This window comes from Streptomyces sp. NPDC003038 (genome assembly GCF_040611115.1).
GTDB lineage: Bacteria > Actinomycetota > Actinomycetes > Streptomycetales > Streptomycetaceae > Streptomyces.
On record NZ_JBEXNN010000020.1, the window covers coordinates 1 to 55,025 of the forward strand.

Annotated in this window: 57 protein-coding genes and 1 pseudogene; 34 read left to right on the forward strand and 24 right to left on the reverse strand. The window is 71.1% G+C overall.

What is annotated here, in order from left to right:
- Positions 1 to 112 precede the first annotated feature (112 nt).
- Genes mqnP through ABZX75_RS23230 form a run of 3 tightly spaced genes read right to left on the reverse strand, consistent with a single transcriptional unit; the run spans position 113 to position 2,975 of the window.
- A complete protein-coding gene (mqnP, locus tag ABZX75_RS23220; RefSeq protein ID WP_355413499.1) occupies positions 113 to 1,054 on the reverse strand; it encodes a menaquinone biosynthesis prenyltransferase MqnP in 942 nt (313 codons plus the stop codon).
- On the reverse strand, positions 1,051 to 1,524 hold the full coding sequence (locus ABZX75_RS23225) for a hypothetical protein (RefSeq protein WP_355413501.1): 474 nt from the start codon (positions 1,522 to 1,524) through the stop codon (positions 1,051 to 1,053). Before ABZX75_RS23225 ends, mqnP begins: the two co-directional genes overlap by 4 nt.
- Complete coding sequence (locus tag ABZX75_RS23230) at positions 1,521 to 2,975, reverse strand: menaquinone biosynthesis decarboxylase (RefSeq protein ID WP_355413503.1); 1,455 nt, start codon at positions 2,973 to 2,975, stop codon at positions 1,521 to 1,523. Before ABZX75_RS23230 ends, ABZX75_RS23225 begins: the two co-directional genes overlap by 4 nt.
- Before the next feature lie 90 nt (positions 2,976 to 3,065).
- Here ABZX75_RS23230 and ABZX75_RS23235 point away from each other — a divergent pair, with 90 nt between their 5' ends.
- The gene (locus ABZX75_RS23235; RefSeq protein WP_355413505.1) at positions 3,066 to 3,485 is read left to right on the forward strand and encodes a PLD nuclease N-terminal domain-containing protein; all 420 of its coding nucleotides are present in this window, start codon (positions 3,066 to 3,068) and stop codon (positions 3,483 to 3,485) included.
- 198 nt (positions 3,486 to 3,683) lie between these two features.
- On the opposite strand, the gene ABZX75_RS23240 is transcribed toward ABZX75_RS23235, so the two are convergent.
- From ABZX75_RS23240 to hemL, 7 genes are all read right to left on the reverse strand, one after another.
- Positions 3,684 to 4,202: an SRPBCC domain-containing protein gene (locus ABZX75_RS23240; protein WP_355413507.1), complete on the reverse strand. Its 519-nt coding sequence runs from the start codon at positions 4,200 to 4,202 to the stop codon at positions 3,684 to 3,686.
- A gap of 25 nt (positions 4,203 to 4,227) precedes the next feature.
- The gene (gene ccsB / locus ABZX75_RS23245) at positions 4,228 to 5,340 is read right to left on the reverse strand and encodes a c-type cytochrome biogenesis protein CcsB (protein ID WP_355413509.1); all 1,113 of its coding nucleotides are present in this window, start codon (positions 5,338 to 5,340) and stop codon (positions 4,228 to 4,230) included.
- A complete protein-coding gene (locus ABZX75_RS23250) occupies positions 5,337 to 7,148 on the reverse strand; it encodes a cytochrome c biogenesis protein ResB (protein ID WP_355413511.1) in 1,812 nt (603 codons plus the stop codon). The genes ccsB and ABZX75_RS23250 overlap by 4 nt, the downstream gene beginning before the upstream one ends.
- A 13-nt stretch (positions 7,149 to 7,161) precedes the next feature.
- Positions 7,162 to 7,959, reverse strand: a complete 798-nt coding sequence (locus ABZX75_RS23255; protein WP_355413513.1) for a cytochrome c biogenesis protein CcdA — start codon at positions 7,957 to 7,959, stop codon at positions 7,162 to 7,164.
- Between the two features lie 4 nt (positions 7,960 to 7,963).
- Positions 7,964 to 8,599: a TlpA disulfide reductase family protein gene (locus tag ABZX75_RS23260; protein ID WP_355413515.1), complete on the reverse strand. Its 636-nt coding sequence runs from the start codon at positions 8,597 to 8,599 to the stop codon at positions 7,964 to 7,966.
- Positions 8,600 to 8,750: 151 nt separating this feature from the next.
- Complete coding sequence (locus tag ABZX75_RS23265) at positions 8,751 to 9,488, reverse strand: histidine phosphatase family protein (RefSeq protein WP_355413517.1); 738 nt, start codon at positions 9,486 to 9,488, stop codon at positions 8,751 to 8,753.
- Positions 9,485 to 10,819 (reverse strand): glutamate-1-semialdehyde 2,1-aminomutase, encoded by a 1,335-nt coding sequence (gene hemL / locus ABZX75_RS23270; protein ID WP_355413519.1) that lies wholly within the window; start codon positions 10,817 to 10,819, stop codon positions 9,485 to 9,487. Before hemL ends, ABZX75_RS23265 begins: the two co-directional genes overlap by 4 nt.
- A 298-nt stretch (positions 10,820 to 11,117) precedes the next feature.
- Here hemL and ABZX75_RS23275 point away from each other — a divergent pair, with 298 nt between their 5' ends.
- On the forward strand, positions 11,118 to 11,555 hold the full coding sequence (locus ABZX75_RS23275) for a hypothetical protein (RefSeq protein ID WP_053675327.1): 438 nt from the start codon (positions 11,118 to 11,120) through the stop codon (positions 11,553 to 11,555).
- Positions 11,556 to 11,680: 125 nt separating this feature from the next.
- Here the strand turns inward: ABZX75_RS23275 and ABZX75_RS23280 are convergent, their stop codons facing one another.
- From ABZX75_RS23280 to pabB, 4 genes are read right to left on the reverse strand one after another with little or no spacing between them, the layout of a single operon-like run.
- Positions 11,681 to 12,142 (reverse strand): MaoC family dehydratase, encoded by a 462-nt coding sequence (locus ABZX75_RS23280; protein WP_355413521.1) that lies wholly within the window; start codon positions 12,140 to 12,142, stop codon positions 11,681 to 11,683.
- Complete coding sequence (locus tag ABZX75_RS23285; RefSeq protein ID WP_355413523.1) at positions 12,139 to 12,597, reverse strand: MaoC family dehydratase N-terminal domain-containing protein; 459 nt, start codon at positions 12,595 to 12,597, stop codon at positions 12,139 to 12,141. The genes ABZX75_RS23280 and ABZX75_RS23285 overlap by 4 nt, the downstream gene beginning before the upstream one ends.
- The gene (locus ABZX75_RS23290; protein ID WP_355413526.1) at positions 12,597 to 13,409 is read right to left on the reverse strand and encodes an aminotransferase class IV; all 813 of its coding nucleotides are present in this window, start codon (positions 13,407 to 13,409) and stop codon (positions 12,597 to 12,599) included. Before ABZX75_RS23290 ends, ABZX75_RS23285 begins: the two co-directional genes overlap by 1 nt.
- Positions 13,406 to 15,538, reverse strand: coding sequence for an aminodeoxychorismate synthase component I (pabB, locus tag ABZX75_RS23295; protein ID WP_355413528.1), 2,133 nt, complete (start codon positions 15,536 to 15,538; stop codon positions 13,406 to 13,408). Before pabB ends, ABZX75_RS23290 begins: the two co-directional genes overlap by 4 nt.
- Before the next feature lie 324 nt (positions 15,539 to 15,862).
- Between pabB and ABZX75_RS23300 the strand changes: the two genes are divergently transcribed.
- Positions 15,863 to 17,311: a long-chain fatty acid--CoA ligase gene (locus ABZX75_RS23300; protein WP_355413530.1), complete on the forward strand. Its 1,449-nt coding sequence runs from the start codon at positions 15,863 to 15,865 to the stop codon at positions 17,309 to 17,311.
- Here the strand turns inward: ABZX75_RS23300 and ABZX75_RS23305 are convergent.
- Positions 17,211 to 17,891 (reverse strand): 4'-phosphopantetheinyl transferase superfamily protein, encoded by a 681-nt coding sequence (locus ABZX75_RS23305; RefSeq protein ID WP_355413532.1) that lies wholly within the window; start codon positions 17,889 to 17,891, stop codon positions 17,211 to 17,213. The two genes, ABZX75_RS23300 and ABZX75_RS23305, sit on opposite strands and share 101 nt — an antisense overlap.
- Positions 17,892 to 17,924: 33 nt before the next feature.
- Here ABZX75_RS23305 and ABZX75_RS23310 point away from each other — a divergent pair, with 33 nt between their 5' ends.
- From ABZX75_RS23310 to ABZX75_RS23360, 11 genes are all read left to right on the forward strand, one after another.
- Complete coding sequence (locus ABZX75_RS23310) at positions 17,925 to 18,200, forward strand: acyl carrier protein (RefSeq protein ID WP_355413535.1); 276 nt, start codon at positions 17,925 to 17,927, stop codon at positions 18,198 to 18,200.
- Complete coding sequence (locus tag ABZX75_RS23315) at positions 18,197 to 18,532, forward strand: acyl carrier protein (protein WP_355413537.1); 336 nt, start codon at positions 18,197 to 18,199, stop codon at positions 18,530 to 18,532. The genes ABZX75_RS23310 and ABZX75_RS23315 overlap by 4 nt, the downstream gene beginning before the upstream one ends.
- The gene (locus ABZX75_RS23320) at positions 18,507 to 19,658 is read left to right on the forward strand and encodes a beta-ketoacyl synthase N-terminal-like domain-containing protein (protein ID WP_355413539.1); all 1,152 of its coding nucleotides are present in this window, start codon (positions 18,507 to 18,509) and stop codon (positions 19,656 to 19,658) included. The genes ABZX75_RS23315 and ABZX75_RS23320 overlap by 26 nt, the downstream gene beginning before the upstream one ends.
- Positions 19,655 to 20,212, forward strand: coding sequence for a beta-ketoacyl synthase chain length factor (locus tag ABZX75_RS23325; RefSeq protein WP_355413541.1), 558 nt, complete (start codon positions 19,655 to 19,657; stop codon positions 20,210 to 20,212). The genes ABZX75_RS23320 and ABZX75_RS23325 overlap by 4 nt, the downstream gene beginning before the upstream one ends.
- A complete protein-coding gene (locus ABZX75_RS23330) occupies positions 20,209 to 20,760 on the forward strand; it encodes a hypothetical protein (RefSeq protein WP_355413542.1) in 552 nt (183 codons plus the stop codon). The genes ABZX75_RS23325 and ABZX75_RS23330 overlap by 4 nt, the downstream gene beginning before the upstream one ends.
- A 15-nt stretch (positions 20,761 to 20,775) precedes the next feature.
- Positions 20,776 to 22,287, forward strand: coding sequence for a DHA2 family efflux MFS transporter permease subunit (locus ABZX75_RS23335; protein WP_355413543.1), 1,512 nt, complete (start codon positions 20,776 to 20,778; stop codon positions 22,285 to 22,287).
- Positions 22,284 to 23,336, forward strand: a complete 1,053-nt coding sequence (locus tag ABZX75_RS23340) for a diiron oxygenase (RefSeq protein WP_355413545.1) — start codon at positions 22,284 to 22,286, stop codon at positions 23,334 to 23,336. Before ABZX75_RS23335 ends, ABZX75_RS23340 begins: the two co-directional genes overlap by 4 nt.
- A 23-nt stretch (positions 23,337 to 23,359) precedes the next feature.
- The gene (gene fabG / locus ABZX75_RS23345) at positions 23,360 to 24,121 is read left to right on the forward strand and encodes a 3-oxoacyl-ACP reductase FabG (protein ID WP_355413547.1); all 762 of its coding nucleotides are present in this window, start codon (positions 23,360 to 23,362) and stop codon (positions 24,119 to 24,121) included.
- Positions 24,122 to 24,200: 79 nt separating this feature from the next.
- Complete coding sequence (locus tag ABZX75_RS23350; RefSeq protein ID WP_355413549.1) at positions 24,201 to 25,136, forward strand: alpha/beta hydrolase; 936 nt, start codon at positions 24,201 to 24,203, stop codon at positions 25,134 to 25,136.
- Between the two features lie 148 nt (positions 25,137 to 25,284).
- Entirely contained in the window at positions 25,285 to 26,007 is a 723-nt protein-coding gene (locus ABZX75_RS23355) for a response regulator transcription factor (RefSeq protein WP_355413551.1), read from the forward strand.
- Positions 25,964 to 26,944, forward strand: a complete 981-nt coding sequence (locus tag ABZX75_RS23360) for a PDR/VanB family oxidoreductase (RefSeq protein WP_355413553.1) — start codon at positions 25,964 to 25,966, stop codon at positions 26,942 to 26,944. The genes ABZX75_RS23355 and ABZX75_RS23360 overlap by 44 nt, the downstream gene beginning before the upstream one ends.
- Positions 26,945 to 27,015: 71 nt before the next feature.
- Here the strand turns inward: ABZX75_RS23360 and ABZX75_RS23365 are convergent, their stop codons facing one another.
- Positions 27,016 to 28,881 carry a hypothetical protein gene (locus ABZX75_RS23365; RefSeq protein ID WP_355413555.1) on the reverse strand — a complete coding sequence of 622 codons (1,866 nt, stop codon included), beginning with the start codon at positions 28,879 to 28,881 and terminating at the stop codon, positions 27,016 to 27,018.
- Positions 28,882 to 28,984: 103 nt separating this feature from the next.
- On the opposite strand from ABZX75_RS23365, the gene ABZX75_RS23370 reads away from it, so the two are divergent.
- The gene (locus ABZX75_RS23370) at positions 28,985 to 29,125 is read left to right on the forward strand and encodes a hypothetical protein (protein WP_355413557.1); all 141 of its coding nucleotides are present in this window, start codon (positions 28,985 to 28,987) and stop codon (positions 29,123 to 29,125) included.
- Positions 29,126 to 29,129: 4 nt separating this feature from the next.
- Entirely contained in the window at positions 29,130 to 29,867 is a 738-nt protein-coding gene (locus tag ABZX75_RS23375; RefSeq protein ID WP_355413559.1) for a Mut7-C RNAse domain-containing protein, read from the forward strand.
- A 174-nt stretch (positions 29,868 to 30,041) separates the two neighbouring features.
- Here the strand turns inward: ABZX75_RS23375 and ABZX75_RS23380 are convergent, their stop codons facing one another.
- A complete protein-coding gene (locus ABZX75_RS23380) occupies positions 30,042 to 30,521 on the reverse strand; it encodes a hypothetical protein (RefSeq protein WP_355413561.1) in 480 nt (159 codons plus the stop codon).
- Positions 30,522 to 30,659: 138 nt separating this feature from the next.
- Between ABZX75_RS23380 and ABZX75_RS23385 the strand changes: the two genes are divergently transcribed.
- Positions 30,660 to 30,995, forward strand: coding sequence for a YnfA family protein (locus ABZX75_RS23385; RefSeq protein ID WP_355413563.1), 336 nt, complete (start codon positions 30,660 to 30,662; stop codon positions 30,993 to 30,995).
- Positions 30,996 to 31,070: 75 nt separating this feature from the next.
- Complete coding sequence (locus tag ABZX75_RS23390) at positions 31,071 to 31,841, forward strand: SDR family oxidoreductase (RefSeq protein ID WP_355413565.1); 771 nt, start codon at positions 31,071 to 31,073, stop codon at positions 31,839 to 31,841.
- A gap of 9 nt (positions 31,842 to 31,850) precedes the next feature.
- Here ABZX75_RS23390 and ABZX75_RS23395 read toward each other — a convergent pair whose 3' ends face one another.
- Entirely contained in the window at positions 31,851 to 32,525 is a 675-nt protein-coding gene (locus tag ABZX75_RS23395) for a polysaccharide deacetylase family protein (RefSeq protein WP_355413567.1), read from the reverse strand.
- 183 nt (positions 32,526 to 32,708) lie between these two features.
- Complete coding sequence (locus ABZX75_RS23400) at positions 32,709 to 33,902, reverse strand: RtcB family protein (RefSeq protein WP_355413569.1); 1,194 nt, start codon at positions 33,900 to 33,902, stop codon at positions 32,709 to 32,711.
- A gap of 192 nt (positions 33,903 to 34,094) precedes the next feature.
- Between ABZX75_RS23400 and ABZX75_RS23405 the strand changes: the two genes are divergently transcribed.
- The 3 genes from ABZX75_RS23405 (at position 34,095) to ABZX75_RS23415 (ending at position 37,428) form a co-directional block, all read left to right on the forward strand.
- Positions 34,095 to 34,952 (forward strand): DUF3558 domain-containing protein, encoded by an 858-nt coding sequence (locus tag ABZX75_RS23405; RefSeq protein ID WP_355413571.1) that lies wholly within the window; start codon positions 34,095 to 34,097, stop codon positions 34,950 to 34,952.
- Positions 34,953 to 35,065: 113 nt separating this feature from the next.
- Positions 35,066 to 35,842 carry a DUF3558 family protein gene (locus ABZX75_RS23410; RefSeq protein ID WP_355413573.1) on the forward strand — a complete coding sequence of 259 codons (777 nt, stop codon included), beginning with the start codon at positions 35,066 to 35,068 and terminating at the stop codon, positions 35,840 to 35,842.
- Positions 35,843 to 35,964: 122 nt separating this feature from the next.
- Positions 35,965 to 37,428: a DUF2637 domain-containing protein gene (locus ABZX75_RS23415; protein ID WP_355413575.1), complete on the forward strand. Its 1,464-nt coding sequence runs from the start codon at positions 35,965 to 35,967 to the stop codon at positions 37,426 to 37,428.
- A gap of 169 nt (positions 37,429 to 37,597) precedes the next feature.
- Here the strand turns inward: ABZX75_RS23415 and lysS are convergent, their stop codons facing one another.
- On the reverse strand, positions 37,598 to 39,367 hold the full coding sequence (gene lysS, locus ABZX75_RS23420; protein WP_355413577.1) for a lysine--tRNA ligase: 1,770 nt from the start codon (positions 39,365 to 39,367) through the stop codon (positions 37,598 to 37,600).
- A 144-nt stretch (positions 39,368 to 39,511) separates the two neighbouring features.
- Between lysS and argS the strand changes: the two genes are divergently transcribed.
- Positions 39,512 to 41,296, forward strand: a complete 1,785-nt coding sequence (argS, locus tag ABZX75_RS23425) for an arginine--tRNA ligase (RefSeq protein ID WP_355413579.1) — start codon at positions 39,512 to 39,514, stop codon at positions 41,294 to 41,296.
- Between the two features lie 127 nt (positions 41,297 to 41,423).
- Here argS and ABZX75_RS23430 read toward each other — a convergent pair whose 3' ends face one another.
- Positions 41,424 to 42,950, reverse strand: coding sequence for an MFS transporter (locus ABZX75_RS23430; protein ID WP_355413581.1), 1,527 nt, complete (start codon positions 42,948 to 42,950; stop codon positions 41,424 to 41,426).
- Positions 42,951 to 43,053: 103 nt separating this feature from the next.
- Between ABZX75_RS23430 and ABZX75_RS23435 the strand changes: the two genes are divergently transcribed.
- On the forward strand, positions 43,054 to 43,953 hold the full coding sequence (locus ABZX75_RS23435) for a helix-turn-helix transcriptional regulator (protein ID WP_355413584.1): 900 nt from the start codon (positions 43,054 to 43,056) through the stop codon (positions 43,951 to 43,953).
- Between the two features lie 14 nt (positions 43,954 to 43,967).
- Here the strand turns inward: ABZX75_RS23435 and ABZX75_RS23440 are convergent.
- Positions 43,968 to 44,057 (reverse strand): annotated as a pseudogene (locus ABZX75_RS23440) (ATP-binding protein); the annotation flags it as partial.
- Between the two features lie 72 nt (positions 44,058 to 44,129).
- Between ABZX75_RS23440 and ABZX75_RS23445 the strand changes: the two are divergent.
- Positions 44,130 to 44,381, forward strand: a complete 252-nt coding sequence (locus ABZX75_RS23445) for a DUF397 domain-containing protein (RefSeq protein ID WP_355413586.1) — start codon at positions 44,130 to 44,132, stop codon at positions 44,379 to 44,381.
- Here ABZX75_RS23445 and ABZX75_RS23450 read toward each other — a convergent pair whose 3' ends face one another.
- On the reverse strand, positions 44,382 to 44,594 hold the full coding sequence (locus ABZX75_RS23450) for a hypothetical protein (RefSeq protein WP_355413588.1): 213 nt from the start codon (positions 44,592 to 44,594) through the stop codon (positions 44,382 to 44,384).
- A 66-nt stretch (positions 44,595 to 44,660) separates the two neighbouring features.
- Positions 44,661 to 44,933, reverse strand: a complete 273-nt coding sequence (locus ABZX75_RS23455; RefSeq protein WP_355413590.1) for a DUF1876 domain-containing protein — start codon at positions 44,931 to 44,933, stop codon at positions 44,661 to 44,663.
- Positions 44,934 to 45,224: 291 nt separating this feature from the next.
- On the opposite strand from ABZX75_RS23455, the gene aroC reads away from it, so the two are divergent.
- The 10 genes from aroC (at position 45,225) to ABZX75_RS23505 (ending at position 54,932) form a co-directional block, all read left to right on the forward strand.
- Positions 45,225 to 46,409: a chorismate synthase gene (gene aroC / locus ABZX75_RS23460; protein WP_355413592.1), complete on the forward strand. Its 1,185-nt coding sequence runs from the start codon at positions 45,225 to 45,227 to the stop codon at positions 46,407 to 46,409.
- A 147-nt stretch (positions 46,410 to 46,556) separates the two neighbouring features.
- On the forward strand, positions 46,557 to 46,817 hold the full coding sequence (locus ABZX75_RS23465; RefSeq protein WP_355413594.1) for a hypothetical protein: 261 nt from the start codon (positions 46,557 to 46,559) through the stop codon (positions 46,815 to 46,817).
- A 446-nt stretch (positions 46,818 to 47,263) separates the two neighbouring features.
- Positions 47,264 to 47,893, forward strand: a complete 630-nt coding sequence (locus ABZX75_RS23470; RefSeq protein ID WP_355413596.1) for a class I SAM-dependent methyltransferase — start codon at positions 47,264 to 47,266, stop codon at positions 47,891 to 47,893.
- Between the two features lie 166 nt (positions 47,894 to 48,059).
- Positions 48,060 to 48,641, forward strand: a complete 582-nt coding sequence (locus ABZX75_RS23475; RefSeq protein ID WP_355413598.1) for an NAD(P)H-dependent oxidoreductase — start codon at positions 48,060 to 48,062, stop codon at positions 48,639 to 48,641.
- 72 nt (positions 48,642 to 48,713) lie between these two features.
- The gene (locus ABZX75_RS23480; protein ID WP_355413600.1) at positions 48,714 to 50,051 is read left to right on the forward strand and encodes an MFS transporter; all 1,338 of its coding nucleotides are present in this window, start codon (positions 48,714 to 48,716) and stop codon (positions 50,049 to 50,051) included.
- Positions 50,052 to 50,422: 371 nt separating this feature from the next.
- Complete coding sequence (locus ABZX75_RS23485) at positions 50,423 to 51,034, forward strand: NAD(P)H-dependent oxidoreductase (protein WP_355413602.1); 612 nt, start codon at positions 50,423 to 50,425, stop codon at positions 51,032 to 51,034.
- Positions 51,034 to 51,837 (forward strand): arylamine N-acetyltransferase, encoded by an 804-nt coding sequence (locus ABZX75_RS23490; protein ID WP_355413604.1) that lies wholly within the window; start codon positions 51,034 to 51,036, stop codon positions 51,835 to 51,837. Before ABZX75_RS23485 ends, ABZX75_RS23490 begins: the two co-directional genes overlap by 1 nt.
- A gap of 121 nt (positions 51,838 to 51,958) precedes the next feature.
- Entirely contained in the window at positions 51,959 to 52,378 is a 420-nt protein-coding gene (locus tag ABZX75_RS23495; RefSeq protein ID WP_355413606.1) for a DUF4440 domain-containing protein, read from the forward strand.
- 67 nt (positions 52,379 to 52,445) lie between these two features.
- On the forward strand, positions 52,446 to 53,093 hold the full coding sequence (locus ABZX75_RS23500; RefSeq protein WP_355413608.1) for an NAD(P)H-dependent oxidoreductase: 648 nt from the start codon (positions 52,446 to 52,448) through the stop codon (positions 53,091 to 53,093).
- Positions 53,094 to 53,351: 258 nt separating this feature from the next.
- On the forward strand, positions 53,352 to 54,932 hold the full coding sequence (locus tag ABZX75_RS23505) for an AMP-binding protein (RefSeq protein WP_355413610.1): 1,581 nt from the start codon (positions 53,352 to 53,354) through the stop codon (positions 54,930 to 54,932).
- Positions 54,933 to 55,025: the final 93 nt, after the last annotated feature.

Here is a 55,025-nt window from a genome sequence, read left to right on the forward strand (position 1 = left end):
GTCGCAATCCACACCGAACCCGGAAGGCCCTCACCCGTTCAAGACGCCTCAGCCGAGACCTCCATCACCCGTCCACAACCTCCCGGGGCAATACACCTAGGCCCTGCGCGGGCTAGAGGGCCAGGCCCCGGACCAGCAGGTCGGCGAGCGCGAAGACGAACAGGCAGATCCCGATCGCGCCGTTGACCGTGAAGAAGGCGCGGTTCAGCCGGGACAGGTCGTGCGGCTTCACGATCGTGTGCTCGTAGAGGAAGGCTCCGGCGACGACCGCCAGACCCGACCAGAAGAGCGCGCCCGCGTCCGTGGCCAGGGCGTACCAGGCCAGCAGGCCCGTGGTCACCACGTGCGCGGCGCGGGCGCCCCACAGGGCGGCCGGGATGCCGAAGCGGGCCGGGACCGACTTGACGCCCTCCGCGCGGTCGGCGGCGACGTCCTGGCAGGCGAAGATCAGGTCGAAACCGCCGATCCACACGCCCACCGCGAGGCCGAGGATCACGGCGTCCCAGGACCACGCGCCGGTGACCGCCAGCCAGGCCCCGACCGGGCCGATCGCCTGGGCGAGGCCCAGGATGGCGTGCGGGAAGTTCGTGAAGCGCTTGCCGTACGGGTACACCACCATCGGGATCACCGCGACGGGCGCCAGCATCAGGCAGAGCGGGTTCAGCAGCGCCGCCGAGCCGAGGAAGACGGCGAGCGCGATCCCGGCCCCGGTCCAGGCCGAGCGGACCGACACGGCGCCGGTGACCAGCTCGCGTCCGGCCGTACGCGGGTTCCTGGCGTCGATCTCGCGGTCGATGATCCGGTTGGCGGCCATCGCGAAGGTCCGCAGCCCCACCATGCAGACGGTGACGAGCAGCAGCTCGGCCCAGTGCACGGTCCGGTCGAGCTGGAACATGGCGGTGAGAGCGGCGATGTAGGCGAAGGGCAGCGCGAAGACCGAGTGCTCGATCATCACGAGCCGCAGGAAGGCCTTGACCCTGCCGGTGGCCTGCGGCGCGGGGCCGGGGCCAGGGCCGGGACCGGGGCCCATCACGCCGTCGGCGGTGGTCATCATGCGAGGCTCCGGCGGAATTCCCCGAGGTCGGCCACCAGCTCCGCGGTGGGCACGGGCCCGGTCCGCAGGGACAAAGGCTCCTGCGTCCCCGAGTCACCCGGCGGTGTGATGTGGGCCGTGAACACGTAGGCGTCCGCGCCCGCCGGGCGGGCGTCCAGGCGCAGCACCTCGCCCGCCTCGACCGTGAACGGCCCGTCGGTGGCGAGCGCGGCCAGCAGCCGCTCCGCGAAGTCTTCCGCCTCGATGTCCCGCATGCCGGGCAGCTCGAAGCCGTCGCCCTCGCCGTCCTCCTGGTCCCACACCAGCGCCCAGACGTCGCCGGGACCCACGAACTCCTCGGGCGAGACGCCCGCCTGTTCGGCGGCCAGTCGGATACCGGGGTCCGCCGGGTCGAGCCGCGGGCGCTCAAGGGACACGTACGCCGTGTGGCTGCCGAGGAGGAGGGCCGGGCCACTCACTGCGGGGCTCACAGGCCGTACTCCTTCCAGCGCCGGTCCACCAGGGCCGCGGTCGCCGGGTCGGACTCGACCATGTCGGGCCAGCCGCCGTCGCGGGTGTAACCCTCCTCCGGCAGCTTCTTCGTGGCGTCGATGCCCGCCTTGCCGCCCCAGAACTGCTGGTACGAGGCGTGGTCCAGGTGGTCCACCGGGCCCTCGACGACCGTGAGGTCGCGGGAGTAGTCCGTATTGCCCAGGGCCCGCCAGGACACCTCGTGCAGGTCGTGGACGTCGCAGTCGGAGTCCACCACGATGATCAGCTTGGTCAGCGACATCATGTGCGCGCCCCAGATGGCGTGCATGACCTTCTGCGCGTGCTTCGGGTACTTCTTGTCGATCGAGACGATCGCGCAGTTGTGGAAGCCGCCCGACTCCGGCAGGTGGTAGTCCACGATGTCCGGCACGATGATCTTGAGGAGCGGCAGGAAGAAGCGCTCCGTCGCCCGGCCCAGCGGGCCGTCCTCCGTCGGCGGCCGACCGACCACGATCGACTGGAGCAGCGGGCGCTTGCGCATCGTCACGCAGTCGATCGTCAGCGCGGGGAACGGCTCCTGTGGCGTGTAGAAGCCCGTGTGGTCGCCGAAGGGGCCCTCCGGCAGCATCTCGCCCGGCTCCAGCCAGCCCTCGATCACGACCTCCGCGTGGGCCGGGACCTGGAGCGGCACGGTCTTGCAGTCGACCATCTCGATCCGCTTGCCCGCGACGAAGCCGGCGAAGAGGTACTCGTCGATGTCACCCGGGAGCGGCGCGGTGGACGCGTACGTCACGGCGGGCGGGCAGCCGAAGGCGATCGCGACCGGCAGCCGCTCGCCGCGCTTGGCGGCGACCGCGTAGTGGTTGCGGCTGTCCTTGTGGATCTGCCAGTGCATGCCGATGGTGCGCTTGTCGTGGCGCTGGAGGCGGTAGAGGCCGAGGTTGCGGACGCCGGTCTCGGGGTGCTTGGTGTGCGTCAGGCCGAGGTTGAAGAAGGAGCCGCCGTCCTTGGGCCAGGTGAAGAGGGCCGGCAGCCGGTCGAGGTCGACGTCGTCGCCGGTGAGGACGACCTCGTGGACCGGGGCATCGCCCTTGATCTTCTTCGGCGGCACGTGGACCATCGAGCCGAGCTTGCCGAAGGCCTCGCGGACGCCGACGAAGCCCTGCGGCAGCTCCGGCTTCAGCAGGCCGCCGATCTTCTCGCTGATCTCGCCGTACGACTTCAGGCCGAGGGCCTTCAGGAGGCGGCGGTCGGTCCCGAAGACGTTCATGGCCAGCGGCATCGCCGAGCCCTTGACGTTCTCGAAGAGGAGCGCGGGCCCGCCCGCCTTGTTCACTCTGTCGACGATCTCCCCGATCTCCAGGTACGGGTCGACTTCGGCCTTGATGCGCTTGAGGTCGCCCTCCCGCTCCAGAGCCCGGAGCAGCGAGCGGAGATCGTCGTAAGCCATAGGGGTCAGTATCCGTCACCAACTACCCTGGAAGCGTCACCGGGGCCCCACGCGGGCCCGCCGCCACTGCCTGGGAGTCGGTCTCGCACCGTGCTGCGCTATCTGCCCATCCTGCTGATCTTCGCGCTGACCATCTACTCCGCCATCGACTGCCTGAACACGCCTGAGGAAGAGGTCAAGCACCTCCCCAAGGCCGCCTGGGTGCTCCTGATCCTGCTCTTCTCGATCGTCGGGCCGCTGGTCTGGCTGTTCGCGGGCAAGAAGCGGACCGCGGTCGAGGGCGCCGAGGGGCAAGCCGGGGGCGGCTTCGGCGGTTTCGGCGGTTTCGGCGGCGGCCGGGCGCGCCGGACGCAGTGGGTGGCGCCCGACGACAACCCGGAGTTCCTGAAGTCCCTGCGGGACGAGCAGGAGCGGAACGGCAAGGACCACACGGACGACAAGGACGGGAAGAACGACCCGGACCCGGGCAAGGACGCTGGGAAGGACCCGGGCAAGGGCGACACGCCCTGAGGGACCCGGCCTAGGGGGAAGCGGTGCCCGCCGCCTGGAGCGCCGCGCGCGCGAAGGCCCGTACCGCCCCCGAGTTGTCGGCCGCGCGCCGGACCAGGCCGTAGCCGACCGGCTCCGCGTCCGCGAAGGGGACGTAGGCGACGCCCGGACGGGCGTAGTGGGGGCGATGGCCGGACGCGGGCCGGGGCCGGTGGTCGCCTACGCCCTGGAGAGGGACGCGTACGAGGCGCGCAGCTCGGCCCGGTGGGTGTCCGTCCAGGCGGCCCAGTGCGCCGGACGCCCGCCCATCGCGGACTCCAGCAGCTCGAAGTGTTCGTGCCAGGCGGCCAGGTGTTCGAGGAGCTGGGCCTGGGCCCCGCCGCTCTCGTCGAAAGTGCGCTCGTTCACGAAGCGGATCACCGTCGAGTCGGTCCCGACCGCTTCCAGGTGGAAGCGCATCCGCCCGTACTCGGTCACCGTGTACTCCACGATCCGCTCGATGTCCCACGCGGTGACGTGCCCCGTCACCACCGTCCCGCTGTCCGGCAGGCGCAGCCTGACCGCCCCGCCGAGCCTGCGCTCCAGGACCTCCGCCTCGGCCAGCCAGCGACGCAGCCCGTCCGGCGTGGTCAGGGCGGGCCAGAGGGCCTCGTAGGCGTAGGGCAGGTGTGGTTCGAAATGCAAGCGCCAGCGGCCGTCGCCGCGGCTCTCGCTGGTGCCATGGCTCACAGGAGACATGACACCAGCGTCCCACTCCTGCCGGTCAGACGCCCGAGTAGGAGTGCAGGCCGTTGAGGACCATGTTCACGCCGTAGTAGTTCCAGATCCAGCAGGCGAAGGCGAAGAGCGCGAGATACGCGGCCTTGCGGCCCTTCCAGCCGGCCGTGGCACGGGCGTGCAGGTAGCAGGCGTACGCCACCCAGGTCACGAAGGACCAGACCTCCTTGGGGTCCCAGCCCCAGTAGCGGCCCCAGGCATCGCCCGCCCAGATCGCGCCCGCGATGATCGTGAAGGTCCACAGCGGGAAGACGGCCGCGTTGATCCGGTAGGCGAACTTGTCCAGCGAGGCGGCCGAGGGCAGCCGCTCCATCACGGAGGTGCGGAACCGGCCCGGCTGCCGGCCGGCCTCGACGTGGCTCTCGTAGGCGTCCCGGAACAGGTAGAGGACCGTGCCGGCCGCGCCGATGTAGAAGACCGCACCGCAGAAGATCGCGGTGGAGACGTGGATGTACAGCCAGTACGAGTCCAGCGCGGGGACCAGCTGGTCACTGGCGGTGTAGAGCACCTTGACCGCGATGCCGAGGTCGAGCAGGACACTCGTGACCAGGATCAGGCCGAGCCAGCGGACGTTCTTCTTCAGGAGCAGCAGCACCAGGTACGCGCCGACGGCCACCGTGGAGAAGGTGATCGAGAACTCGTACATGTTGCCCCAGGGGGCCCGCTTCACCGACATCGCGCGGGCGACGACGCCGGCCGCCTCGACGAGGAAGCCGAGGGCGGTCAGCGAGATCGCGATCCGCCCGTACATGTCGCCCCGCACGGTGCCGCCTGCCGCGCCCGGGCCGTCCGGGACGTCGCGGGTGCCGGTGGCGGAGCGGGTCACGACCCGCGGCTTGTCGAGGACGGCGGTGCTCCCGGCCCGGGCGCCCTCGGCGCCCTCGGCGCCTTGGACCCGCACCCGCACGGCGGGGCCGCCGGCCGCGGCGGCGGTCGCGGTCAGCGCGGCGGCCGTACGGCCCACCTTGCTGCGGCTTCCGAAGACCCACTCGGCGATGTGCGCGAGGAAGGCGAGCGTGTAGACCGCCATCGACGAATAGATCAGGTAGTTGCTGATCTCAGCCAGATTCTCGTTGGCTGCGGCTGCGAGCGGCGTCATCCGCGCTCTCCTTCTTCGACTTCGACAGGTTCAGACGCCGGGGGTGCCGAAGGCGCCTGCTCGTGCAACGTGGCGGCGAGCACCGCCAGCTCTTCCGGGAGCCGGGCGGACTCGCTGCGGCCGAGGCCCGCCATCTCGACGACGGTCACGCCGTCCTTGCCGGTCACCGCGCGGACCCAGATGCGGCGGCGCTGGATGAACAGCGACGCGGCCAGGCCGACGATGGCGGTGATCGCGCCCGTGAGCGCGAGGCCGTTCCCGGGCTGCTGGGACACCTGGAAGGTGGCCCACCGCTCGATGCCCTCGAACTTCACCGTGCCCGCACCGTCCGGCAGCGTCATCGTCTCGCCGGGCAGCATCTTCTGCTTGAAGAGCGCGCCGTCGGCGTCCTTGAACTCCTGCATCTTGGAGGTGTTCAGCTGGTACACGTTCTGCGGGAGACCCGAGTCCACGCCCAGGCTGCCGTGGTAGGCGCTGAGCGCGAGGACCGGGAAGTCCAGCGCCGGGAACTGCGAGAGCATCGTGCCCTTGCCCTCGCCGGCGAAGGTCGGAACGAACATGGCGTTGAAGCCGAGCTGCTCCTTGTCGCCGTTCTTGTTCCGGTAGCCGTCCGGCACCTTGACGGCGCCCGACGAGCTGAGGTTGGAGTCGAAGGGAAGCATCGGCACGGCGTCCTTGTAGACCACCTTGCCGGTGGGATCGGTCACCGAGATGACCGGCGCGTAGCCGTGGCCGAGCAGGTAGATCTTGGAGCCGTCGACTTCGAGGGGCTCGTTGACCTCGATCTCGGCCCGCTTGGGTGCGCCGTGCGCGCCCTCGCTGTAGGTGACGTACGCCTTGAACTCGCGCGGGGTGCCCTTCTGCGGGCCCGTCTTCTCGTACGTCGCGTCGAACTTGTCGAGCGTGAACGAGAAGGGCGGCAGGTCGTCGGAGTCGAAGAGGCTGCCGGACTTGAAGTCGTCGTACTGGGTGAGGGTGTTCGAGAAGCCCTTGCCGCGCAGGACGAGTTTGCCGCCCTCGGACTTGAAGAGCTGGCCGGTGGCGAAGGCCACCAGCAGCACGATCAGGGCGATGTGGAAGGCCAGGTTCCCGGCCTCGCGCAGATAGCCCTTCTCGGCGGCGACGGCGCCCCCGCTCGCGCTCTTGCCCTGGCCCGTGCCCGCGCCCGCCTCCGTACGGAAGCGGCGCCCGGCGAGGAGCGTCTTCGCGTACGAGAGCACCTCCTCGGGGGACTTCTCCGTACGCCACGTCGTGTACGCGGGCAGCCGGTCCAGCCGCTTCGGGGCGCCGGGCGGGCGGCCGGTGAGCTGGCCGATGAACTGCCAGGTGCGCGGCACGATGCAGCCGATCAGCGAGACGAACAGGAGGATGTAGATCGCGGAGAACCACACCGAGCTGTAGACGTCGAAGAGCTGGAGCTTCTCGGCGGCCGGGACCCAGAAGGTGTGGGTCCGCTTCCACTCCTCGACCTTCATCGCGTCGACCTGGGTCTGCGGGATGAGGGAGCCGGGGATGGAGCCCAGGGACAGCAGGAAGAGCAGGATCAGCGCCACCCGCATGGAGGTGAGCTGCCGCCAGAACCAGCGGACCCAGCCGGTCACGCCGATACCGACGGCCGGCCCGGTGGGGCTGTCCTCAAGGGGGGCGGTGGAGAGCTGGGCGCCGGCCGCGCCGAGCGCGGGCTCGGACTCGGACGTGGACGTGGACGTGGACGCCTGCTCGTGCTCGCGCTCGTGCTCGCGCTCGTGCTCGGCGGAATCCTGGGACGGGTGCGACGCCTCGGTGGGCGCCTTGTCGGTCGTACTCATGTGCGTTAAGTCCTCAGATCCCCACCGTGACGCCTTGGGTCCAGCTCTGCATGTCGCTGACGATGCTGTCCCACGTTCCTGTGACGAGCAGCAGACCGGTGAGGATCAGCATGCCGCCACCGATGCGCATCACCCATGCATAGTGCTTCTTCACCCAGCCGAATGCGCCGAGCGCCTTGCGGAAGGCGATCGCCGCAAGGATGAAGGGCAGGCCCAGACCGAGGCAGTACGCGACGGTCAGCAGCGCCCCCCGGCCCGCGCTCGCCTGGTCGAGGGAGAGCGTGTTGACGGCGGCGAGGGTCGGGCCCATGCAAGGGGTCCAGCCGACGCCGAAGAGCGCGCCGAGCACGGGCGCGCCGAGCAGTCCCGCCGTGGGCTTCTTGTGGAAGCGGAACTCCCGCATCGTCAGCCCCGGGATCACGCCCATGAAGAAGAGACCCAGGACGATCACCACTCCGCCCAGGACCCGGGAGATGATCGCCCGGTTCTCCTGGAGGCTCTCGCCGAAGTACCCGAAGAGCGCGCCGGTGGAGACGAAGACCGCCGTGAAGCCGGCGATGAACAGGCTCGCGCCGGCCAGCATCCGGCCGCGCCGCGCCTCGGCGAGGTCGGCGCCGCTGACGCCGGTCACGTAGGAGAGGTAGCCGGGGACCAGCGGGAGCACGCAGGGCGAGAAGAAGGAGACCAGCCCGGCGAGCACGGAGATGGGCAGGGCCAGCAGCAGCGCGCCGCTCAGCACGGTCGTGTTCACGCCGGTCGGCTCGGCGGCGAGGGTGAGGAGCGCGGGGACGGCCGTGGCCGAGGTGACCACGGGGTCACTTCTCCGCGAGGAGCGGGTCGATCATCGAGCGCAGCTGTTCCTCGTTGATCGCGACCAGGGTGCGGGCGGCGATCCTGCCCTCCTTGTCGAGGACGATCGTGGAGGGGATCGCCTGCGGGTTGAGCGTTCCCTGGGGGAAGCGGAGCATCAGCTTGCCGTCGGGGTCGTAGAGGCTCGGGTAGGTGATCCCGAAGCTCTCCTCGAAGGCGGTCGCGTTCTGCTTGCTGTTGTCGCGGGTGTTGATCCCGACGAAGGCGACCGGCTGGCCGGCGGCCTCCAGCTCCTTGGAGACCTTGGCGAAGTGCGGGGCCTCGGCGCGGCACGGCGGGCACCAGGAGCCCCACACGTTGAGGACGACGACCTTGCCCTTGAGGGTGGTGGTGTCGAGGGTCCGGCCGTCGACGGTCTCGCCGTCGAGCTTCGGGGCCTCGGCGCGCTCGCCCTGGGCGACGGTCGAAATGCCGCCCGGTCCCCTGACGTAGTTGCCGCCGGCGCTGCCGGAGGGCTTGCCGCCGTCGTCGGAACCGAGGCAGGAGGTCAGGGTCATGACCCCCGCAACGGTCACCGCGGTCAGCAAGGTGGCGCGGCCGCTGGTCGAGCGGCGGCGACGGGGGGCGCGGCTAAGGCTCATGTGAAAAGTTTCGCATGGGCTATTTGTGGATCTACCGCACCCCCCGGCGGGGTGCTGAGGCGCTGGTTCCCGGACCCGGAACCCGACCCGGAACCGGACCCGGAACCGGACCCGGAACCGGACCCGGAACCCGACGCGGGCCCGGACCCGATCAGGCGCCGAAAGCCTTGGACTTGCCCTTCACCGGCTTCGCCCCCGCCAGCAGGTGCACCGGGACCAGGTCCCGGGCCGGCTCGCTGTAGCCGACCGACACCAGCTTGTCGCCCTGGTAGGTGAAGGACGTCATCGAGGCCAGCGTGCACTGACGGCGGCGCGGGTCGTGCCACAGCCGGCGCTTCTCCGCGAAACTGCGCACGATCCAGATCGGCAGCTGATGGCTGACCGCCACCGCCTCGTGGCCGCGCGCCGCGTCGCGTGCGGCCTCCAGCGCGCTCATCATCCGGACGACCTGCTCGACGTACGGCTCGCCCCAGGACGGCTTGAACGGGTTCGTCAGGTGCTTCCAGTTGCCCGGCCTGCGCAGCGCGCCGTCACCGACGCCGAAGGTCTTGCCCTCGAAGACGTTCTGCGCCTCCAGCAGCCGCGCGTCGGTGGCCACGTCCAGGCCGTGGCTCTTGGCGATCGGCGCCGCCGTCTCCTGCGCCCGCTCCAGCGGGGAGGAGACGACGTAGGTGACGTCCCGGCTCTCCAGGTGTTCGGCGACCCGGTCGGCCATCTGCCGGCCCAGCTCGGACAGGTGGTAGCCCTCGCGGCGGCCGTACAGGACGCCGTCCGGGTTGTGCACCTCGCCGTGGCGCACCAGGTGCACGACGGTGATGTCGGGCGTGGCGGCGGGCGTCAGGTCGGCCTTGGCGTCGGGCGTGCCGACGGGCGTGGCGTCGTTGCTCATGAGGTGGCCTCCGGAGTGGCCTCCGCGGCCGCTCGGGCCGCCGCCGGCAGGGCGGCCGCGATGCGCTCGATCGCCCGCTCGTCGTGGGCGGTGGACACGAACCAGGACTCGAAGGCGGACGGCGGCAGGTAGACGCCCTGCGCCAGCATCGAGTGGAAGAAGCCGTTGAAGCGGAAGCTCTCCTGCTTCTTGGCGTCGTCGTAGGTCCGCACCTCGTCCTCGGTGAAGAAGACGGAGAACATGTTGGACGCGGTCTGGAGGCGGTGCGCGACGCCTTCCTTGCGCAGCGCCTCGGTGACCAGGCCCTGGACCTCGGCCGACACGGCGTCGACCTTCTCGTACGCGGCCTCGTCGAGCAGGTGCAGCTGCGCCAGGCCCGCGGCGGTGGCCACCGGGTTCCCGGAGAGCGTGCCGGCCTGGTAGACGGGCCCGGCGGGGGCCAGGTACCCCATGACGTCCGCGCGGCCGCCGAACGCGGCGGCCGGGAAGCCGCCGCCCATGACCTTGCCGAAGGTCATCAGGTCGGGCTTGACCCCGTCGACGCCGTACCAGCCGGCGCGGCTGGTACGGAATCCGGTCATGACCTCGTCGGAGATGTACAGGGCGCCGTTCTCGCGGCAGACGTCGGCGAGGCCCTGGTTGAAGCCCTCGGCGGGCGTCACCACGCCCATGTTGCCCGGCGCGGCCTCGGTGATCACGCAGGCGATCTCGCCGGGGTGCGCGGCGAAGGCCGCCCGTACCGCTTCGAGGTCGTTGTAGGGCAGGACGATCGTGTCGGCGGCCTGCGCTCCTGTCACGCCGGGGGTGTCCGGCAGCGCGAAGGTCGCGAGCCCGGAGCCGGCGGCGGCCAGCAGCGCGTCCACGTGGCCGTGGTAGCAGCCGGCGAACTTCACCACCTTGGCGCGGCCCGTGAAGCCTCGCGCCAGCCGGATCGCGGACATGGTCGCCTCCGTGCCGGAGGACACCAGGCGCACCTGCTCGACGGGTCCGATGCGCGCGACGATCTCCTCGGCGAGGGCGACCTCGCCCTCGCCGGGCGTGCCGAAGGACGTGCCGCGGGCGACGGCGGCCTGGACGGCCTCGATCACGGCGGGGTGGGAATGGCCGAGGATCATCGGTCCCCACGAGCACACGAGGTCGACGTACTCTCGACCGTCGGCGTCGGTGAGGTACGGACCGGTGCCGGACACCATGAACCGGGGCGTACCGCCCACGGCACGGAAGGCGCGCACCGGAGAGTTCACGCCGCCGGGGGTCACGAGGGAGGCGCGCTCGAAGAGCGTCTGCGAAACTGGGGCTTCATACGGGTACGGGTAGCTCACACCAGCCATGGTCTCAGAGGCCGCGACTGACTTGCGGACGGGCGTTTCGCCACGCCGCCGCGGGGGAGGTCACTGCCATGATGATCAGGCTGCGTGGCGGGGGCCGCGGGGCCGGGGCGGGCAAGACCAGTCGGGTGGAGATATGCAACGCGGTGGTGGAGCGGGCGAGGGTACGGACGGGCTGGACCCGCAGCGCGCCCGCGAGTCCCGCCGCCGGGGCAAGCACCGGCGCCGCGCCGCCGAGGCCGCCGACGCGGTACCGGGTCCGACGCAGCCGCTGGACGGCCTCCTGCCCAAGGGCCGCGGCATGGGAGTGACGTACAAGTACTTCGGCGCCCCGGACGGCGCGACGGCCGCCCGGGTCCCGGTGACGATGCGGCCGGAGGAGCTGGGCGGCGACGAGCTCGGCATGGGCGGCCTGTTCACCAAGATCAAGCCGGAGACGGTGGCCGCGATGGTCCTGACCGGCATCGAGGGCATACCCCTCCACAAGGTGCCACCGCTGGAACTGGTCGTCCTGCACCCCGACTACGCGGTGGTCAAACTCCCCATGACGGTGGTCGACCCGCTCCGCGGAGTGGGCGAGGAGTCGGTCGGCGCGGCCGCCTTCATCTGGTCCACCGTCCCGGACCGCGGCGGCCCCCGCGACGCCTTCAACGTCTACCAGCTGCTCCACGAGTGGCAGGATTTCAGCCACCGGCTCCACGAGGCGGGCCACCAGCCGTACTGCCTGGTCTGGCCCTGACCGGTCGTACGGCGCCGACGGCGATGCCGTCGCCACCCGTTCCCCTCCTCGGTCCCGCCCTCGGCGAGGGCGGGCCCTGCCGGACGCAGCCCTGTGGGCCCCGGCCGTGGCCGGGGCCCACAAGGTTAGAGCTGGACCGTCGCGCGGGCGGAGGTCAGGACTTTCACGTCGGCGCATGTTACTTCCAGGGCCACTCTGACCTGGCGGTTCGCCAGTTTGGCCTGGACCGTGCCGCGGACTTCGAGGGTGGCGCCGGATCCGTCGTCGGGGACGGGCACCGGCCTGGTGAAGCGGACGGAGAAGTCGGTCAGCGCCGCCGGGTCACCGGTCCAGTCGGTGATCAGCTCGGCCGCCTTCGCCATGGTCAGCATCCCGTGTGCGATCACCGTGGGGAAGCCCGCCTCCCGGGCCGAGCGGTCGCTGAAGTGGATCGGGTTGAAGTCCCCGGCCGCGCCCGCATAGCGGACGAGGCCGACCCGGGTGAGGGAGTACGTGCGGGGCTCCAGCTCGGCGCCCACCGTGAGCGTGTCGTAGTCCGGTGCGGCCGCCCGACCGGTGGGCGCGGGCGGGGGTGTGGTCGTCGTCACGGCTTCCTCTCCTCCGGCATTCCGGCCATGACCGTCATGTGGGCGTCGGCCACATGGCCGCCGTCCGCGTCCCGTACTTCTCCGCGCATCCGCAGGACGTCCTTGCCCCCGAGCCGCGTGACCGAGTCCAGGTGCAAGGTGACCGCCAGCCGGTCCCCCGCCCGCACCGGCCTGTTCTGGGTGATCCGCTGGTCGAGATGGATGAGGTGGGCAGCTTCCAAGCCCCACTCCGGGCCCTTCAGCAGGCGGTCACTCGCCCGGTGCGTGACCAGGAACGGAAAGGTCGGCGGGGCGATCACGTCGGCGTGGCCCAGCGCCCGGGCGGCCTCCGGGTCCGTGTGTACGGGGCTGTGCGCGCCGACCGCCTCGGCGAACTCTCGGATCTTCAGGCGGCTGACCTCGTATATCTCCGTCGGCGGGTACGAGGTGCCCGCGAGCGCGCCGTCCACCGCCATCAGCGGGGGCCCCTGGAGCCGGTGGCCGACACCGGCCTGGGCACGGGCGTGGCGGCAGCCTCCCAGGCAGCCCGCCACTCCCCCGCCCGGCAGGCCGGACCGGCGGCCGGTGCCCCCGCTCCCACCCAGCCGGTGACCGGGCGGATGCCGTGCAGGGCGTTGACGAACCACACCTCGCGACCAGCCAGTTCGGCCGGTCCACAGCGGCGGTGACGGACGGCGACGCCCAGCTCCGCCGCCCGGGCCAGCACCCAGTCCCGGGTGACCCCGGGCAGCGTGGGCAGCCCCGGGTCCACCGTGCACAGCGTGTCGCCCTCCCACCACAGCACGCTGGAGGCGGCCCCTTCGAGCAGCAACCCGTCAGCGGAGGTCAGCAGGGCTTCGGAGGCGCCCGCCGCGACCGCCTCCGCACGCAGCCCGGCCAGGACGACCAGGTCGGGCCCCTTGCGCCGGGGGGTCCGCCTGGGGTCGGGCCGCCCCGGCACCCAGACGCGTACGTCCGCGGCACGCTCCGGCGCGGGACGGACCCGCACCCGTAGCCGGAGCTCACCGGCGGAGTCCGCCAGCTCTACTCGCGGGAACCAGTCCCCGACACCGGGCACCCGGGCCATCGCCTCCTCCCAGAAGATCCCCACCGCCGGGCCGCCCACCTCGGCGACAGCCGCCTCGAAACGCTCCCGGTGACGCCTCGGTTCCCGTACTCGGCCGTCCTCCACCAGCCAGGAGTCAGCTGCCAAGGGGGCGACCCCCGGCGCGGGCGGCAGCTCGACGAGCCCGCCGCCCACACCCATCCCGAACAGTCGTTCCGTCATCGGGCGGACCCGGCCGGCGAGACCCGCTCCGGGAACTCCGCGCCCAGCAGGCGCAGCAGCGGGGTTGCCTTCACGGCGGTCTCCTCGTATTCCTCGGACCGGTCGGACAAGGCGGTGATGGCGCCGCCGACGCCGTACCGCACCCGGTCGGCGGTGACCACCGCGGTCCGGATGGCGATGCTCAGATCGGTGGCTCCGGAGAGCGAGAAGTAGCCGATGGCGCCGGAGTAGATGCCGCGCGGCCCGGCCTCCAGCCGGTCGATGATCTGCATCGTGCGAATCTTGGGCGCGCCCGTCATCGACCCGCCCGGGAAGGCGGCCCGTACGCAGTCGACGGCGCTCCTGCCCGGACGCAGCCGGGCCCGTACGGTGCTGACCAGCTGGTGGACGGTCGCGTACGTCTCCACGTCGAAGATCTTGTGCACGGTGACCGAACCGGGCTCCGCACACCGCGCGAGGTCGTTGCGGACCAGGTCGACGATCATCAGGTTCTCGGCGCGGTCCTTCTCGCTGCTCCGCAGGTCCTCGATGAGCCGCCGGTCCTCCGCCGGGGTGGCGCCCCGCGGCCGGGTGCCCTTGATCGGCTTCGATTCGGCCACTCCCTCCCGGTCGACCCGCAGGAAACGCTCGGGCGAGGTGCTCAGCACGGACAGCCCGTCGAAGCGCAGCAGCGCGCCGAAGGGGGCGGGGCTGGTGCGGCGCAGGAAGCGGTAGGCGGCCCAGGGGTCGACCGAACCCCCGGCCTCGATCATGTTGGTGAGGCACACCTCGTACGTCTCGCCGGCGCGGATGGCGTCCAGGCAGGCGCCGATGAGCTCCAGGTACTGGTCGTGACCGTGCCGCAAGGCGACCGGGAGCTCGGCGCCCAGCGTCAGCGGCTCCTGCTCGCCGTCCCGGCCGCTCCCCCAGCGGTTCTCCCTCCCGCTCTCCTCGGCGGCCAGTTCCGCGAGCCGTGCGGCCGTCTCGTCGAGCCAGGAACGCGCCCCGGACGGGTCGTCATCGGGCGCCAGTGCCAGCAGGTACGTGGTGGAGGCCGCATGGTCGAACACCACCACGCGATCCGCGAAGATCAGTGCCGCATCGGGGTCCGGGGAGGGGCGGGCCGCCTCCGCGCCGCACTCGGCCTTCAGCTCGTAGCCGAGGTAGCCGACCCATCCCAGCGCGAAGTCGAAGGGCAGGTCCGGGACCTCGGTCTCGGTGCGGCGCAGGTCCTGGTCCAGCCAGTCGAGGAAAGGCGAGTCGTGGACCTCGGTGGTGCCCCCCGCGTGCTCCACCGTGACCGTGCACCGCTGGACGTCGGCGAGGGCGACCCGGGCGAGCGGACCGCCGGCGTCGCCCATCATGGAGAACCGGCCGAGCTGCTCGTCGGGCCGGCTGCTGTCCAGCCAGAACGCATACGGAGTACCCCGGAACAGCTCATCGAAGACGAGCTCCGGATCGCATCGGGTGGCCAGCTGCTCCCGGTGTACGCGCAGTCGCCGGACGGGCTGCGCCACGGGCGGACCGGCGGGAACCGTCCCGGGGCGGCCGGCGGGCCGCCCCGGAGCGCCGTTGTGCCGCTCCGCGAGGCGGAAGAAGTTGGCCAGCAGGTCGTGACCGTGCTCGGTGCATATCGACTCGGGATGGAACTGCACCCCCCACAGCGGTCGGTGGCGGTGCCTCAGACCCATCAGCACGCCGTCGGAGGTCCAGGCGGTCGCCTCGAAGTCCTCGCTGAGCGCGGAGACGGCCAGCGAGTGGTAGCGGACGACCTCCAAGGGGGAAGGCAGCCCGGCGAACAGGCCGGTGTCCATGTGGTGGACCGGCGACAACCGGCCGTGCCGCTGCTGCGGCGCGAGGGCGACGCGGCCGCCGTGGACGTGGGCGAGGGCCTCGTGGCCGAGGCAGACACCGAGCAGCGGAACGGCGCCGTGGCGCATGATCTCGGCGCCGATGCCGAGGTCCGATGCGCGCTCCGGGGTGCCGGGCCCGGGCGAGATGATGACATTGTCGAAGTCGGCGAGGTGCTTTAACCGCCAGACCGGGTCATCGTTGTAAATGACGGTCGGTTCGTCACCGGTGACTTCGGCTACGTAGTGCGCCAGGTTATAGGTGAAGGAATCATAGTTGTCCACGATCAACGTGCGCATGAGATGAGCCTGCTCTCCAAGGAATGGGCCCGCGCGGAAACGCCCTCAGGCACGGCGGATTTCGGCGCGGAAATTCAGGCGGTTTTCCGTCAGTGGAGTCGGAGGTCGAGGCGGTGGCGGTTCCGGTGAGATACCTGGAACGTCGGAAGCCCTCGCAGTGCGCGCTTCCAGGCATGACCGACCTCGGAACGGCCTCGACGGTAACAGCGTGAACAGGCCGCCGGGTATGCCTCTTTGGTGACATCCGATTTCGTTGAATGCGCTTCTCCATGGCGCTTAATGTGGATCAATGCCGAACGATCCGAGCCATTCGTGGATGGAGCAATGATGTTCACTGGGCAGGCAGACATACACCTGGGCGCGGCCCGGGACGACCGGTCCCCCGGGGCGGACCGGTCGACCTGGGCCGCCCGCGCCGCGTGGGTCGACGAGACGCTGCTGCGCGGTGACCCGGAAGACGTCTGCCTGGTCCTCGACGCCGAAACCGACCGGCGGGCCCTGCGCGCCGCCGTGGCCGAACGGCAGGAGCGGCTGAGCGAGGCCGGACTACTGCCCGGCGGCACCGTGGCGCTACAGCTGCCCCCTTCCTTCGAATACGTGGCTCAGCTCCTCGCCGTCTGGCGGCTCGGTGCTCAGGTGATCGTGCTCGACCACCGGCTGACGGAGTCCGAGACGGAACGTGCCGTCGCCCACACCAACCCCCAACTCGTCATCTCCACCAGCCGGCCCGTCGGCTCGTTGCGGGGCTTCCACGAGGTGACCCCCGTACTGGCCGTCCGTGCGGACGGCAGCGCCGCCCGCACCGACCACGTCCTGGTCCAGCTGAGCTCCGGCTCGACCGGCCCCTCGAAGGTCATCGGCCGGACCGCACCCGACCTCGTGGCCGAGCTCCGCCGGTACGCGCGCGTCGAGGGCATGCCCCGGGCCGGCGAGCAACTGGTCATCCTCGGGTCGCTCTCCCACACCTGGGGGCTGATCGGCGGTCTGCTCAACGCGCTGCACGCCGGCGTCCGCGTCGTCCTGCCCGCGAAGACCTCCGTACGGGGCATTTTCGCCACCGTCGAGAGCGCGCCGGTGCCGACGGCGCTGCTCGGAGTTCCGGCGCAAGTGGCGCTGCTGGCCGCGGTCGCCGAGCCGCCCCGGCTACCGCAGCTGGTGCGGATGATGACGGCGGGCGGCCGCACCCCGGTACCGGTGGCCGAGTCCTTCACGGCGCGGTACGGAGTCCCGCTCAGCCAGATCTACGGCATGACCGAGACCGGCATCATCGCCGCCGATATGTCCGGGCACCACCATCCCTCGGTCGGCGCCCCCGCCCCCGGCGTCCGCGTCCGCGTGGTGAAGGGCGAGCTGCAGGTCGCCCTCGACCGCTCTCCGTACCTGGCCGGCGCCCTCCCGGAGCGCTGGTCGGACGGCTGGCTGCGCACCCATGACGCCGCCGAGATCGACCCGTACACCGGCTGCGTGACCGTGCTGGGGCGGCTCGACTCCCAGATCTCCGTGCGGGGGCTCAAGGTGGACCTCACGGAGGTGGAGGAGTTCTTGACCGGACTCGACACGGTGGCGGAGGCCGTCGTCCTGCACAGCGACGCGATCGACGCCTACGTGACCCCGGCGCCCGGAGCCACCCTGGCGCGGATCCAGGAGCAACTGGGCGGTGACCTCGCCCCGTTCAAACACCCCCGCCGCTGGTATGTGTTGCCCGACTTCCCCCGGACGGCGACGGGCAAACCCCGGCGCGATCCGGAAGCCCTGCGAGCGGCGGTGGCATGAGTACGTCGACCCGCCCCCCGGCCGCCTGCGGCCCGGCCGCGACGGCCAGCACGAAGCCCTCGGGCGCGTCCGGCAGCGCCGTGTAGAACCGCTTACCCGGAACCGGGAGCAGCTCCGTGCCGGGTGCTCCGCCGAGCCGCACCGGTCGGATCATTCCGCCCCCGGACAGTCCGGTGGCCAGGGCCTTGCCCACGGCCTCCTTCTGCGTCCACATCCTCAGGAACTCGGCCGGCCGCTCGCTCTCGGGACGCCCGGCCAGCCAGTCCGCCTCGCTCGCGGCGAACCAGCGCCGGGCGAGGGCCACCGCGGGGACCGCCCGCAGCCGTTCCACATCGACCCCGACCGCACACACCCGGCTGACCGCCACCGCGGACAGCCCCTGGACATGGCTCACGCTCCCATGCAGCCCCCGGGCCGCACCGCCGAGCTTGGGCCGTCCGGACGGTTCCCGCCCGACCACGATCTCGGCCGCGTCCAGCCCGAGCAGCACGGCCGCCGCCGCACGCAGAAGCGGGGCGCCGGCGGGATGCCGCTCGGCCGTCCGGACCAGCCGGACCAGCACGTCAGCACCACCTTCCACTCGTACACCTCTGGCACTTCTGGAGTCGTTCACATGAGCAGCAACACCATAGGAGAGTTCCTCCTGTCCACCCTCCGCGACCTCAACTACGAGGTCGATGAGGTAACCGACAGCACCCCGCTCGGAGACGGCGGTCTGGAGCTGGAGTCCCTCTCGCTGGCCGAGGTCGCGATGCAGGTCGAGCAGCGGTTCGGCGTGCAGATCGATGACGAGGAACTGGAGGAACTGCGCGGGCTCTCCTTCGCCGAGCTGGTCGCCAGGATCGCGCAGCGCTCCGGCGACCCGGCCCTCACCGGGCAGTCCAAGTGACCGTGCCCCGCCCGCTGACCAAGGACGAACTCGTGCGGATCCTTGCCTCGTACGGGGACCGGTCACCCGCCGACGTCCCGGACCGGGTCGACTCGCTGGAGGTGGCCTGGGTCGTCCACACGGTCGAGGAGCGCTTCGGCGTCGAGCTCGACCTGGACGATGCGCAGCTCACGCGGATGGTGACGCTGGACAGCGTGCTCGACGTACTCGGATCAGCCGTGGCCGCTGTGGCCGTTGCGCCCGACCTGCCGGGCCCGTCTGCGCCCTCCAGCCCGTCCGCCCTGGCCGTCCCGGGAGGTGAGCGCGTTGGCGACACCGCGAGCGGCGGCTGACCGCGAGGGCATCGTCGTCACCGGCATGTCGGTGACCACAGCCTTCGGGAGAGGCCCGGACGTACTGCGCGAGGCCCTCACGATCGGACGCCCGGCCTTCGCGCCCGTCACCCGGTTCGACGTGAGTCGCCGGCGCGCCACACACGCCGCGCACCTGCCCGGAGATCCCGACCTGCTTGACGAACTGGTCGACGTGGTGGGCCGGGCCACGGGCCAGGCCAGGATCACGGGCGAGCTCGCGGGGCGCACGCCGCTGCTCTTCGCGCGCCACGCCGACGCGCGTTGGGCCCGCAGTCCGCTCACCGAGCAAGCCCGGCACCACGGCGCCGCCGACGGCGCGGAACTCGCCGCCCGCGCCGGGCTGGGGGCAACGCCCCGTACGTACACCAACGCCTGTGTGGCGGCCAGTACGGCGATCGCCGACGCGGCCGCATTGATCACCGCAGGCCGCGAGGAGCGGATCGTGGCGGCCGGCGGCTACCTCGTCGACACGGACGTCTACGGCCTCTTCGACGCGGGCCGCGCCCTGGCCACCGACAGCCGGCTGCGCCCCTTCAGCGCCGGCCGCAAGGGCTTGCTGCTCGGCGACGGCGTGGCGGCCGTGGTCCTGGAGTCCGCTTCGGCAGCCGACCGCCGCGGGGCGGCGCCGCTCGCCCGGCTGCTCGGCTGGGGGCGCGCGGGTGACGCGTACCACGCCTGCCGCCCGCACCCCGAGGGGCTCGGCATGGCCCGCGCCATCACGGCCGCGCTGGGCCGTGCCGAGCGCACGCCCGAGCAGGTCGACTACATCAACGCGCATGGCACCGGTACCCCCTACAACGACTCGGCGGAGACCGCGGCCATCCACCGGGCCTTCGGCGCGCAGGCACGGAAGGTGCCTGTCAGCTCCACCAAATCACTGACCGGACACACTCTGGAGGCCTCTGGAATCGTGGAGTTCGCGGTCGCGATGCTTGTACTACGGGAAGGACAGCTGCCGGTGAACGCGGGCTACCTCGGCGAGGATCCTCACTGCCGGCTCGACCTGGTGCTGGAGGTTCCCCGACAGGTACGGCCCCGGACGGTCGTCTCGCTCAACGCGGCCTTCGGCGGCGCCAACACGGCCCTGGTTCTGGAGGCGATATGAGCACGGCCGGCACGACCGCGGTGCTGGCGCGGGCCTCCTGGCCCGAGGCCCAGGACGATGTGGAGGCTGGACCGCCCAGGCTGCCTGGCTTCGTGGTGTCTTCCTTCAGCCCGCTGGCGGCCGAGGCGGCGGACCGCTGCCTGCGGCGGCACTACGGCGAGGCCCCGGCTCCGGCACAGGCGCGGGAGCACACCGCCGTGGTGGTCGTCAGCAGGCTTGGTGATTTCGCCACCGACCGCGAGGTGGGCGCTGCCGTGGAGGCCGGACGGCCCATACAGCCGCTGCTGTTCTTCCAGTCGGTGCCCAATGCCGTCGTCGGCTACATCGCCACGAAATGGCAGCTGCGCGGGCCGGTGGTCTGCTTCAGCCCCGAAGGCGATCAGGAACAGGCCGCGCTCGACTACGCCGAGCTGCTCTTCGAGGACGGCGAGGCGGACGCGGCCCTGCTGCTCATGGTCGAACTGTCCCTTCAGGAGGACGCGACCGGGTCGGCGACCGCGCTGCTGGTCTCGTCCGGGCGCGGCGTTCTCGTACGAGAGGCGGAGTCATCATGAGCGCGCAGCCCCGTACGGATCCACTCGTCCCCGCTCCCGCGCAGGTACCGGTGAGCGAGCTGGAAAACGAACTCACCGACGCGCTGCGGCAGTTCTGGTGGCTACACGACGCCCGCTGGTACCAGGGCGTCAAGAAGCGCTTCGGTCAGGACGTCGCCAACGAGATCAACGCCGAGGCGATCTCCTTCGTCAGCCGCCGGGTCGGCTCCTGGTACGAGCAGCGCGAAGGCGCGCCCGATCCGGCCTGTCCGAAGGAACTGGCGGCCGCCGTCGACGGCCTCACCCGCGTCATGACCAACGAGCGGATGCTGCGCTCCCACACGGAGACCGACATCGAGGGCGGCGGGGTGGACACGGTCATCACCGAACACTTCGCGCTGAAGATGCTCAAGGCCGCCCGGTCCCTGGAGGGCTACGACTGCCCCTGTCTGCAGATGCGCGGGGGCTGGTTCCAGGGACTCGGCGTCGAGGTCACCGACACCGCCAAGGAATGCATGCGGACCGGGGGATCCGTATGCCGCTTCCACACCGAGACCACCGGTAGCTAGGAGCTGTCACCAGAAATGTCCGCATCGGCCCAGACACCGGCCCCGACACCGGCCCAGACAGGTGGATCCCCCTCCCCGTCCGGGTCCGCGTCCACCGCTCCGCCCTACACGCGTCCCGGAGCGACCCTGCTCACGGCATGCGGCGCGACCTTCATCGCGTTCCTCGGCGTCTCCGTGGTGTACATCGCCTTCCCGGAACTCCCCAAGAGCTTCCCCGACGCCTCGCTGCCGTCGCTGTCCTGGGTCGTGAGCGGCTACACCGTCGTTTTCGCCGCCGCGCTCGCGCCGGCCGGACGGCTGGCCGACGTCATCGGGCTGCGAAAACTGTTCAACCTGTCCGTGGCCGGCTTCACCCTCGCCTCGCTGCTGTGCGCACTCGCGCCGACTGTGGAGGTGCTCATCGCCTTCTGCGCGCTGCAAGGCCTGTTCGCGGCCGGGATGATCCCGTCCTCGCTCGGGCTGCTGCTCGCGTCGCGCGCCCCGCAGCAACGGGCGAAGGCGATCGGCCTGTGGGGCGCGTCCTCCTCCGCCGCGGCCGCGGTGGGCACCCCGCTCGGCGGATTCCTGGTGCACAGCTTCGGCTGGCCCGCCGTATTCCTGGTCAACGTGCCGCTCGGCGCCGCATTGCTCGCCCTGGCGTGGTGGGTACTGCCCCGTATCCGTGCACAGGCCGCGGCCCTCCCCGACCTGATCGGCACCGTGGCCCTGATGCTGGGGGTGGGCGGGCTGGTCGCCGCCCTCACCAAGGGCAGCGCCTGGGGCTGGGACAGCCCGCAGTTCCTGGCCGTGCTGGCCGGCGGCGCGCTGCTGCTGGCCCTGGCGCTAACCCGCTCGCGGCGGCACCGCGTACCCGCGCTGGAGCTGTCGCTGCTGCGCACGCGCAAGTTCGCCGTGGCCAACGCCTCGTTCCTGCTGTTCGGCGCGGCGATGTACTGCTGGCTGCTGGCCTCGCCGCTGTTCGCCGCCGAGATCTGGCACTACTCGCCGCTCCAGGCGGGCCTGGCGCTGACGCCGGGCGCCCTGGTCTCCGTGGTCGTGTCGGTGCTGGCCGGGCGGATGCCCCGTAGGCACCAGCGGGCCGTGGTGGTCACGGGTGCGCTGCTGTTCGCCGTGCAGTGCGGCATCTGGGCCGTGGGGCTGCGCAGCGAGCCGGACTTCCTGCTGGTGTGGCTGCCCGCCAACGTGATCGGCGGTGTGGGGATCGGAGCCGTGATGACGACCCTGTCCGCAACGGCCGCGGGCTCGCTTCCACCGCACCGGTTCGCGGCCGGCGCCGGAATGGTCATGACGTCACGCCAAGTGGGTGCGGCGATGGGCACCGGCGCCTTCGCCGCCCTGATCGCGGCGCTGAGCGGCCCGGGGGTGAGCGCTTTCCGCACGGTGTTCGCGGTGTGCACCGTGCTCGCCGTACTGGCCGGGGCGATCGCCTTGTGGCTCACGGACCCGGGGACCGGCCCCGCGGACGAAGCCCGACCTGCGGCGCCGTCGGCGCCGTCCAAGCAAACCGTACGAGGAGGAGGACGATGAGCAGTCGGCAGAACAGTGAGCAGAGCAGCCGGCAGGACGAAGCGGCTTCGACCGGGGTGCTGCCCCCCGGACTGCCTGCGCACCGTCCCGACGACGCCGCCGAGACGGCGGTGATCACGCGGCTCGCCGGCAATTGGCACCGCCGCGCTGCCGTGAAGCGCGAGGAACCCGATCTCGACGCGCTGTACGACGTCACTCGGGACGACTACCCGGAGAAGATCCTGCCGTTCCGGGACCACCCCACCTTCCTGGCACTGACCCCCGAGGACCGTTCCCTGCTGCTGAGCTGGGCATGGGTCTCGTACAACCGCACCACGGTGCTCCTGGAGGGGCAGGTCGTCAACCCTGCCTTCCAGCTGGGTCTGGACGGCTACTTCCCTCAGCTGGGCGGCGAGTTGATGCAGCGCAGCCTGGCGCAGGCGATGGTCGACGAGCAATACCACACTCTGATGCACCTCAACGCGAGCGCCGTGACCCGGCGCAAGCGGGGGGAGGCGTTCGCGGACGCATCGCTGCCCAAGCCGCTCATCGTGCGGCGCCACGAGGAGCTGCGCGACTCTTACACGCAAGAGTGGGAACGCTCGCTCACCACGCTCGCCTTCGCGACCGTCGCCGAGATATCCATCAACGCGTACCTGAACCTGATCGCCGAGGACGAGGAGATCCAGCCGGTGAACAGCGCCACGGTCCGGATCCACAACCGCGACGAGTACTGCCACGCCTCGATCTCATCGGTGCTCGCGGAGCGGGTCCACGCCGACCTGGACGCCGGGAAACGGCAGTTCTTCCTGAACTCGTTGGTCTCGGGACTGGAGGCGTTCGTGGGCAACGACTTCACCACCTGGCACCGGATCATGGACGAAACGGGTATACGCGGCGGTCACGAGATGCTCGACGACATCCAGTCCGCGGGCGGCCGCAAGCGGCTGGTCCAGGACTTCACCGGTCTGCACGGCCTCGTCGAGCGGCTGGACGCCCTCGACAAGGTCGATTTCGACTGGTCGCGCAGCATCACCGACTCCGACGCCGCCGCCGCGCCCGCGGCCTGACCAGAAACGGACATACCGAAGCCATGGACCAGGCAGCTGAAGAGAGCCCCAAAGTGACCGGCGCGGGGACCGGCGGACAGAGGGCCCGCACCGTGCTCGTCACCGGCGGCAACCGCGGGATAGGCGCGGCGATCGCCGAGGCCTTCGTCGCCCAGGGCGACCGGGTCGCCGTCACGCACCGCGACGCGCAGGTGCCCGAGGGGACCTTCGGCGTGGAGTGCGATGTCACCGACAGCGCCTCCGTGGACGCCGCCTTCAAGGCGGTGGAGCAGCAGCTCGGCCCGGTCGAGATCCTGGTCGCCAACGCGGGAATGACCGCGGACGGCCTTCTCCTCCGGATGCGCGAAGAGCAGTTCCTGCGGGTACTGGACACCAACCTCGCCGGGGCGTGGCGGTGTTCGCGGCGCGCGATCGCTCCGATGCTGAAGGCCGGCCGGGGCCGGCTCATCCTCATGTCGTCCGTGGCGGGCCTCTACGGCAGCGCGGGCCAGACCAACTACGCCGCGAGCAAAGCCGGTCTGGTCGGGCTCGCCCGCTCCATCACCCGTGAGTACGGCGCGCGCAATGTCGTCGCCAACGTCGTGGCACCCGGTCTCATCGACACGGACATGACGGCCGCCCTGACCGAAGCGGCCCGGCAGGACAAGCTCCGCGACATCCCGATGGCGCGCAGCGCCTCCGCGCAGGAGGTGGCGGGGGCGGTCACCTGGCTCGCCGGTGACCAGGCCGCCTATGTGGCCGGTGCGGTGATCCCGGTGGACGGCGGGCTGTGCATGGGGCACTGACCTTTGTCATGCATTTCATGGACTTCATGCGCCACGCATGTCCATACACGTCACATGTGAAGTTGAAGGGAACGATCTCTTGTACGTCCACCCCGAGCTGGAACCGGTCCTGGCCGCCCTGCCGGAGCGCGACATGTTCGGCAACATCCCCGCATCCCGTGAGGGCATGCGCAAGGCGATGTCGACCCGCGCCCCCTACGAGGACCCGCGGCTGTCGATCGAGGACACCGTCGCCACCCACGCGGACGGCAGCGAGGTCCCGGTCCGGCTGTACCGCCCGGCCCAGGCCGAAGGACCGCTGCCCGCGGTCCTCTTCTTCCACGGCGGCGGCTTCGCCCTCGGTGACCTGGACTCCGGAGACCGCAACTGCGCCCGGATCTGCACGGAGACGGACGCGCTGGTCATCGCGGTCGGCTACCGGCTGGCTCCCGAACACCCCTACCCCGCCGCGCCCGCGGACGCCTGGACGGCGCTGCGCTGGACCGCCGGCAGCGCCACGGAGCTGGGCATCGACGCGGCGCGCATCGCGGTTTCCGGTCACTCGGCGGGCGCATGCCTCGCCGCCGGGCTCACCCTGCGCGCCCGCGACGAGAACGGCCCGGCCATCGCCTTCCAGCACCTCCTGCTGCCCGTGCTCGACGACCGCGGGACGGGCACCTCCCGCAAGGAGGTCGCCGACCCGCGGGTGATCAACGGCTCCTCGGTGGAGACCATGTGGCGGCTCTACCTGGCCGGCGAGGACGGCGCACAGCTGCCTTCGTACGCCGTCCCCGGGCGCGCCGACGACCTGTCGGGGCTGCCGCCCGCCTACGTCCAGGTGGCCGGGTCCGACCCGCTGCGGGACGAGGGGCTCGCGTACGCGCTGCGCCTCGCCGAGCACGGGACGCGCCTGGAGCTGAACTTCGTACCCGGGGCCTTCCACCTCTTCGAGGATTGGGGGGCGCCCACATCCCTGGTCCGGGACACGGTCGGCCACTGGACGCGGGCGCTGCGGGACGCCCTACGGGCTGTGTGAACTGCCCGCCAACCACGGTGAAGGGCGTCGCGGGTACTGACATACTCGCGGCCTCCTCATGCGGTGGGGCAGGAGACATTGCTTCCCTGTTATGTCCGGGCCGCCGCTCTCAGTACGGCAGCCGCCCGAACAGATTGGGGGGGAAGAGATGCCCAAAGGCAGCAGGGCGGCTCAGCCGCCCGACCGGCCGGACAACGGCCGGGAAGGCGATACGACGATCCGCATCGTCGTCGCGGACGACCACAATCTGGTGCGAGAAGCGGTATCCGATCTGCTCTCTCTGCAGCCGGACCTGAAGGTGGTCGCCCAGGCCGCCGACGGGCACTCCGCGGTCGAGGCCGCCGCGAACGGCACCGACGTAGTACTCCTCGACCTGTGGATGCCGGGCCCGGGGCCGAGGCGCACACTCAGGGAGCTGCGGGCCCGGGTACCGCAGGCGAAGGTCATCCTCCTCACCGGGCACAGGCAGGACGAGCTCACACAGGCACTGCTGGACGAAGGAGCCAGCGGATACATCCACAAGAGCGCATCACGCGAGGTCCTGCTCAACGCGGTGCGCGAGGCCGTGCCGACTCCCGCAGGCCGCCCGATCCCCGCACCGGTTTCCGGGCGTGACCTGCTGACCGAGCGCGAGCACGAAGTGCTGCGGTACGTCGCCCAGGCGCTCAGCAACCGCCAGATCGGCACCAAGCTCACCATCACCGAGGGGACGGTCAAGCGGCATCTGCGGAACATCTTCGCCAAGCTCGGTGCCACGTCCCGGATCGATGCGGTGAACAAGGCGCAGGGATCGTGGGGCCCGTCCGGAGACCGGAAAGACGAGACAGATGGAACAGACGCAGAACCTGGAACAGCGACCGTCGCGCGGTGAACTGCTGGTCCAGCGAGCCGAATGGGAAGCCGAAGACGTCCTGGGGCTCGTACTCGTCGATCCGGAGGGCAAGGACCTGCCCGCGTGGGCCCCCGGAGCGCACCTGGACCTGACCCTGCCTTCGGGGACGGTCCGCCAGTACTCCCTGTGCGGGGACCCGGCCGACCGCGGCGCGTACCGGATCGGGGTGCTGCGGGAGCCGCAGGGGCGCGGCGGGTCCGAGGAGGTACACCGGACCCGGCTCGAGGGCACCCGGCTCACCTTCGACGGGCCGCGCAACCTCTTCCCGCTGGTGGCCGCCGAACGCTACCTGTTCGTAGCCGGTGGTATCGGGATCACCCCGATCCTCTCCATGATCCGTGCTCTGGGCGAACCGGGCCGGTCCGCCGACTGGTCTCTCGTCTACGGCGGGCGGTCGCTGCGTTCCATGGCGTACGTGGACGAGGTCGCGGAACTCTCCCGGGGCACCGCGGTCCTCGTGCCGCAGGACCGGCTCGGCCTCCCCGACCTCGACGAACTGCTGGGCGATCTCCCCCAGGGCACCTCCGTGTACTGCTGTGGCCCCGAGGGCTTGCTGCGTGCGGTGGAAGAGCGTTGTGCCCGGCTGCTGCCGCCGGGGTCGCTCCACGTGGAGCGCTTCACGGCGGCGGCTGGGGGCCAGGTGACGGACTCGGGCTTCGAGGTGGAACTGCGCGGCACCGGTGTGACATTGCGCGTCCCACCGGACAAGAGCCTGCTCCAGGTAGTGCGCGAGGCCGTCCCCTCCGTCCTGTACTCGTGCGAGCAGGGCCACTGCGGGACCTGTGAAACCCCCGTCCTGGAGGGGGAACCGCTGCACCGGGACGAGTACCTGACCGACGAGGAGCGTTCGGCGGGCGACACGATGATGATCTGCGTCGGCCGGTCGAAGAGCGCACGCCTGGTGCTCGACCTTTGACACTCCTGTGCGCCCCTCCCGTACGCTCCTCGTCCGCCGTGGTGCGCCTCGGGACGTCCCGGGCCCGGGGGTCAGACGCGGTGGACCGTGTGGAGGCGCTGGGCGTACGTGCCCGGGCCGTCCAGGACCGAGGCACCCGACATGTCTCCCATCGTGGGCCCGTCCGAGCTCTTGCGGCTGGACACGAGGCGGCGCAGGCCGTCGCCGTCCAGCCCGAGGTAGATGCCGACGTGGTCGACCGCGTAGTCGTCCGGGTCGGTCACCGACTCCTCCGCGTCGTTGACGTCGAAGAGGACCAGGTCGCCGGGCTGGAGCAGCGCCGCGGCCGGCGGGTGCACGCCGTCCGCCGTCTGGCCGATCCGCACCCCGGGCGCGGAGTCCACCATGGCACCCGACCTGCGCGGCAGCCCCTTCCTCTCCGGGTCCACGTCACAGAAGAGCGGGACGCCCATGTGGTAGCCGTAGACCATCCGTACGTAGCCGGAGCAGTCGAGCTTCCCCGCCAGGCCCGCCTTCTTCGGCTCCAGCGGCTCGTCCGGGAAGAGGGTCCAGTCCCGGTCCATGTAGTCGTTGAAGTCCGCGCCCACCGGCAGGAGCCCCTGGCTGTCGAACGTCCCGTACCCCGCCTCGCCCAGCACCCGCGCGCCCACCGGCGTCCTGCTGCCGCTGTTCACGGCCGGTGCCCCCGGCAGGAACATCGCCGCGTAGGAGAGCACGTCGGGCGCCACCGACCCGGCCCAGCCCCGGACGGTCGCCTCCAGGGCCGGGGTCCAGTTCCCGTCGAAGGGCGCGTCCAGCACCCGTACCCAGTCCCGGTGGGTGACGACGGGCGGCCTCTCCCACGTCACTTCCTTGACGGCGAAACGCCTGACGGTCAGCGTGACCGGGAAGCTCGTACAGCCCGGGGAGGCGTAGGCCCGCAGTCCCACCCGGCCGCTGCCGTGGTCGGTGTTGGTGAACTCGGCGGTCCAGGCGGCCGGTTCCGCACCGGCCGAACGCCAGGCCTTCACCTGGGACCGGGTCCCTGAGCGGCGTACCCGGATCGTCCAGTCGGTGCCCGCCGCCACCCCGGTGGCGAGGCGCACGACCTGGTCCGGCGTGGTCAGCAGCTGATGGGTGGTGCCCGCCTTCACGCTCTCCAGGCGGAGGTCCACCGCACCCTGGGTGGTGAAGGAGAGCCGCGCCCGGTAGTGGTGGTCGACGTTGTCGAAACCGAAGACGGCGGCGTACGAACAGGCGTCGCCGGCGGGGACCTTGTCGAAGCGGGCCTGGACGTGGAAGTCGACGTCGGCGACCGCGGCGTCGTTCAGCGTGGCGTAGCGGCCGGCCGCCGAGTCGGTCAGGCGGATCGTTCCGGCGCCGGGTGTGACCGCGTAGTCGTAGCCGGCCTGGGCGCTGTGGGCACCGCCGGTCAGGGTCCAGGAGCCGCCGCCCGGCGCGCTGCCCCAGCCGTGGATCCGCTTGGACGGGTCGGCGAGCGCCGGATCGGGGACGGAGCGGGCGAAGTCGTCGGTGAAGGGCTGCTTGTTCTCCGTGAACGTCCGCTCCGGTCCGGTCATCAGCACGGTCCGGGCGCCCTTGGTCAGCAGGGCCACGCGCTCCTGGCCGCACCTGACCTCCGTACGGTCCGGCGTGCCGGCCGTGCCGGCCGTGCCCGCCGTGCCCGGCAGTACGGTCGCGGTCAGCGCGCCCACCGAGGCCCGCGTGGCTGCCGCTATGTCGTACGGGGCGCCGCTGAGGGTCATCGAGGAGCGGGGGCCGGTCAGGCTGGGGGCCGCGGCGGTCGCGGCGGCGGTCGCGGTCGCCGCGGTGGCGGTGGCGGCCGGGGCGGTGGCGGTCGCGGCCCGCGCCGGGGACGCGGTCAGGCCGCCGGTGAGCGGGACGGCGGCCGAGGCGGCCACCGCGGCGAGGAGACGGCGACGGGATGCGTTGATCATGCGTCACATCATCGTGAGGCCCGGTGGCCGGAGACCGGCGGGGCGGCTCCCTGCCCGTAATCGGCTGGTTGCGGCTCCGCCGCCGCCCCTGGAGGCTGTCCGCATGGAGACGCGAGTACACCTGGAGCCCTGGGCCGCCGGCGACTACTGGCTGCTGGAACGCAAGAACGAACCGGTCATGACCGAACACCTGGGTGGTCCCGTAAAACCGGCCGCGACCGGCCGCCGCGCAATGGCATGCTGACAGGGTGAACGGACCCGGCATTCAGCTCACCCTCGCCCCCGAACTGCGCCTGTTCGCCGCGCCCAGCCGGCGCGCCGAGCGCGTACCGACCGTGACCGACGGCGCCTCCAGCCTCGGGCACGTCGTCGAATCGACCGGTGTCCCGCTCACCGAAGTCGGCCGCCTCCTCGTCGACGGACACGAGGTGCCCGTCTCCTATGTGCCCCAGGAGGGCCAGTCCGTCGAGGTGCTCGGCATCGACCGGCCCCAGCAGATCCCCGGCGCCCCGCTCCGCTTCCTGCTCGACGTCCACCTCGGCACCCTCGCCCGCCGTCTGCGCCTGCTCGGCGTCGATGCCGCCTACGAGAACGAGGACATCGGCGATCCCGCCCTCGCCACCCGCTCCGCCGCCGAGCAGCGCGTCCTGCTCTCGCGGGACCGCGGGTTGCTGCGCCGCCGCGAAATCTTCGCCGGCGCCTACGTCTACAGCGACAATCCGGACGAGCAACTGCGCGACGTCCTGGGCCGCTTCGCCCCGGCGCTCGCCCCCTGGACCCGCTGCACCGCCTGCAACGGCCCGCTCAGCGAGGCCGACAAGGACAGCGTGGGCGACCGTCTCGAACGGGGCACGCACCGCACCTACGACGTGTTCGCGCAGTGCACCGCCTGCGAGCGCGTCTACTGGCGCGGCGCCCACCACACCCGCCTGGAGCGGATCGTCGACGAAGCCCTCGCCGAGTTCGGCGGGCTCGGCACCGCCTAGAAGCCCGCCCGGGGGGGACCGCCGGACCGGGAGGCGGCGCGCGCGTGCGTGCATGTGTGGGCGGGCGTGCATGCGGGCTGGCGTGCCCGTCCTCGTACGGCAGGGGCCCGCCGCCGGGCCCGCCGCCCGATCCACCGCCCGGAGCCGGAGCACCGGCCGCCCCGGCCGTACGGCTCAGAACGCGTACGTGTCGCCCGTGTCCAAGGCCAGCACCACCGGCTCGTTGTTCGACAGGTCGCGGTCCGTCGCGCCGCCGTTCCACCACGTGCTCACCCGCACCACCACCTCCGGCACCCGCTCGCGCAGGTCCAGCAGCAGCCCGATGTGACGGCCCTGCCCCTGCCGCGGCAGCGCGCCCGTCTCGCAGACCACCTCACGCTGCCCGGCCCGCGCACAGCCCTCCGCCAGCCCCTGCCGGTCCGCGAGATCGGCGGAGACCCGCACCCGTACGGTGGCGTTCGCCAGCGCCGCCGGGCCGTGGTTCTCCGGGACCACCCACAGCCGCAACTGCCCCTGGGAGAGGGACACCAGGCCGTGGTACGCCACGTCGGCCTCCGGCCCCGCCCATCCCCGATCGTTCCCCTGGGCGCTCCCGGCCCCGCCGAGCACCAGCAACCCGGCCACCACCACACTCCGTACGGCACCACGGCGCACCGACACCACCTCCTGGCGCGGACGCTAGCCAGCACCCGGCCCGCCCGGTCGGACCATCACACGAATGAGGGCGAGCCCCTCCCCCATTCATCCCCCTCCCCCGGCCTCGGCCTCCACCCCACCTGCGTACCTTGAGCCATGCTGATCGCCCGCTCCGCCGCCCTCTTCATCCTCGCCGCCCTCCTGGAAATCGGCGGCGCCTGGCTCGTCTGGCAGGGCGTACGCGAGCACAAGGGCTGGGCCTGGATCGGCGCCGGAGTGATCGCCCTCGGCCTCTACGGCTTCGTCGCCACCCTCCAGCCCCAAGGCGATTTCGCCCGCGTCCTCGCCGCCTACGGCGGAGTCTTCATCGCCGGATCCCTCGCCTGGGGCATGGTCGCCGACGGCTACCGCCCCGACCGGTGGGACGTCGTCGGCGCCCTCGTCTGCCTCGCCGGCGTGGCCGTGATCATGTACGCCCCGCGCGGCCGCTGAGTCCGCTCCCGCGCCGCCGCGCCCCACCTATGCTGGCGAGGAACCGCCCGTACGAATGCACGAGGAGCCCCGCACATGAGCACGGCCACCCGTACCGCCGTAGTCACCGGCGCGAGCAGCGGCATCGGCGCGGCCACCGCCCGGCAGCTCGCCGCCGCCGGCTACCACGTCGTCCTCACGGCCCGCCGCAAGGACCGCATCGAGGCCCTCGCCGCCGAGCTCACCGCCGCCGGCCACTCCGCCGCCGCCCACGCCCTCGACGTCACCGACCGACCCGCCGTCGACGCCTTCGCCGCCTCGCTCGACCGCTATCCGTCCGTCGCCGTCCTGGTCAACAACGCGGGCGGCGCCATCGGAGCCGAGCCCGTCGCCACCGGCAACCCCGCCGACTGGCGCACGATGTACGAGGTCAACGTGATCGGCACCCTCAACGTCACCCAGGCCCTGCTCCCGGCGCTGACCGCCTCCGGAGACGGCACGGTGGTGGTCCTGTCCTCCACCGCCGGGCACTCCACGTACGAGGGCGGCGCCGGCTACGTCGCCGCGAAGAACGGCGCGCGCGTCCTCGCCGAGACCCTGCGCCTGGAGATCGTCGGCCAGCCGGTACGCGTCATCGAGATCGCGCCGGGCATGGTCAAGACCGAGGAGTTCGCCACCACCCGCTTCCGCGGCGACGCCGACAAGGCCGCCAAGGTGTACGCGGGCGTCGCGGACCCCCTGTCGGCCGACGACGTGGCCGACACCATCACCTGGGCCGTGACCCGCCCGAGCCACGTCAACATCGACCTCCTGGTGGTCCGCCCCCGCGCCCAGGCCTCGAACACGAAGGTCCACCGCGAGCTCTGAGGACGACCCTCAACGGACCAGCCCGGCCGCCTTCAGGTGCGGCATGAGGGGGGCCGGCCTCAGCCCGGCCGCCTTCGCCGCGTCCAGCGTCCGACGCAAGTCCGCCGCCAGCGTGGGCGTGAAGTGCAGCAGCACGATGTCCCCGCTCCTCAGCTGCGGCGTCGGCGGCGTCTCACCCCAGGTGGTGAAGTCGTGCGTCCAGGTGATCAGCGCCTTCACACCGCAGGCCTTCGCGGCGAGCCGTACGTCGTCGTTCACCGCGCCGTACGGCGGCCGCAGCAGCTTCGGCGTCCGCCCGAAGGTCGCGGCCAGCTGCTCCCCGGCGCCGCACACCTCGGCGTCCTTGCCGGCCGCGTCGAGCGTCGTCAGGTCGGGGTGGTTGACGGTGTGGTTCTCGACGGTGACCCGCCCCTGCGCGGCGAGTCCGGTGAAGTACTCGGTGTCGTACGAGGTCGCCCCCGGCAGCAGGAACAACGCGGCCGGCACCCGCTGCTCCAGGAGGACCCGGGCGGCCTCCGGATCGTGGTTCCACCCGTCGTCGATCGTGACGAAGACAACCTTCTCCCCCGTCGGCACCTGCGCGACGACGGGCGGCAGCCCGACCCCGGCCTGCGCGGACCCGGCGGCCCCGAAGGCGAGCGACAAAGACGCGAGCGCGGCGATGAGTACGCGGATTCTCCCCATGCCGCACACCCTGGTCTAGACCAACTCCGCCCGTCAAGCCCTCTACTTGGGGGTCCTTCCGAGGAAATACCCCCCGCCCGGGACTGAGCACCGGTCCGGGCGGAGACGCGCAAGGGCCCGGACCGATCGGGTGATCACTTGTCCGGGCCCTTCCACTCCCCCGCCACCTCGCACGCGCGGACCTCAGCCCTTGACGCAGATGACCTGCTTCAGCTTGGCCACGACCTGCACCAGGTCGGTCTGCTGGTCGATGACCTGCTCGATCGACTTGTACGCGCCCGGGATCTCGTCCACGACGCCCGAGTCCTTGCGGCACTCCACGCCCTTGGTCTGCTCCGCCAGGTCCCGCGCCGAGAACCGCTTCTTCGCCGCGGTCCGGCTCATCTTCCGGCCCGCTCCGTGCGACGCCGAGTTGAAGGACTTCTCGTTGCCGAGGCCCTTCACGATGTAGGAGCCCGTGCCCATGGAGCCCGGGATGATCCCGTAGTCACCGCTGCCGGCGCGGATCGCGCCCTTCCGCGTGACCAGCAGGTCCATGCCGTCGTACCGCTCCTCCGCCACGTAGTTGTGGTGGCAGCTGATCTCCTGCCCGAAGGAGACCTTCGCCTTCCGAAACTCCTGACGGATGACCTCCTTCGAAAGGCTCATCATCACGGCACGGTTGTACTTCGCGTACTCCTGCGCCCAGAAGAGGTCATTGCGATAGGCCTCCATCTCCGGGGTCGCGGCGAGGAACACCGCGAGATCCCGGTCGACCAGCCCCTGATTGTGCGAGAGCCCCCGGGCCACACCTATGTGGTGCTCGGCCAGCTCATTGCCGATGTTCCGGGAGCCCGAGTGCAGCATGATCCATACAGAGTCGGATGTATCGATGCAAAACTCCCAGAAGTGATTCCCGGAGCCGAGAGTTCCGGTTTGTCGCATCGCCCGGTCCCGCCGGTACTTCACCGCGTCCGCGATGTAGTCGAAGCGCTCCCAGAGGTCACCGAACCCTGCTTCCGAGAACCCGTACAGCCGTCCCGGATCCACCGCCTCCCGGTGCATCCCCATCCCCACGGGAATCGCCTGCTCGATCCGCGACCGCAGCTTCGACAGGTCCCCCGGCAGGTCGTTCGCCGTCAGGGAGGTCTTCACCGCCGACATGCCGCAGCCGATGTCCACGCCCACCGCCGCCGGGCAGACCGCGTCCTTCATCGCGATCACCGAGCCGACCGTGGCGCCCTTGCCGTAGTGGACGTCCGGCATGACGGCCAGGCCCTTGATCCATGGGAGGGTGGCGACGTTGCGGAGCTGCTGCATCGCGCCGTCTTCGACCGACGCCGGGTCGGTCCACATCCGGATGGGGACCTTCGCCCCAGGTACCTCTACATACGACATACGGTTCTAATCCCCCGAAAACCACAGAAAAGTCTGAATACGCAAAAAGCCTCGCTCTTGATCCCAAATACGACAGAGGACCGGCGCCGGCACCAGCGTGTGCGATAGACATTGTGTCCATCCGCGCCCGAGCCGCGGCAACGCATTTTCCTGACCGCCGGGCGGCCGGCCGGTCGAAGGGAGCCACTGGACGTGCAGCGCAAGGCGGTACGGCGAGCCCTGCCGGGCATCGCGATGCTCACCGCACTCATGGCCGGGTGCACCGGCGGGGGCGACGCCGGGACCACCAGCGACGCGAAGGCGGGCGGCAGCCCCGTCGTGCCCGCGCAACCCGGGAAGTACAGCAGCCTGCCCGCACCGTGCAAGGCCGCCGACGGCAAGCGGCTCAGGGCCATGCTGCCGGCCCCGGCCGAGCTGGTGGGCGAGCAGCTCGAACGGCTCTACGCCGGCACCGCGGACGCCTCGTACGACGGCGACCGGCGCGTCGGCTGCCGCTGGACCACGCAGACGCCCGAGGAGACGCGGCTGCTGTCGGTCGGCTTCGAGCGCGTGGTCTCGTATGACCGGGCGGTCGCTAGCGACGACGACAAGGCGCGGCAGGTGTACGTACGCCAGCTCACGGACGCCCGCCTGCCGTTCCCCGGGCCCGCCACGCCTCCCGGCGCGAGTGCGGGTCCGGGCGGCAGCCCGAGTCCGGGTACGGGTGCGAGTACGAGTACGAATGGCAGTGGTGCTCCGGACCCCGGCGCGGCCGCGCCCACGCCCGGGGCGCCGACGAGCGGCAGTCCGTCCATCGCCCCGCCCGAGCTCGGCTCCCGCGTGCTGGAGGGGCTCGGGAACGAGGCCTTCCTCGACGACAAGCTGAGCGCCGCCGGGGCCACCGCGGCGCAGGCGCGCACCGTGCGGATTGTGTTCCGTACCTCGAATGTCATCGTCACGGTCGAGTACAGCGTGCAGCCGTCGCTGCCCGGCACGGTCCCGCCGAGCACGGAAACCCAGGACAAGGCGCGGCAGTTGGCGCAGGCCCTGGCCGAGCGGTTCAACGAATGAGCGGCGCGGGGCGCGGCCGGGCGTGACGGCGCGCACAGCAGACGGCCGCCGGGTCGGGCTACCGTTGCACGGGTCCGCGCCCGAAGAACACCCACCAACGCACTGAAGGAAACATGCACCGATCAGCCTCGCGCCTCACCCGCGTTCTCGCCTGCGCAGCCGTCCCGGTGATCCTCACCGTCGCCGGGTGCTCGTCCGATTCGGGCAAGGGATCGGGCTCGGACAGCGGCAATAAGTCCGGTTCCTCCTCGTCCGCCAAGCCGAGCGCGAAGCCTTCGCCCACCCTGGAGAAGGCGGCGTTCGCCACGCTGCCCGAGCCGTGCAAGGCGGTCCAGACGGCGACCATCGACTCCCTCGTCCCGGAGGCGAAGGACAAGAACGGTACGGCGGCCAAGTCGAACGACCTGAGCAGCCGCGCCGGCTGTACCTGGAACGGCCTGGACGAGGACGGTCTGAAGGGTTCGCAGTACCGCTGGCTCTCCATCTCGATGTTCCGCTACGACTCGCAGGCCTCGCTCGGCAGCGCCAACAAGCGCGCCGAGGAGCAGTACAACAAGCAGGTCGAGGGTGCGAAGGCGGTGGAGGGCGCGCAGAACCTGAAGGCGGAGCCCGCGGGCGGGATCGGCGACCAGGGGACGTCGGTCGTGTACAGCGTGAAGAAGGACGTCGACTCCTTCAACACGACGATCGTGGCGCGCACCCAGAACGTGGTGATCACGCTCGACTACAACGGTGCGGCGTACGAGGGTGCCGGCGCCCCGGACCAGGCGAAGCTGCTGCAGGACGCGATCGTGGCGGCGAAGGAGACCGTGGCCTCGATCGACACCGCCAACCAGCAGAAGCAGCCCGAGCAGCCGCAGCAGCCCGCTTCGCCGCAGCCCCAGCAGTAGGCGGCGAGCGTCGGGGGCGAGCGTCGGGGGCGCTGACATACAGTCACCCGCGTCCCCCGTACGCTGTGCCTGCCGTAGCTCGGTAAGGGCTGGATAAGGGGAGGGGATCGCGGGTGGCCGCGATGGAACTGACTCGTACGCACCGGATACTCATCGGCATCGTGGTGGCCGGAGCGGTGGTCATCGCCGCGATCGGCTTCGCGGGTTCGTATTCCGCTGTGCGCGCCCTCGCCTTGCAGAAAGGATTCGGCAGCTTCTCGCTGGTGTTCCCGATCGGCATCGACGCGGGCATCTGCGTCCTGCTCGCGCTGGACCTGCTGCTGACCTGGATGCGGATCCCCTTCCCGCTGCTGCGCCAGACGGCGTGGCTGCTGACGGCGGCGACGATCGCCTTCAACGGCGCGGCGGCTTGGCCGGACCCGCTGGGCGTCGGCATGCACGCGGTGATCCCGATCCTGTTCGTGGTGACCGTGGAGGCGGCCCGGCACGCGGTCGGCCGGATCGCCGACATCACCGCGGACCGGCACATGGAGGGCGTCCGCATCACGCGGTGGCTGCTGTCCCCGGTGCCCACGTTCAAGCTGTGGCGTCGGATGAAGCTGTGGGAGCTGCGCTCCTACGAGCAGGCGGTCGGCATGGAGCAGGACCGGCTGATCTACCAGGCGCGGTTGCAGGCGCGCTACGGGCGGGGCTGGCGGCGCAAGGCCCCGGTGGAGGCCTTGATGCCGCTGCGGCTGGCCCGGATCGGCGTCCCGCTGTCGCAGACGGCCCCGGAGGGGCTGGCGGCGGCGGGCATCGAACCGGCGCTGCTGCCCCCGGCGGCGCAGTCGGCCGTACCCGTGGTGGGGACCGCCCCGGCGCTGACGGCCGCCGCCGCTCCTGCCGCCGCCGGGCCGGCGCAGCCCGGGGAGGGCGCCCCGCAGCAGGCGGCCCAGCAGGCACCGCAGGCACAGCAGACACAGCAGACACAGCAGGTACAGGAGCCTCAGTCCGCCGAGGCGCTGGCCGCCGCGGCGGCCGCCGCGGTCGCGGCCGGCGCCCCCGCTCCCTTCGCGGTGGACCCGACCGCCATGCCGGCGGCGCACAACAGCGCCTGGTTCGCCGCGCCCCGGGCCCCGCAGGCGGCGTACGAGGGCGGCTACAACCCGCGCGTGGTGGAGGGCCTGGAGCCGACTCCGGTCATGCCTCCGACGGGTCCTGAACCGGACGGCGGGCCCCACCCGCAGCCCCAGCCCCACCCGCAGCACCTGCAGGATCTCTCCGTCCCGGCCCCCCACCAGCACGGCGTCCAGCAGGATGCTCAGCAGTTTCAGCAGGCCCAACAGGCCCAGGCGGCGCAGCAGGCCCAGCAAGCCCAGGAGTTCCTGGGAACCCCCGACGAGGCCGAGTTCGCCGAGGTGGCGTACAAGGTGTTCCGCGCGCTCATCGACGAGCAGAACGACTTCCCGACGGCCGAGGCGCTCGACATACACCTCTCGGACGGTTACGGCGTGACCCACCCCCGCAGCGGTTCGCTGCTCCGGCGGATGATCCCGGCGTTCAAGCTGCGCTACCAGAAGGACCTGGAGAGCGAGCACATCGCGTAAGCGCGTCATCGCGTCATCGCAGAGGCCCAGAGCCGAGAGCCCCGAGCCGCCGGGCACGAGCCACCGGGCCCGGAGCCGCCGGGCACCCGCACCGCAGACGTGGAAGGGCCCGCACCCTCGGTCCTCGGGGTGCGGGCCTTCCGCGTTACTCAGGCGGCCGCTTGCGGAATCAGACCGCCAGCAGCTTGCGCACCCGGTCCGCTCCCACCGCCAGCAGCAGCGTGGGCAGTCGCGGCCCGGTCTCCCGGGTCACGAGCAGCCGGTAGAGCAGCGCGAAGAACGTCCGCTGCGCGACCTTGAGCTCCGGCGTCGGCTTGGCGTCGGGCTCCAGCCCGGCCATGATCTTCGGTACGCCGTAGACGAGCGTGGTCAGCCCGTCCAGCGACCAGTGCGAATCCAGCCCGTCCACCAGCAGCCGCAGCGACTCGCGCCCCTCGTCGTCCAGGGACGACAGCAGCTCTACGTCGGGCTCCTCGCGTACGAGGGTCCGCTGGTCGGCGGGGACCTGGGTGGTGATCCAGTTCTCGGCGCGGTCCAGGCGCGGCCGTACCTCGTCGAGCGAGGTGAGCGGCTTCTCCGGGTCCAGGTCGCTCAGGATGCGCAGGGTCTGCTCGTCGTGTCCGCCGGTGATGTCGACGACCGAGGCGAGCGTCCGGTACGGCATCGGCCGCGGGGTGCGCGGCAGCTCGCCGGCGGCCGTCCGCACGGCGCGGCTGTGCGCCGCCGCGTCGGCGGGCAGCGCGGAGCCGTCGGCGACCTTGGCCTCCAGCTTGTCCCACTCGTCGTAGAGCCGCTGGATCTCCTGGTCGAAGGCGATCTTGAAGGACTGGTTGGGGCGGCGGCGCGCGTACAGCCAGCGCAGCAGCTGCGGCTCCATGATCTTCAGCGCGTCGGCCGGGGTCGGGACCCCGCCCTTGCTGGAGGACATCTTGGCCATCCCCGAGATGCCGACGAACGCGTACATCGGTCCGATCGGCTGCTCGCCGCCGAAGATGTGCACGATCTGCCCGCCGACCTGGAAGGACGAGCCGGGCGAGGAATGGTCGACGCCGGAGGGCTCGAAGACGACACCCTCGAAGGCCCAGCGCATCGGCCAGTCGACCTTCCAGACCAGCTTGCCGCGGTTGAACTCGCTGAGCTTGACCGTCTCGGTGTGCAGGTCCTCGGTGCACACGTAGGTCATCTCGGTCGTCTCGTCGTCGTACGAGGTGACCTTGGTGAAGTCCTTGTTGCACGCGCCGCAGTACGGCTTGTACGGGAAGTACCCGCCCTCACCGGTGCTGCCGTCGTCCTCGGCGGCCGCGCCGGAGCCCTCGGCGGCCTCCAGTTCGGCCTCGTCGACCTGCTTCTGCTGGGGCTTCTTGCCGCCCGGCTTCTGCTTGGTGCGGTACTGGTCGAGGACGGCGTCGATGTCACCGCGGTGCTTCATCGCGAACAGCACCTGCTCGCGGTAGACGCCGGTCGTGTACTGCTCGGTCTGGCTGATCGGGTCGTACTCGACCCCCAGTTCTGCCAGCGCCTCGACCATGGCGGCCTTGAAGTGCTCGGCCCAGCTGTCGTACGGCGACCCGGCCGGGGCGGGGACGGCGGTCAGCGGCTTGCCGATGTGCTGGGCCCACGACTCGTCGACGCCGGGGACGCCGGCCGGCACCTTGCGGTAGCGGTCGTAGTCGTCCCAGGACAGGACGTGCCGGACCGGGATGCCCCGGCGGCGGATCTCGTCCGCGACCAGGTGCGGGGTCATGACCTCGCGGAGGTTGCCCAGGTGGATCGGGCCGGAGGGGGAGAGTCCGGACGCGACGGTGACAGTGAGGGGTTTGCCGGGTGCTCGGCGCTCCGCCTCGGCGATGACCTCGTCCGCGAAACGGGAGACCCAGTCGGTCTCGGTGCTGCTCTGAGCCACGACACGTCCTTCTACTCGAATGCTGGCTTCAGCCATTCTCCCAGACGTGACGAGCCGTTCCGAGGTTGTTTCCGCCCGCCGATTCTCCCGAGAAACGGACAGGCCCCGCGTGGGATACTCGGCCTTTGTCGGAACAACCAAGTTTCACCTCGCAGTGCGACCTCACAGGAACGGCAGCTCATGGCCTCGGTCCCTTCCCTCGCTTCTTCCGTCCATCAGCGCGTCGCGGACGCCCTTGCCTCCGCCCTGCCGGAGGCCGGTGCCACCGACCCCCTGCTGCGACGAAGCGACCGGGCCGACTTCCAGGCCAACGGCATCCTGGCGCTCGCGAAGAAGGCGAAGGCCAACCCGCGCGAGCTGGCGACGACGGTGGTCGAGGCCATCGCGGCCGGTGACCTGATCAAGGGCGTCGAGGTCTCGGGCCCCGGCTTCCTCAACATCACGATCACCGACAAGGCGATCATCGAGACGCTGGCGGCGCGGGCGGGCGACGACCGCCTCGGCGTCCCGCTCTCGGAGAACCCGGGCACCACGGTGATCGACTACGCGCAGCCGAACGTCGCCAAGGAGATGCACGTCGGTCACCTCCGCTCGGCCGTGATCGGTGCGGCGATGGTGGAGATCCTGGAGTTCACCGGCGAGAAGGTGGTCCGTCGCCACCACATCGGCGACTGGGGCACCCAGTTCGGCATGCTCATCCAGTACCTGATCGAGCACCCGCACGAGCTGGACCACAAGGCCGCGGGCGCCGACGCCGACCTGGAGGTCTCCGGCGAGGAGGCCATGTCGAACCTGAACCGCCTCTACAAGGCCTCGCGCACGCTCTTCGACTCCGACGAGGAGTTCAAGACCCGCGCCCGGGCCCGGGTGGTGGACCTCCAGGCCGGCGACGCCGAGACCCTGGCCCTGTGGCAGCGGTTCGTGGACGAGTCGAAGATCTACTTCTACTCCGTCTTCAACAAGCTGGACATGGACATCCGGGACGCCGACGTCGTCGGCGAGTCCGGCTACAACGACATGCTCATCGAGACCTGCAAGCTGCTGGAGGAGTCGGGCGTCGCCGTCCGCTCCAACGGCGCGCTGTGCGTCTTCTTCGACGACGTCAAGGGGCCGGACGGCAACCCGACCCCGCTGATCGTGCAGAAGTCGGACGGTGGCTTCGGCTACGCCGCCACCGACCTCTCCGCGATCCGCAACCGAGTCCGCGACCTGGGCGCGACCACCCTGATCTACGTGGTGGACGCGCGGCAGTCCCTGCACTTCAGGATGGTCTTCGAGACGGCGCGCCGGGCGGGCTGGCTGAACGACGAGGTCGAGGCCGTGCAGCTGGCCTTCGGCACGGTGCTCGGCAAGGACGGCAAGCCGTTCAAGACCCGTGAGGGCGAGACGGTGCGGCTGGTGGACCTGCTGGACGAGGCCGTCGAGCGGGCGACGGCCGTCGTGCGCGAGAAGGCCGAGAAGGTCGGTCTGTCCGAGGACGAGATCGTGGAGAACGGCCGGTACGTGGGCATCGGCGCGGTGAAGTACGCCGACCTGTCCACGTCCGCCGCCCGTGACTACAAGTTCGACCTGGACCAGATGGTCTCGCTGAACGGCGACACGTCCGTGTACCTCCAGTACGCGTACGCCCGGATCAAGTCCATCCTGCGCAAGGCGGGCGACCGTGGCCCGGTCGCGCACCCGGAGCTGGAGCTCGCCCCGGCGGAGCGTGCGCTGGGCCTGCACCTGGACCACTTCGGCGAGCTGATCGCCGAGGCGGCCGCGGACCACGCGCCGCACAAGCTGACCGCGTACCTCTACCAGCTGTCCTCGCTGTTCACGACGTTCTACGACCAGTGCCCGGTCATCAGGCCGGAGCCGGAGCTGGTGGTCGGGGAGAACCGCCTGTTCCTGTGCGAGCTGACGGCGCGGACCCTGAACAAGGGCATGTCGCTCCTGGGCATCCGCACGCCCGAGAAGCTCTGACAGTTCTCTCAGTTCTGACATATCCGTACGGCCCCGGCAGCTGCTGCCGGGGCCGTACGGATGGTGTGATCTCACAGCCCTCAACCATCCCGCGATCTCGACCACCGGCGTGGGGAGTTGGCATGGGTCATCGAACGCCGCTTTCTTCGAAGGTGTCCTGGGGCAGGGACTCCGGATAGGCGTCGTCGGTGCCGGTGAAGGAGCGCGGCAGGTGGCGCAGGGCGAACGCGCCGAGTGCGGCGTGGAGAATGCCCGCGATGACGGCGGCGGCATGCAGACCGGTGACGAAGGCTGACTTCGCATCGCCGATCACCGCGGCCGTGAGGCCGGGGACCTGCAATGTCTCGTTGAGGGTACTGGCGAGGTCAGGTCCTGCGAGCCGGAAGATCAGGGCAGCCAGCGAGCCGAGGAGTGCGATGCCGAGGGCGCTGCCGATCTCGTTGCTGGTCTCGGCGATTGCTGCCGCGGACCCGGCGCGCTCTGCGGGAACCGCGGCGATGGCGGTGTCGGCGACGACGCTGAAGGAGATGCCGTAGCCGATGCCGGCGATGACGGTGGATGCCACGTACCAGCCGATGCCGCTGGAGGTGCTGGTGGCCAGCAGCAGGAGCAGCCCTGCGGCGATGAAGAAGTGGCAGGTGATGAGCGCCGCCCGGGCGCCGATGCGCGCGACCAGTGCCGGTGTGACGATGCAGGTGACGGTGAGCACCGCGGCGCCGGGGAGCGCGACGAGAGCCGCGTCCAGGACGGTCAGTCCGAGGACGGACTGGAGGTAGATGCCGCCGAGGTAGGCCACTGCCGACCATGCGGCCAGAGGCAGAAGCCCGGTGATCGCCGCGATCGTGAACACCCGGTCGCGGAAGAGGCGGAAGTCGATCAGCGGGTGTTCCAAGTGGAGTTGCCGCCGGACGAACCACCACAGGGTGACGACGCCGACGATCCCCGCGGCCATCGGCGTCGTGGTCAGCCCCTCCGCCGACGCGTGCTTGATCGCGTAGACGGTCAGCAGGATGCCCGCAGCGGAGAGCAGAACGCTCAGAGCGTCGATGCGGCCGGTCCGGGTGGCACGTACCTCGCGGAGCAGGACCGGGGCCAGAATCAGGAACAGCACGACGACGGGGAGATTGATCAGGAAGACCGATCCCCACCAGAAGCTGTTCAGCAGCTGTCCGCCGACGACCGGGCCGATCGCGAAGCCGGCGGCAAAGGTGGCTGCGAAGATGCCGATCGCTTTCGCCCGCAGGCGTGGGTCGGTGAACAGGCCGCTGAGTACCGCCAGCGCCGACGGCAACAGCGTGGCACCAGCCACGCCCATCAGCGCCCGGAAGACGATCAGCAGTTCCGGCCCGGGGGCGAACGCCGCTCCCGCCGAGGCCGCGCCGAACACCGCCGCGCCGATCATCAGCAGCTTCAGCCGGCCGTACCGGTCGCCGATGTTCCCGAACGCGATGAGTAGGGACCCGACGGCGAATCCGTAGACGTCCAGGACCCACAGCGCCTGATCGGCGGTCGGCGACAGCGCCTCGGTGACCTTGGGCATCGCCAGGAACAGGACCGAACTGTCCATCGCGACCAGCAGGACCGGGCCGAGTACCACCAGCAGACCGAGCCACGCCCGCGGACTGGGTGAGTGAGAAACACGCTGTTCATTCATGCTTGGGATGGTGCGATGTGGTCCGCTCGGCAACCATCCCCGCGTCATGGGTACACCTCGCAGGGGCACCCTGAATCGGACCGTTCCGCCTACGCTCGAGGTCATGGAGTTGGAGAGCCTCGGGGCCTATCTCAAGAGCCGCCGCGACCGGGTCACGCCCGCCGACGTCGGACTGCGCACGTACGGAGCCGCCCGCCGCGTGCCGGGTCTGCGTCGCGAGGAACTCGCTCAGCTCGCGGGCGTGAGCGCCGGCTACTACACGCGGCTGGAACAGGGGCAGGCCGGTACGGCCTCCCAACAGGTCCTCGACGCGCTCGCCAACGTGCTTCAGCTCGATCAGGCCGAGACGGCTCACCTGCACAACCTCGCCCGTCATCCCGCCACTTCACGCCTGGTCCGCCCGCGCCCGGAAAGGCCGCACCCACGAGTACTGGCGCTCCTGGCCTCCCTGGGAGAGACCACGCCGGCCGTCGTGCTCGGCCGCCGTGGCGACGTGCTGGTCTGGAACCGCACCGGACATGCCCTCGTCGCGGAACACGTCGACTTCGACGCGCCCCACGATCTCGCGCGACGGCCCTCCATCCCTCGGATGTTCTTCCTCGACTCCCTCACCCGCGATCTGCACCGAAACTGGGATGAACTGGCCCGAGCTCATGTCGCCTACCTGCGGCTCACCGCAGGCAGGCATCCCAACGACGCCCGGTTGGCCGAACTGATCGGCGAACTCGCCATGCGCAGCGTCGACTTCGCCAAACTGTGGGCCAAAGGCGACGTCGCGGACTGCACCGTGGGCACCATGCGCCTGCAACACCCAACCGTCGGAGGGGTCGACGTCGACTACCAGGTGTGGCTCCAGCCCGAGAGCCCCGACCACCGGCTCGAGGTCTATACACCCAACGACACCGCCTCAGCCGACGCCCTACGACTGTTGTCCAGCCAAGTTGCCGATCAGCAGGAACCTGAGGTCGCCCTCTCCGAGGTCCCCCGGCATCTGGACAGGTAACGGCGGGGCCAGGCTCAGCGGAACTCGCACCAGACGACCTTGCCCGGCGACCGGGGCAGCACGCCCCAGGCGTCGGCGAGGGCGGCGACGAGGAACAGCCCCCGGGCCGCCCTCCCCGCCGGGCGGCCGGTTCGGGAGCAGACGCGGGGCCTGTTGGACCGCCTGCTAGGAGAGCTATGAGCGCCACCACCGCACTGAAGTGGTTCAAGTCCAGCTACAGCGGCAGCGAAGGCGGCGCCTGCCTGGAAGTCGCCGTGGCCTGGCGGAAGTCCTCCTACAGCGGCAGCGAGGGCGGCCAGTGCGTCGAGGTCGCCGCCTGCGCCACACAGGTCCACGTCCGGGACTCCAAGGTCACCGAGGGCCCCGTCCTGGATCTGGCCCCCGCCACCTGGGCCGGGCTCACGCGGTGGGTTCGTTCCGCTCGTTGATCAGCTCGGCCAGGCCGTCCAGCAGGCGCCCAGGCCGAAGCCGAACGGGAAGTCCGGCTCGTCGGTCCGCGTGAACGCGTCGAACTCCCGCAGCCGCGTCACCGCCGGGTGCGTATTCGAGGTGGTCAGCAGCCGCAGCGTGCGTACATGCGCGCCGGGTCCCCGTCGCGTGTCCAGCAGGCCGGGCGCGACGGTCACCCTCGCCACAGCCACCGCGGCGTGTCCGGATTCGGAACGCGCCACGATGGCCAAAGGCGCTTGGCCTCACGATGCACTGATTCACTGATTCAGCGGATAAGAGTGCCGGCCCGTGACTTCGTCGATCTCGCCGTGGGCCTTCTGCAACAGCTGGGACGACAGATCCATGAGCGCGCGAGCGCCGGCGATCTCCTCCCCAACCCGTAGCTGCTCCGGGTCGGAGGGATGGCGCATGGCATACCCGTGCGCTCTGAGCTCGGAACCGTCCCCGAGCCTGACCATGGCCGCCGCAGCCGTGCGGTGGCCTTCCTCGGTGAACTCGATCTCCACATGCCACCCGACGAGCGTGGACATGCTGCATCACCTCCAGAGGATTCACCCACCCTCCAGCGTGCGCCCGCACCCTCCGGAACGCTAGCGGGGCAGGACCGCCCTGGTATGCGGCTCCCGCGACGACGCGCGCGTGACCGGTCCGATGCCTCGTACGGCGTCGCCTTCCCGTCTACGCCGCGATCGTCCGGCTGGGTGGCGCGGTCGGGGACCGGGGAGCGGGGAGCTGACGGATTGGCTTCCCCGTACGCGGGGTGGTTCGCGGGCGCTGCCTATGGTGACGCTCCCGACCAATGAGCAGGGGTGATCGTCCGCATGGGCAAATTGCGTTGGCTGACCGCCGGGGAGTCGCACGGACCGGCGCTGGTGGCGACGCTGGAGGGGCTTCCCGCCGGTGTTCCCGTCACCACCGGGCTCGTGGGCGAGCACCTGGCCCGGCGCCGGCTCGGCCACGGCCGGGGTGCGCGGATGAAGTTCGAGCAGGACGAGGTCACGTTCCTCGGCGGGGTGCGGCACGGGCTGTCCCTCGGGTCGCCCGTCGCGGTGATGATCGGGAACACCGAGTGGCCGAAGTGGGACAAGGTCATGTCCGCCGACCCGGTGGATCCCGCCGAGCTGAAGGAAACGGGCCGGGGCGCGCCGCTGACCCGCCCGCGACCCGGGCACGCCGACCTCGCCGGGATGCAGAAGTACGGCTTCGACGAGGCCCGGCCGGTCCTGGAGCGGGCCAGCGCGCGGGAGACCGCGGCGCGGGTGGCGCTCGGCGCGATCGCGCGGTCGTTCCTGGCGCGGGCCGCCGGGATCGAGATCGTCTCGCACGTCGTGGAGCTCGGCGCGGCCAAGGCCCCGTACGGCCTCTACCCGGTCCCCGGTGATGTGGAGGAGCTCGATGCGGATCCGGTGCGGTGCCTGGACGCGGACGCGAGCAAGGCGATGGTCGCGGAGATCGACCAGGCCCACAAGGACGGCGACACCCTCGGCGGCGTGGTGGAGGTGCTGGCGTACGGGGCCCCCGTCGGGCTCGGCTCGCACGTCCACTGGGACCGGCGGCTGGACTCACGTCTGGCCGCTGCGCTGATGGGCATCCAGGCCATCAAGGGCGTTGAGGTTGGCGACGGCTTCGGGCTCGCCCGGCTTCCCGGGTCGCGGGCGCACGACGAGATGGTCGCCACGGAGGCGGGGATCAAGCGGACCTCGGGGCGTTCCGGGGGCACCGAGGGCGGGCTGAGCACGGGCGAGCTGCTGCGCGTACGGGCCGCCATGAAGCCCATCGCGACCGTGCCGAGGGCTCTGGCGACGGTGGACGTGGCGACGGGCGAGGCCGCTGCCGCGCACCACCAGCGCTCCGACGTGTGCGCCGTGCCGGCCGCGGGCATCGTGGCCGAGGCGATGGTCGCGCTGGTGCTGGCCGACGCGGTCGTCGAGAAGTTCGGCGGGGACTCGGTGGCCGAGACGCGGCGCAATGTCGAGTCGTACCTCGGGCACCTGCGGATCCGGTGAGTGCCGGTGCGGGCGCGGGTGCCGGTGCCGGGACCCTTGCCGCTGGCGTAGACGGCGCCGCTGCCGTCGCCCGGCCCTACGTGCTGCTGTCCGCGGCCGGCGGATTCACCGGCAGCAGATCCGGCGCACCCGACGGTCCCGGCCGGCGTGGCGCCCCCGGCGACCGGGGCGGACCTGTCGACCGCCTTGAAGCCGGCGGACGAAACGTGGATGCGGCGGGCGATCGGCGTGTCGCGGCTCTGCCCGGTCAGCGAGGGGGCGTACTCGGTGGGCGCGGTGATCGTGGACCGCGCCGGGACGGAACTGGCCTACGGCTACAGCCGCGAGACGGATGCCACCGTACACGCCGAGGAGTCCGCGCTGGCCAAGCTCGCGCCGAGTGACGGCCATGGTCCGCCCGGGGGTTGATCCGGGCGGACTCCCTCACCCGCAGAGCACCAACGCAGCCCCGACCTGACGAAGCTCTACTAGGCCTGTCCCGTGCCCAGGTGACGGAACAGGCAGTCTCTAGTGCTGTGACCGGAAAGGTTTGCCGTTAAGCCCGCGGCGTCCGGTGCACTGCACTCGCTTCGCTCGCTCCGTCTCGGCTCTTCACCCCATCCTTCGGATGCCGAGCTGCATCGCAAGGCGGAGGGCCGCAGCTCGTACTCGGCCGTACTCGCGCGGTCCGACAGCTCGGCCTCCAAGGTCCTCGAAGAGGAGCCGAGACGCAGTGAGCGCAGCGAACGCAGTGCAGCGAGGTGCCGTGCCGGGCGTCGCGGGCCGGTGAACCTTTCCGGTCACAGCACTAGGGGTGGGCGTCGGCACGGGACCGGAGAGGCTGCGAACGTGCGCGGATGTTAGCTTCTCTTCCCGTGATGGAGCACCAGGACGAGACCAGGGCGGCCTACGACGGGATCGTCGAGCTGTATGCGTCGATGTTCGCTGATCGGCTGGAGACACAGCCGTTCGCGCGGGCCATGGTCGGCACCTTCGCCGAGCTGGTGCGCGGGACGGGGAACCTGCGGGCAGCCGACGTCGGGTGCGGGCCCGGACACCTGACGGCCATGCTGCACGACCTGGGGCTGGACGCCTTCGGGCTCGACCTCTCCCCGGCCATGGTCGACCACGCCCGGCGGGCCCATCCGGCGCTGCGGTTCGACGAGGCGCGGATGGAGGCCCTGCCGGTCGAGGACCGCACGCTCGGCGGCGTGCTGGCCCACTACTCGATGATCCATACCCCGCCCGGGGAATTGCCCGCGTTGCTCGCCGAGCAGGTGCGTGTCCTGGCACCAGGGGGCCTGCTCCTGGTCTCGTTCTTCGCGACCGACGGACCGGAGCCGGTCCGCTTCGACCACAAGGTGACGCCCGCCTATAGCTGGCCGGTGGACCGGTTCGCCGAGTTGCTGGCCGGGGCCGGGCTCGTCACGTTCGCCCGGCTGCTCCACGACCCGGCCTCCGAGCGGGGCTTCCTCGACGCCCACTTGCTGGCCCGCCTCCACTAGGTCCTGTCCGGGTCGGCGCAGGCGGTACCGCGTCAAGCTGACGTACTAGTACGGCCGGAGTTGTCCCATCCACTTGGTCCCGAAAAGGTGGGAAGCGCTAGCGCGGGACCGCCTCCTCCGTCACCCCACGGCCGGGGCGCCGCCGCATACTTCCGGAGGTATTTCCATGTCTGAGCCGCTCCGCGTCGCAGTCATCATCGCAAGTGTCCGTGACGGCCGGTTCGGCCCGATCATCGCGAACTGGTTCGCGGGCGTCGCCCGTGAGCGGGCCGGCCTGGACATCGACGTGATCGACCTGATCGAGCACGATCTGCCGAACCAGCTGTCGCAGTCGCCCTCGGAGGCCACGCAGGCCGTGCTGGCCGGCGTCACGCCGCGCCTGGCCGCGGCCGACGCGTTCGTCGTCGTCACCCCGGAGTACAACCACTCCTACCCGGCCTCGCTGAAGACGCTGATCGACTGGCACACCACCGAGTGGCAGGCCAAGCCGGTGGGCTTCGTCGGCTACGGCGGCCTCGCGGGCGGCATGCGCGCCGTCGAGCACCTGCGCCAGATCTTCGCCGAGTGCCACATGGTCACGGTCCGCGACACCGTCGGTTTCCACGGTCCGTGGGGCCAGTTCGACGAGCAGGGCAACCTCATCGACCCGACCGAGGCGGACGCCGCGGCGAAGACCCTCCTCGACGCCCTGGAGTGGTGGGGCACCGCGCTGAAGGCCAAGAAGGCGCAGGCGCCGTACGGCGGCTGACCGACAGCCGCACCACCCACACGCTGATCGGCCCACCCTCCCGGGGTGCCCCGCAGCCCCCAGGAGCAGCACATGAGCCTACGCACGCCCTCCGCCGAGCCGGCCGAGTCCTCCGCCAAGCCCTCCGCCAAGCCCTCCGGCAGGCCCACCACCCGGCCCGTCACCCGGCCCGTCAGCCGGAACGCCAAGGGCCCGTCCGTCGCGCCCGTCGTGACGGCCATCTCGCTGCTCGGGATGCTGGTGGTGGGCCAGCTGTACGTGGCGATCCCCCTGCTGCCCGAGATCGGTCGGGCGTGGGGGGTGGACCAGGCGTCGGCCACCTGGGCGACCTCCTCGTACGCGGTGACGTACGCGGTCATCTCGCTCTTCAGCGGCGCGCTCGCCCGCCGCTTCGGCACCCGCGCGGTCCTGGTGGCGGGTGTGGGCGCGCTGGCGGTGGTGACCGCCTGCGTCCCGCTGGCCGAGTCGTTCGGCGCGGGGCTGGCGCTACGGGCCGGGCAGGGCCTGTTCGCCGGCGTGTACGTCCCGCTCGTGTACGCGTACCTCAACGCGCACATACCTGCCTCGAAACTGCCGACCGCACTGACGATCGTCTCCGCCTGCATGGCGGGGACGATCGTGATCGGACAGGTGGAGTCACAACTGCTGGCCGCCCTCGTCGGCTGGCGCGGCACCTTCTGGGTGACGGCGCCACTGCTGCTGGTGGGGGCCCTCGTCCTGCGCCGGGTGCTGTCCGGGGTGGATCCCGCGCAGACCTCGGACGCCGCCTCCGCGCCGGGCGCCGGGCGACGCAAGCTGTGGGGAGGGCTGCTGCCGCTGTACGTCGTCGGCCTCACCTGCTCCAGCACGATGACCGCCGTGTACACGAGTGTGCAGCTCTACGGTCCCCCCGAACTGGTCGGCGACGGCCAGGCGATGCTGACGCTGCGCGCCACCGCGATCCCGGCACTGGTGCTGGGCGTGCTGGTGGCGCCGCTGCTGGGCCGGATCCCGGCGCGGCCGCGCGGAGCCGGTGCGTTCGCGGTGGCGGCGGCGGGGATCTGCGGTGCGGGACTGTTCGGCGGCACCACCGCCGGGCTGGCCGCGTCCATGTTCGTCTTCATGCTGGGCGTGGCCGCGATCGGACCCGCCGTGGTCCAGGAGATCGGTACGGCGGCGGGCACGGCCCACGGGGTCATGGCGACCGCCCTGTACGGCTTCACCATCAACATCGGCGGCGGGCTGGGCGCGCAGGTCCCGCTCGCGTTCGGCGACGTCAAGGGCGTCGGGCTGTTCATGTCGGCGCTGCTCGGGGGCTGTGTGGTGCTGCTGGTGGCGACCGGCCGCCGCCGGCGCCGCGCCGCCGCTCCCGCCGCGACCACCGCTCCCGCCGCGACCGCCGCGGGCACGACTACGGCCGCGGGCGCCTGACGTACGGACGCGAGGCGACGCGTACACCGGTGCGGCGTACGGGCTCACGGCCCGACCGACGCGCCGGCTCGCGCGCTTACCGGCGTACGGGCCCGACCGGACCGGCGTACGGCCCCGTCCCGGCAGCGGCAGGTGCCGCCCAGCGCCCCGCCCGCGCCCTGACCGGCACCTCACCGGCGTACGGACCGCTCCCCGGCCCCGGCGTACCGCCCCGCGCCCGCGCCCCGACCTGACGGACGGCTCCGCCTACCTGACGTACTGAGACCGCAGCCCTCGGCAGGGGGCGGTGCACGGAACAGGATCGTCCCAAGGCCCCGGCACCTGGAAGTCCGGAAACGAGCGGGGGCGGTCGAAAGGGAGTTCCGCACGTCATGACGAACATCGCTGTCATCTACTACTCGTCCACCGGCTCCACCCACAAGCTGGCCGAGGCCGCCGCCTCCGCGGCCGAGAAGGAGGGCGCGGAGGTCCGTCTCCTGCGCATCGCGGAGATCGCGCCGAACGGTGAGGCCGCGAGCCGTGACGGCGCCGCCGACCACCAGGACGCCACCAAGGACATCCCCGTGGCCACCCTGGCGGACCTGGAGTGGGCCGACGGCATCCTGCTCGGCACCCCGGTGCACTTCGGGCTCGCCGCCCCGCAGCTGATGCACTTCATCAACTCCACCTCCAAGCTGTCGATCGAGGGCAAGCTCCTCAACAAGGCGGTCTCCGCCTTCGCTTCCGGCTCGGCGGCCCACGGCGGCCAGGTGTCCGCGATCCTCGCCCTGCACAACGCGATCACCCACTGGGGCTCGGTCATCGTCTCCACCGGCTCGACGGACCCGGTCCTGTACAAGCCGAAGAACGGCAACCCGTACGGCGCCTCCGCCGTCGTCGGCGGCAACCCGGGCCAGGTGCCCGAGGAGAACCTGGAGGCCGCGGCCTTCCAGGCGCGCCGCACGCTCCAGGTCGCCTCGGTCGTGAAGACCCTGGACGCCTGATGATCTCCGACGTGCTGGCCACCGCCTACCTGGCCCGGATCGGCGCGTCGCGCCCGGCGCGGGCGGACCTGGCGGCGCTCTGCGAGCTGACGGAACGGCATGTGCTGACCGTCCCGTTCGAGAACCTCGACTACCACCTGGACCAGGACATCCACCTGGACGAGCGGGCCGTCGAGAAGATCGTGCACCAGGGGCGCGGCGGTGGCTGCTACGAGGTGAACCCGGCCTTCGGGCTCCTGCTGGAGTCGCTCGGCTACCAGGTGGAGATCCTCGCCGCCCGGGTGCACCGCCCGGGCGGGCTCGGCGCTCCGCTGGGCCACCTGGTGCTGCGCGTGACCCTGGAGGGGGCCGCGTACCTCGTGGACGTCGGCTTCCGCCGCAACCCGCGGCGTCCGCTGCTGCTGGGGACCGAAGCCGTGCAGTACGACCCGCAGGGCGCGTACCGCTTCGGACCGCGGGACCAGAGTGAATTCGACCTCGTGATGGACGGCGAGCCGATGTACCGGGTCGACGGCCGGGCGCGCGAGCTGGGTGAGTTCAGGCCGTCGCTGTGGTGGTTCCGCACCTGCCCCGACTCGCCATTCCTCCAGGACGTGTTCTGCTCGCTGCCCACGGTCGAGGGGCGCGTCACGCTCAAGGGGCGCACCCTGACCCGGCGCGTCGGCGGCGAGGTCTTCGAGGAGCATCTCGCGGACGACGCCGAGGTGTTCGAGGCCTACCACAAGTACTTCGGGATGGCGCTGGACCGGCTGCCCGCCGAGCCGGTACGGCCGGAGGGATCGCGCGGCGTCGCCGTCGAGTAGCCCCGTAGATCCGCCACCGTTCGAGGCGCAGACCGCCCGCGGTTCCCCCTGCGCTCTCCCCCCGCACCGCTGTTTCCTCCAACTCCAACGGGTACCTCTTTCCCCCTCATCAGGAGCCACGATGACCGCGTCTGTCACCGCGCCCGTCACCGCGCCCGTCACCGCACCGTCCGAACTGCCCGACGCGTTCCTGCGGGCCTTCAACGCACGTGACCTGGAGGCGATCGACCGCCTCTTCGAGCCGGGGGCGGTCCGCGTCCTCACCCCGGGCCAGGTGGTGACCGGCGACGGCCGGCGCGCCGCGACCAGCAGCTTCCTGGCGCTCGGAATTCCGATGAAATTGACGGTGCGCCACTGCTATGAATACGACGACCTGGCGCTGCTGCTGTGTGACTATCTGATCAAGGGCGTCAAGCCGGACGGAACTTGCGTACACCACGAGGGCACGGCCACGGACGTCGTGCGTCGTGGTGCGGACGGTGTGTGGCGTTACGCGATAGACAATCCGCCGGGCATCGACCGCGAGACCCCGAGGCCTTGAGGACCTGAGGTCCCGAGTACCGAGGTCCGTAGAGCCCGAATTCCCACAAAGAGAGACTGAAGAGCCGATGACCAACGTCGCCATTGTTTACTACTCGGCCACCGGAAACATCCACAAGCTCGCGGTGGCCGCCGCCGACGCCGCGGAGAAGGCCGGCGCCCAGGTGCGGCTGCGCCGCGTCGCCGAGATCCAGGAGACCACGCTCGCGCCCAACTACACCGAGTGGACGCAGGCGTACGAGGAGCACACCGGCGGCAGCAGCCGTGAGGTGGAGATCGCCACCATCGACGACCTGGACTGGGCCGACGCGGTCATATGGGGCACCCCGGGCCGCTACGGCGCGATGGCCGGCCCGCTCAAGCACTTCATCGACCAGACCTTCGAACTCCACGCCCGCGCGGGCCTGAAGAACAAGGCCATGTCCTCGTTCACCTCGACGGGCACCCAGCACGGCGGCCAGGAGTCGACCATCCTGTCGCTGTCGAACGTCTTCTACCACTGGGGCGCGATCATCGTGCCGCCAGGCGTCACCGACCCGATCCTCCTCGCCCCGAGCAACGGCAACCCGTACGGCGTGAGCGCCACGTCCGGCCTCCAGGCCGTTCCCGGCCAGCTCGCGCAGAACGTGACCGACGACAATCTGGCGGCGGTCGGCTACCAGACCGTGCGCACGATGGAGATCGCCGCGGCGATCAAGCAGGGGCTGGGCAAGTAATTCCCGTCCGACGGCACCCGCCTGACCGGCGCCCGTCCTGCGGACAGGGGAAAGGGCCCGTAGCGGAACTCCCGCTACGGGCCTTTTTCATGCGCACACGCACGCACACGCACGTACACGCGCGCAGGTACGCGCACGTGCACGCACGCATGCATGGCACGCTCTTTTCGCGCCATGATCCATGACCTGATTTCACCGAGCTGACACAGTAAAACGTCTGCCATTGGGCCTGCGGACCGCCGGTGCGAACTTGAATACATGCTCCGGATTCCCAAGAACAAGACGCCGCTCTACCTCGGCCTGGTCGCCGAGGAGGCTGCCGCCAAGTTCGGCGCCAACACCATCACGCTCGACCGCACCATGGACGCCCTCCCCGAGGCCGGCCAGGTCCTGACGGTCGCCCACTTCGCGGAACTGATCGCCGAGATGGCCAATCGCCTCTGGGCCACCGGTGTCCGGCCGAGCGACCACGTAGTCATCCACAAGACCAACAACTTCGACATCACGCTGTTCGCCTGCGCGACGGCCCGCATCGGCGCCGTCCCGGTGATGCTCTCCGCCCACCTGGACGGGGAGACCATCAACGCGCTGCTCCAGCGCCTCCCCTCCCCCACCCTGCTGACGGACGCCGCCAAGCTGCGCGGCCCGCTGGCCGCTTCGCCGCTCGCGGAGCTCACCGCGCGGGTCATCTCCGTCACCGAGCCGGTCGAGGGCGCCATCACCCTCGGCGACCTGGCGGGCGCCCCCGAGCGCACGCCGGTGACGCTGCACCCCGACTCGCACGCGATCATGACCCACACCTCGGGCACCACCGGCATACCGAAGCTCGTGGTGCACTCCGCCCGCTCCATCGGATCGCGCTACCGCTGGCAGGACAAGGTCGTCAGCATGCTGCGCCAGCGCGAGCCGATCCTGATGCACGTCAGCTACGTGCACTCGCGGATGTACCCCGGCATCGCCGCGATGATGCTGCGGAACAAGCCGATGGTCTTCCTCGACGACGCCGAGCCCGGCAAGGTCGCCGACGCGATGGTGAAGTACCGTCCCGGCGTTTTCGAGACGCACCCCAACTCGTTCCTGGAGTGCGAGTCGATCCTCGACGACCCGCGCAAGCCCTTCTCCACCGTCCGCTTCTACAACAGCACCTTCGACGCCATCCACCCCGGCACGATGGACAAGTTCCTGCGCGCCTCCGAGCGTACGAACCCCGTCTTCCTCCAGGTCTACGGCCAGAGCGAGTGCGGCCCGCTGGTGGCCCGCCCGTACACCCGCAAGACCGTCATGAAGGCCGACGGCCGCTGCCAGGGCTACGCGACCCCGGGCATCACCAAGTACCGGCTGGTGCCCCGCAACGGCAAGAAGCCCTCCCGCGAGAACCCGGGCTACATCGACGTGCAGACCGCCGGCCGCGCCCTGACCTACTACGGCGAGGCGGAGCGCTTCGAGAAGCAGCTCGACGGCGAGTGGTGGCGCGGCGGCGACGTCGGCTACCGCACCAAGTGGGGCTGCCTGCACCTGCTCGACCGCGAGGTCGACCAGATCCCGACCATCCACTCCACCCTTGAGGTCGAGGACACCGTCCTGCACCGGCTGCCGGAGCTCACCGAGCTCATCATCGTGCCGGGCCCCAAGCAGGAGCCGGTGCCCGTCGTCTGCACCAAGGACGACGCACCGCTGGACCTCGCCCGCTGGAGCCGCGCCATCGCGGACCAGTCGGACATGGCGGACCCGATCCAGATGAAGCTGAGCGAGCTTCCGCGGACGGCCACCGCCAAGATCAAGCGCCTTGAGCTGGCCCGCCGGCTGGCCGACCAGGTGACCCACGAACTGGCTTCCTGACCAGCACAGCACCACGCAGCACCCACGGCGTCGCCACACGGCACAACACGGCGCCGCACCACCGATCCACACCGCTTCGCACCGCTTCACATC

Coding starts and splice junctions, on each gene's coding strand:
- mqnP (WP_355413499.1), bottom strand. CDS start 1,054: ATGATGACCACCGCCGACGGCGTGATGGGCCCCGGTCCCGGCCCTGGC.
- ABZX75_RS23230 (WP_355413503.1), bottom strand. CDS start 2,975: ATGGCTTACGACGATCTCCGCTCGCTGCTCCGGGCTCTGGAGCGGGAG.
- ABZX75_RS23240 (WP_355413507.1), bottom strand. CDS start 4,202: ATGTCTCCTGTGAGCCATGGCACCAGCGAGAGCCGCGGCGACGGCCGC.
- ccsB (WP_355413509.1), bottom strand. CDS start 5,340: ATGACGCCGCTCGCAGCCGCAGCCAACGAGAATCTGGCTGAGATCAGC.
- ABZX75_RS23250 (WP_355413511.1), bottom strand. CDS start 7,148: ATGAGTACGACCGACAAGGCGCCCACCGAGGCGTCGCACCCGTCCCAG.
- ABZX75_RS23260 (WP_355413515.1), bottom strand. CDS start 8,599: ATGAGCCTTAGCCGCGCCCCCCGTCGCCGCCGCTCGACCAGCGGCCGC.
- ABZX75_RS23265 (WP_355413517.1), bottom strand. CDS start 9,488: ATGAGCAACGACGCCACGCCCGTCGGCACGCCCGACGCCAAGGCCGAC.
- hemL (WP_355413519.1), bottom strand. CDS start 10,819: ATGGCTGGTGTGAGCTACCCGTACCCGTATGAAGCCCCAGTTTCGCAG.
- ABZX75_RS23275 (WP_053675327.1), top strand. CDS start 11,118: ATGGGAGTGACGTACAAGTACTTCGGCGCCCCGGACGGCGCGACGGCC.
- ABZX75_RS23285 (WP_355413523.1), bottom strand. CDS start 12,597: ATGGCGGTGGACGGCGCGCTCGCGGGCACCTCGTACCCGCCGACGGAG.
- ABZX75_RS23290 (WP_355413526.1), bottom strand. CDS start 13,409: ATGACGGAACGACTGTTCGGGATGGGTGTGGGCGGCGGGCTCGTCGAG.
- pabB (WP_355413528.1), bottom strand. CDS start 15,538: ATGCGCACGTTGATCGTGGACAACTATGATTCCTTCACCTATAACCTG.
- ABZX75_RS23300 (WP_355413530.1), top strand. CDS start 15,863: ATGATGTTCACTGGGCAGGCAGACATACACCTGGGCGCGGCCCGGGAC.
- ABZX75_RS23310 (WP_355413535.1), top strand. CDS start 17,925: ATGAGCAGCAACACCATAGGAGAGTTCCTCCTGTCCACCCTCCGCGAC.
- ABZX75_RS23325 (WP_355413541.1), top strand. CDS start 19,655: ATGAGCACGGCCGGCACGACCGCGGTGCTGGCGCGGGCCTCCTGGCCC.
- ABZX75_RS23330 (WP_355413542.1), top strand. CDS start 20,209: ATGAGCGCGCAGCCCCGTACGGATCCACTCGTCCCCGCTCCCGCGCAG.
- ABZX75_RS23335 (WP_355413543.1), top strand. CDS start 20,776: ATGTCCGCATCGGCCCAGACACCGGCCCCGACACCGGCCCAGACAGGT.
- ABZX75_RS23340 (WP_355413545.1), top strand. CDS start 22,284: ATGAGCAGTCGGCAGAACAGTGAGCAGAGCAGCCGGCAGGACGAAGCG.
- fabG (WP_355413547.1), top strand. CDS start 23,360: ATGGACCAGGCAGCTGAAGAGAGCCCCAAAGTGACCGGCGCGGGGACC.
- ABZX75_RS23355 (WP_355413551.1), top strand. CDS start 25,285: ATGCCCAAAGGCAGCAGGGCGGCTCAGCCGCCCGACCGGCCGGACAAC.
- ABZX75_RS23360 (WP_355413553.1), top strand. CDS start 25,964: ATGGAACAGACGCAGAACCTGGAACAGCGACCGTCGCGCGGTGAACTG.
- ABZX75_RS23365 (WP_355413555.1), bottom strand. CDS start 28,881: ATGATCAACGCATCCCGTCGCCGTCTCCTCGCCGCGGTGGCCGCCTCG.
- ABZX75_RS23370 (WP_355413557.1), top strand. CDS start 28,985: ATGGAGACGCGAGTACACCTGGAGCCCTGGGCCGCCGGCGACTACTGG.
- ABZX75_RS23385 (WP_355413563.1), top strand. CDS start 30,660: ATGCTGATCGCCCGCTCCGCCGCCCTCTTCATCCTCGCCGCCCTCCTG.
- ABZX75_RS23390 (WP_355413565.1), top strand. CDS start 31,071: ATGAGCACGGCCACCCGTACCGCCGTAGTCACCGGCGCGAGCAGCGGC.
- ABZX75_RS23395 (WP_355413567.1), bottom strand. CDS start 32,525: ATGGGGAGAATCCGCGTACTCATCGCCGCGCTCGCGTCTTTGTCGCTC.
- ABZX75_RS23400 (WP_355413569.1), bottom strand. CDS start 33,902: ATGTCGTATGTAGAGGTACCTGGGGCGAAGGTCCCCATCCGGATGTGG.
- ABZX75_RS23410 (WP_355413573.1), top strand. CDS start 35,066: ATGCACCGATCAGCCTCGCGCCTCACCCGCGTTCTCGCCTGCGCAGCC.
- ABZX75_RS23415 (WP_355413575.1), top strand. CDS start 35,965: ATGGAACTGACTCGTACGCACCGGATACTCATCGGCATCGTGGTGGCC.
- lysS (WP_355413577.1), bottom strand. CDS start 39,367: ATGGCTGAAGCCAGCATTCGAGTAGAAGGACGTGTCGTGGCTCAGAGC.
- argS (WP_355413579.1), top strand. CDS start 39,512: ATGGCCTCGGTCCCTTCCCTCGCTTCTTCCGTCCATCAGCGCGTCGCG.
- ABZX75_RS23430 (WP_355413581.1), bottom strand. CDS start 42,950: ATGAATGAACAGCGTGTTTCTCACTCACCCAGTCCGCGGGCGTGGCTC.
- ABZX75_RS23435 (WP_355413584.1), top strand. CDS start 43,054: ATGGAGTTGGAGAGCCTCGGGGCCTATCTCAAGAGCCGCCGCGACCGG.
- ABZX75_RS23445 (WP_355413586.1), top strand. CDS start 44,130: ATGAGCGCCACCACCGCACTGAAGTGGTTCAAGTCCAGCTACAGCGGC.
- ABZX75_RS23455 (WP_355413590.1), bottom strand. CDS start 44,933: ATGTCCACGCTCGTCGGGTGGCATGTGGAGATCGAGTTCACCGAGGAA.
- aroC (WP_355413592.1), top strand. CDS start 45,225: ATGGGCAAATTGCGTTGGCTGACCGCCGGGGAGTCGCACGGACCGGCG.
- ABZX75_RS23475 (WP_355413598.1), top strand. CDS start 48,060: ATGTCTGAGCCGCTCCGCGTCGCAGTCATCATCGCAAGTGTCCGTGAC.
- ABZX75_RS23480 (WP_355413600.1), top strand. CDS start 48,714: ATGAGCCTACGCACGCCCTCCGCCGAGCCGGCCGAGTCCTCCGCCAAG.
- ABZX75_RS23485 (WP_355413602.1), top strand. CDS start 50,423: ATGACGAACATCGCTGTCATCTACTACTCGTCCACCGGCTCCACCCAC.
- ABZX75_RS23490 (WP_355413604.1), top strand. CDS start 51,034: ATGATCTCCGACGTGCTGGCCACCGCCTACCTGGCCCGGATCGGCGCG.
- ABZX75_RS23495 (WP_355413606.1), top strand. CDS start 51,959: ATGACCGCGTCTGTCACCGCGCCCGTCACCGCGCCCGTCACCGCACCG.
- ABZX75_RS23500 (WP_355413608.1), top strand. CDS start 52,446: ATGACCAACGTCGCCATTGTTTACTACTCGGCCACCGGAAACATCCAC.
- ABZX75_RS23505 (WP_355413610.1), top strand. CDS start 53,352: ATGCTCCGGATTCCCAAGAACAAGACGCCGCTCTACCTCGGCCTGGTC.